Genomic DNA, 57,671 nt, shown 5'->3' on the forward strand with positions numbered 1-57,671 from the left:
GCCTACTACGTGATGCGGGTGGGCAAGCTGCCGCTGGTGCCGTATCACATTCCAGGCGACCCCAAACTGGGCGATGCAGTGCGGGGCTTAGCGGGTCAACACAGCGCGGTGCTGCTGGCCAACCATGGCCCGGTGGTGGCGGGAAAAAACCTCGAAGCTGCGGTGTATGCCACTGAAGAGCTGGAAGAGACCGCCAAGCTCTATCTACTGCTGCGGGGCGAGAACCCACGGGGGTTAACTCCGGAGCAGGTCGCTGAGCTGGAAGCACGCTTTCCGAGAGACTAAATCGGCACCTTATGGGTCGAGACCACTTGCCGCAGTCCCATAAACGAGCGGATCTGGCGCACGCCGGGCAGGTAGAGCAACTGCTCGGCGTGCAGCCGGTTGAAGCTTTGACTATCACGGGTGCGTACCAGCATAAAGTAGTCAAACTCCCCCGTTACCACGTGGCACTCCATACAGCCGGATACCTTCTGGGCTGCCTCTTCAAAGGCCGCAAAGGATTCCGGTGTCGAGCGGTCCAGCACCACGCCAATCAACACCACCATACCTGCCTGTAGTTGCTCCGGGTCTAAATGCGCCACCACCCGGCTGATTACCCCGTCTCGCTTGAGCCTTTCCACCCTGCGTAAGCACGCCGCCGGGCTCAAGTTCACCTGCTCTGCCAGTGCCACATTGGAGAGCGTGGCATCGTCCTGAAGCAGCTTAAGGATACGCCGATCTGTTCGGTCTAATTCAGCGGCCTGATCACCAGGCTCAGGGCGTGAACGGGAGGTTTTTGAGCGCACTATTATTTACCTTATTCATCTATAAACACTATTTAAACCCACATAAAACATGCATTAGCAACTTTTATTGCTTTAAACCAGCCAATTTTGCAACACAAAAATCATAGCTAACACTTACTATAAATAGCAGAGAGCACGCCAATTGTTCACAACAACCTTAGCCGCCCTATATCGCACCCAATGTTTTAAAGCTGGAGATTGCTATGAACCTCAAACGCTTCCCACGTTACCCACTCACCTTTGGCCCCTCTCCCATTACGCCGCTCAAGCGGCTAAGCGAACATTTAGGCGGTGAAGTGGAGTTGTATGCCAAACGCGAAGACTGCAACAGCGGCTTAGCCTTTGGCGGTAATAAAACCCGTAAGCTGGAATATCTGATCCCCGAGGCACTGGAACAAGGCTGCGATACGCTGGTATCGATTGGCGGCATTCAGTCTAACCAGACCCGCCAGGTAGCCGCCGTTGCCGCACACTTGGGCATGCAGTGCGTGCTAGTGCAGGAGAACTGGGTTAACTACTCCGATGCGGTATATGACCGGGTGGGCAATATCGAGATGTCGCGCATTATGGGCGCCGATGTCCGTCTGGACGACGCCGGTTTCGATATCGGTATTCGCCCAAGCTGGGAGCAAGCGATGGAGGATGTTCGCCAGCGGGGCGGTAAGCCCTTTCCCATCCCCGCGGGTTGTTCAGAGCACCCTTACGGCGGCTTGGGCTTCGTTGGCTTTGCTGAAGAGGTACGCCAACAGGAGAAAGAGCTGGGCTTTAAATTCGACTACATTGTGGTGTGCTCGGTCACCGGCAGTACCCAGGCGGGCATGGTAGTGGGCTTTGCCGCTGATGGTCGCGCCCAGCGAGTCATCGGCATTGACGCCTCTGCCAAGCCCGAACAAACCCGCGAACAGATTCTGCGTATTGCCCGCAACACCGCAGAACTGATAGAGCTGGAAGGCGGCATTACCGATGACGATGTGATTTTGGATACCCGCTACGGCGGCCCAGAATACGGCCTGCCCAACGAAGGCACTCTGGAAGCCATTCGCCTGTGCGCCCGCCTAGAAGGCGTACTCACCGACCCGGTTTACGAAGGCAAATCCATGCACGGCATGATTGATATGGTGCGCAATGGTGAGTTCCCCGCTGGCTCTAAAGTGCTTTATGCCCACTTGGGTGGCGTGCCCGCACTCAATGCCTACAGCTTTCTGTTTCGTAATGGGTAAGGACTAAACAGCAACCCACTGCCCTGTCTGATCTGACGTTTCGATAGCGTCAATCAACCGATTCACCCTCGCGGCTTCGCGAAAATCGGGATAAAGGGGGCGGTCGTTAATAATGCCCTCAACCAGATCACGCACCTCGATGATTTTCTGGTCGTTATAGCCCAAACCATGGCCCGGCGCGGGGCTGAAGGCCGCATAATCGGGGTGTTCCGGGCCCGCTAACAGGGTAGTAAAGCCGCGCCTACCGTGGGCATCGCCATGGCGATATAGCTGTAGCTCGCTCATACGCTCCTGGTCAAACACAATGGCGCCTTTGGTGCCCGTTAACGTGTAGGCTAGGCCCATTTTACGGCCAGCCGCCACCCGGGAGGTTTCGATATTGCCGATTAACCCCTGATCAAACCGCAGCATGGCCTGGGCCTGGTCGTCGTTTTCTACTGGGGCCATTCCGCTGCCGTTAGCATTGGGGCGCGTTGCAATAACGGTTTGTAGCTGGCCGCATACCTGGGTAATGCGCTGCCCGGTTAAAAACTCGGCCATATTGAGAATATGCGAGCCCACATCGCCTAACGCACCGGCGCCTGCGGTCGCCCGCTTGGTATGCCAATCGTGGGGCTTTTGCGGGTCGAGCAGGTAATCCTCGTTGTGCCGCCCACGAAAATGAATCAGCTCACCAATTTCACCGCTGGCAACAATCTGGCGGGCCAGCTGGGTGGCGGAATTGCGAATATAGTTAAAGCCCACCAGGGTTTTGACACCCGCCTTTTCAGCCGCGGCGACCATCTCGTCGGCGTCTGCCATGCTCAGCGCCAGCGGCTTTTCAGCATAAACATGCTTGCCAGCGGCAATGGCGGCCAGGGCCATCTCTTTATGCAGGAAGTTGGGCGCGCAGATATCCACCACGTCCACCTCACTATCTTCTACCAAGGCGCGCCAATCGTCGGTGGCGCGGGCAAATCCCCAGGCCCGCGCTCGGCTCTCTGCAGTGGCGAAATCGACATCCGCCAGCAGTTCGCAAACGGGTTTGGCGGGTAGCTCAAAAACGCTGGACGCCGCATTAAAGGCAATGGCATGGGCTTTGCCCATAAAGCCGGTGCCGATTAGGCCAATTTTGAGGGTTTTCATTGTGATTATCCCTGTTTTAAAACAATAACGCCGGGCTGGACCCGGCGTCGATTGATGTCATGCCCCGTAGCCTGTTTACATGGTCGGCATGGTGAAGTGGTTGGTCTCTTCACGAATGCCGCTGGGCCAACGCTGGGTGATGGTCTTCATGCGGGTGTAGAAACGCACACCGTCGGGGCCGTGCATATGCAGCGGGCCAAACAGCGAGCGCTTCCAGCCACCGAAGCTGTGGAACGCCATGGGCACCGGAATCGGCACGTTAACGCCGACCATACCGACCTGGATCTGCTCGCAGTACTGACGCGCCGCATCGCCGTCACGGGTAAAGATCGCCGTGCCGTTGCCGTATTCATGAGCATTGATCATGCTGACCGCTTCATCGAAACTGGCCACGCGAGCAATTGCCAGCACCGGGCCAAAGATCTCCTCAGAGTGAATACGCATGCTGGGCGTGACATGGTCAAACAGGCTGCCGCCGATAAAGTAGCCATCGCCTGCACCATCAACCGTTGTTTGGCGACCGTCGACCACTAGCTCTGCGCCTTCATCCACGCCAACCTGAATATAGTCCGCCACTTTGTCGCGGTGCTCGCGGGTGATCAACGGCCCCATATCGTTATCTGGGCCATCAACAAGTCCTGGCCCGACCGTCAGTTTATCCAGTTCGGCCACCAGTTTTTCACGCAGGCGGTTGGCGGTTTCTTCGCCAACGGGTACGGCCACCGAAATCGCCATGCAACGCTCGCCTGCCGAGCCATAGGCCGCACCCATCAGGGCACCCACGGCTTGATCGAGATCCGCATCAGGCATGATCACCATATGGTTTTTGGCGCCGCCCAGGGCCTGAACACGCTTGCCATGGGCTGATGCGGTAGCGTAGATGTACTCGGCAATTGGGGTAGAGCCCACAAAGCTCACTGCCTGGACACGCTCATCGGTGAGCAGCACATCCACCGCTTCTTTATCGCCATTGACGACATTAAAGACACCATCCGGCAGGCCCGCCTCTTTAAGCAGCTCAGCTAGGCGCAGCGGCGTAGAGGGATCTTTTTCCGAAGGTTTCATGACGAAGGTATTGCCGCAGGCCAAGGCAATGGGGAACATCCACATAGGCACCATGGCGGGAAAGTTGAACGGCGAGATACCGGCGCACACACCCAGCGGCTGCATCATCGAGTAACTATCAACGCCGCTACCAACGTTCATGGAGTGCTCGCCTTTCTGCAGGTGGGGAATGCCGCAGGCAAACTCGACCACTTCCAGGCCTCGGGTCACTTCGCCTTTGGCGTCTGAAAACACCTTGCCGTGTTCGCTGGAAATCAGCCGCGCCAGCTCATCGGTGTGCTCTTCGACTAGCGCCTTGAACTTAAACAGGATACGCGAGCGCTTCAGCGGCGAGGTTTTTGACCAGGCGACAAAGGCCTCATCGGCAATGCGCACCGCTTCGCGGGTTTCGTCAGCGGTGGCGAGCGCTACTTGTGCGCTCTGCTCACCGGTGGCGGGATTATAAACCGGCGAAGTGCGCTGGCTCTGCCCGGCAGAGAGCTGGCCATTGAGATAGTGGGGTAACGTTTGCATATAGGCTCCTGATTAAAAGGCGACGGCTGTGGTGCTGTTTAGCTGGCAACGTCGAAACCTGCCTGCTCGGCAAGTTGGCGTAGGTTGCGGTAACCCAGGCGGGCGTAAGTCAGCGGATGGGCGACTTCCGGGTCTTGTTCGGCTTCAACCACTAACCAACCCTGGTAGCCCTGTTCGCACAGGTGGGTTAAGGCGGGCAGAAAATCCACATTGCCATCCCCCGGCACCGTAAACAGGCCGTCTAACACGCCGTTTAAAAAGCTTTTATCGCGGTTGCGTACCGCATCCAGCACTGGAAAGCGCAGGTCTTTGCAGTGCACATGGTGAATGCGATGGCTGTAGCGTTTGGCGATGGCGAGCGGGTCGCCGCCCGCACCTCGCAGATGACCAAAATCAAGCAGCAGCCCCACGCCTTCGCCGGTGTTGTCCATTAAGCGTTCAACGTCGGCCTGGCTTTCGATCACCGTGCCCAGGTGGTGGTGATATACCAACTGAATGCCCTGGGATTTCAGGTAGTCGCCCACCACCTCTAAACCACTCAGCAGGCGCTGCCACTCTTGCTCGGATAGGTGCGGACGCTGGGAGAGCGGGCGCTCCTGATCGCCATGTACACAGTGGGTAACTTCACACAGCACCATTACCTTCGCACCGCATTCCTTGAGCAGGTTCATGTGGTCCTGAATGGCGTCAATCTCTTCTTCAGGGGTGCGCTCTAGCAAGCGTGCGGAGTACCAGCCCGATACAAGCGCCAGGTCGTGGGCGCTAAGCACCTGGCTCAAAGCGTCGGGCGTACGGGGAAATTTGTTACCTAACTCAAAGCCGCTAAAACCCGCTTCGCGCCCCTCTTTCAAACAGGTTTCCAGCGGTGTTGCGCCGCCCAGGCTGGGCAAGTCGTCGTTCGTCCAGGTGAGCGGGTTGATGCCTAAAGTAACCGTTGGCATAGCGTAATCCTTATGATTATGTTTGTTGAGGTCGAGAACTAACGGGCTTGGCGCTGCTTGGCTTCGCGGTACCCTTGATAGGCTTTATTGACCGCTTCTCGCTCGGAAACCTCGGGCACGGCCACTTCCCACCAGGCGCCGCCTTCTTGGGTGCTGGGTAACGGGTCGGTGTCCAGGGCAATCACATAGGTCGAGGTGGCGCTGCGAGCACGCACCAGCGCCTGCTCCAATTCCGCAATACCGGTGACCGATTCAGACTCACAGCCCAACGCTTTGGCATGGGCGGCAAAATCGGTTTTGGGCGCGCCGGCTTCCACAGTGCGGCAATCTTGCAGCAGGTTGTTGAAACCCGCCCCGCCGGTAGCCTGCTGTAAGCGGTTGATGCAGCCATAGCCGCGGTTATCCAACACCACCACAATCAGCTTGTGGCCCAGCATCACCGAGGTTGCCAGTTCCGAGTTGTGCATCAGGTAGCTGCCATCGCCGACCATCACCACCACTTCCCGCTCTGGCTTGGCCATCTTGACGCCCAGCCCGCCGGCAATTTCATAGCCCATGCAGGAGAAACCGTACTCGACGTGGTAGCTGCCGGGGCCCGAGCATTGCCAGAGCTTATGTAGCTCGCCGGGCAAGCCACCGGCGGCGCATACCACGGTGGTATCGTTGCCTGCCTGGCGATTGACGGCGCCGATCACCTGAGCATCGGTAGGCAGCGCCAGCCCTTGATCGGCGGTCACGCGGCGCACTATTTCGGCCCATTCGTGTTTGAGCGTTCCGGTTTGTTCGCGCCACTCATCGCTGCCTCGCCATTCACCCAGCGCCGCGTCGAGTTGCCCCAGCCCGATCAAGGCGTCACAGCTTAGCGGCAACGCTTGATGCTTGAGGCTGTCGAAGCGGCCAACGTTGAGGGAAATCAGCGTTTTATCGCTGCCTTCAAACAGCGCCCGAGAGCCGGTGGTAAAGTCCTGCAGCCGCGTACCCACCGCCAGAATGACATCCGCTTGCTCCGCCAATTGGTTAGCCGCTGCGCTGCCGGTCACCCCAATGGCCCCCACCGCGCAAGGGTGGCTATCGGCCAACGCGCCTTTGCCCGCCTGGGTTTCAGCCACCGGGATACCGCGTGTTTTGGCAAACTCGGCCAGGGCATCGCAGGCAGCGGCGTAATGCACGCCGCCGCCGGCAATGATCAGTGGGCGCTTAGCCTGCTGCAGCGCGGCGATGGCTTGACGAAGCTCGTAAGCATCCGGTGGCGAGCGGCGAATGCGATGCACCCTGGGGGTAAAAAAGGCCACCGGATAATCGTAGGCAAAGGTTTGCACATCCTGGGGCAGCGCCAGGGTCGCAGGGCCGCAATGCTCCGGGTCAAGCAGGGTGGCAATCGCCTGGGGCAAGCTGGTCAGCAACTGCTCGGGGCGGCTAATGCGGTCGAAGTAGCGCGATACTGGGCGAAAACAGTCGTTGACGCTAATGGTCGGGTCACCGAAATGCTCCACCTGTTGGAGTACTGGGTCGGGTTCTCGGGTGGCAAAGGTATCCCCCGGCAGCAGCAAAATCGGCAGTCGGTTGGCGTGGGCAAGCGCCGCGGCGGTGATCATATTGGTCGCCCCTGGGCCAATCGAGCTGGTCGCCGCCATTAAGCGCTGGCGGCCATTAGCTTTAGCAAAGGCAATCGCCGCGTGGGCCATGGACTGTTCGTTATGGGCGCGAAAGGTCGGCAGCGTGTCTTGTACGTGGTAAAGCGCTTCGCCTAACCCCGCCACATTGCCATGACCAAAAATCGCGAACACACCTTCAAACAGCGCCACTTCTTGGCCATCCACCTCTATACGTTGTGCAGCAAGGTACTTGACCAACGCCTGGGCCATGGTGAGTCGAATGGTGCTCATTTTACGCCTCCTCCGTGTGAGACAGCGTTTGCGGCTGAGCCTGCCTTAACTGCCGCCACGCCATTATCAGTTCGGCATAGTTCTGGGCGACCCTCTCTACCAAGCCGACATCATCGATGCGCCCAGCCAGCCAATCGCGACTAGCGCTGGCAAATAGCGTGCGCCCAACGGTGAAGCCTTTACAGCAGGCATGATTGGCCGCTGCTTCAAAGCCGCGCTTCATATCGTCCATAGGGGCGTCTAGCCCGAGCAGCACGACCCCACGGCAGTAGGTATCTTCCCGCTCAATGGTCTCGCCCACCGCATTCCAGGCTGCATCTGACATGGAGGGGAGTTTCCACCAATCCGGGCGAATGCCCAGGTTATAGAGCCGCTGAAGGCTGCGTGGCAAAGTGGTGTCGTCATTGGGCATGCTCGCCGGGGGAATGACTTCAATCAGCAGTTCCAGCCCATAAGCACAGGCCGCCTGATAGAGTTGGCGCAGCCGCTCCTCCTGCTCTAAACGCAGCGAGAATTCATCGTCGGGGTGGTAAAACACCAGACACTTAATGATCTGCTCTCTAGGCCAGTTGCGCAGGCAGGCACCTAAATCATCGCCATGCTGGAAACGCAGCGGGCGTGAGCCAGGAAGCTCCACCGGGCGACCAATCCACCAGCCTTTCCCACTGGCTTGATTGAGTGCGTCTTGACCCAGCACATCGTCTACCAGAATCGCGGGCGTGGTAATGCCGCCAAGTTTGGCACCCTCTTCGGCGGCGGCGACCAGGAGTTTTTTAAGCTTAGGAAGGCGCTCACTATCGGCATACTCTTCGCGGGCCATATCGGTGAGCTGGCGGCGGTGGTCAAATGCCAGGCCCAACACCTCAGGCCACTGATCAGGCACTCGGGTAGTGACCCGGTGCAGATGATTCAGGCGTTGATCGATATCCGGACGAGGTACCTCATCGCGGCGTTTCAGGTAATCGAACAACTCGTCTTCGGTGGGCATCGCCGGGGCACAGCCGTGGCGGGAGACCACCAGTGCGCCACAGGCATTGGCGTAACCCGCGCTGGTTTGCCAGGGTTCATTGCGTAGCCAGCCACGTAACAACCCGCTCATAAATGCATCCCCAGCGCCCAGCACATTGAGCACCTCGACCTGCACGCCCTTAACTAAAATACCGTCTTCAATACGTTCAGGAATCGCGCCTTCAAACACCACACAGCCCATGGGCCCAAGCTTACATACCAGAGTGGCCTCGCTAACCTCACGTACCGCGCGCAGGGACGCTAAGGTGTCCGTACTGCCACCGGCAATATGAAACTCCTCTTCGGTGCCCACAATCAGGTCAAAATCCGCCAGCCAGCGCTGCAGGTCGGTGGTTACTTTGTCATCGGCGATAAAGCGGGTTTCACCATCGCCGGGATTGGTCAGCCCCCACAGTACGGGACGGTAGTCGATATCCAGCACCCGCTTCACGCCATAATGGGCGGCGGCATCCAGTGCCTTGCGGCAGGCTCGGCGGGTGGTATCGGTAGAAAGATGCGTGCCGGTAATCGCCAGCGCCTTGGCCCGGGCGATAAATTCAGGGTCGATGGCCTCGGCATCAATGGCCATATCCGCACAGTCGCGACGGTAAAACAGCAGTGGGAAACTCTCGCGGTCTTTTAAGGCCAACAGCACTAGGCCGGTGTGGCGCTCAGGGTCAGTTTGTAATGCGGATGTGTCCACGCCTACCCGTGCTAACTCCTCGCGCACAAAATTGCCCATCTGCTCGTCACCGACCCGCGAAAGCATGGCCGACTTCAAACCCAGCCGCGCGGTGCCATAAGCCACATTGCCTGAACTTCCACCGAGGTATTTAGCAAAGCTGGCGACATCTTCTAAGCGGCTGCCAATTTGCTCAGCGTAGAGGTCAACCGCCACGCGCCCCAGGCAGATCAGGTCGAGAGGCCGGTGTTGACTATTGTTATTCAGCATAAACGTCTCCCCCACGTCACTAATTCGTGGTATCGGACAAAAGATGACACTGGGCATAAAAGCATCTTGGGGTGGCTATCGATTAAAAAGAGAAGGCAATACGGAAGCGGTCGAGAGCCAGTTCGTCGTCGCCCGAGGCCCAGCCTTCCAGCCCTACGGTGCCGCGATAACCTATGTCGTTCAGCGCTTTGGCAATGGCCGGATAGTTAATCTCGCCAGTCCCCGGTTCGCAGCGCCCAGGCACATCGGCCACCTGCACTTCACCAATGTAAGGCCCACAGCGGCGAATCAATTCGATCAAATTACCTTCGCCAATTTGGGCGTGATAAACATCCAACATGATACGTAAGCTAGGCCTATTGACACTTTCCACCAGCGCTAGAACATCTTCCAGGCGGGCAAACGGAACGCCGGGGTGGTCAACCTCGGTATTAAGGTTTTCAAGCACAAAGGTGACGCCGTGCTGCTCGCCAAGATCCGCCAGCCGATTGAGTGTGTCTCGGGCTTTTAACCACATCGCGCCGGTCATCTGCTGGCAAGGTTTCACGGGAAGACCTTCGCCATCCAACCCCGTGCCGTGCAGGTTAAGACGTAGAATACCCAGCCGTTTGGCCACCTCAATCGACTCTGCGGCGGTGCGTAGCAGTTCATCTGCCCCGGCGGCATCCGCCAGGGTGCCGGTGACATAGCCGGTCATGGATGAAAACGTCGCCCCGCTATTGGCCAGTGCGTCAATGTCGTGCTTAGTCCAGTCCCAGATTTCGACTTGAAAACCCAGTTCAGAAATACGCTTAATTCGTTCCAACACGGGTAAATCGCGGAACACCATTTCAGCGCAGACGGCCAGCGTAAACGGGGATGATGGAGTAGATTTGTTCATCATGGCTCCTTAATAGCCGCTCGCCGTTCGCGGTGAAGGGGGTTCAGTGCTGCTTGTTTCATTCGAAGGTTGAGTGTCTTGTTCGGCTAAGCTGGCCTTCTTGGCTTTATCGCCACGCTGGAATTCCGCAAGCTCCGCATCCAGGCTTTCAAGCTCAGCACCACCCGCCATCATATTGAGCACTTCTTCGCGGCTGACTTCTTCTTTGCGGAAGGAGCCCAAACTACCGCCGCGTGACAATAGGGTGAACGCATCAGCCACTGGGTAAGCATGGTGGACATTGTGGGTAATAAAGATAACCGCAAGGCCATCGGCGCGGGCTTTAGCGATGTAGCGCAGTACGACGGAGGCCTGTTTGACCCCAAGCGCTGACGTAGGCTCATCAAGAATCAGCACCTTGGCACCAAAATAGACGGCACGAGCAATCGCCACACACTGGCGCTCCCCGCCAGAAAGCGTACCCACCGGCTGGCTTGGGTCCCGCACATCGATACCGATTTTAGCCATTTCCTCTTTGGCAACCCGGTCGGCATATTTCCAATCAATCCGCTTTAAAGGCCCCCAGCCTACCGTCGGCTCGCGACCCATAAAAAAGTTACGGGTAATCGACATCAACGGCACCATTGCCAGATCCTGGAAAACCGTTGCGATACCGGCGTCTAGTGCATAAGCCGGGGACTTGAAACGAGCGGGCTTGCCATCCAAAAGCATTTCGCCGAGGGTAGGTTGGTGAACACCAGAAAGGGTTTTGATGAGCGTCGACTTGCCTGCGCCGTTATCGCCAAGCAGACACATCACTTCGCCGGAATAGACCTGCATTGAGATATCACTTAAGGCGATCACGCTGCCGAAGTGCTTGCTGACACTGCGCATTTCAATCATTGGCGTACGTGTGGTCATGTTATTTGGCCTCCATCGCCTTCTTGCGCATGTAATTGTTGAATAGCACGGCCACCAGCAACATCACGCCCAGGAAGACCTGGAACCAGTCGGTGTTAACGCCGGTATAGAAGATACCCATTTGCACCATGCCGAAGATCAAGGCGCCCAGGGCTGCGCCGATGGCGGAGCCATAGCCCCCTGTTAGTAAAGCGCCACCAATCACCACCGCAATAATGGCTTCCAGCTCTTTTAACATGCCGCGAATGGTATCTGCCGAGCCAGTATCCATTACCTGGATGCAGGCAAAAATGGTGGCGGAGAAGGCTGTGAACATAAACAGTGAGATCTTGACGCGATGGACAGGCACACCTGAGTTGCGCGCCGCATTGGCATCACCACCGCTGGCGAAGATCCAATTGCCGTAAGGCGTGCACAGCAGCACCCAGGTCGCCAAGGCGGTTAAACCCAACCACCAGACGATAGAGACCGGAATACCCGAAACCACGGGGTTGCCCGCAAAGTTGGTCGCCATCCAGCCATTGGCTGCCATCCAGGTAAACAGGCCTGTGGCCACCTCACCGGAAAATAGCGCCGCGAACCAGTCACCGGGAATATGCGCCTGAACGCCACCCACTTGAGTTCTACCCGTTAACAATCGGCTAATACCAATCGCCAGGCCACGCAGAATAAACAGAAATCCCAAGGTAACAATAAATGATGGCAACCCCGTTTTATTGACCAGATTACCGTTAATCCAGCCCACCAGGGCTGCACAGGAGAAGGCTAGCAGAATAGCGGCCCACAGTGGCCAGCCATACTCCACTGCTGGGATAGCGATCAGGATGCCGGCCAAGCCGATCATTGAACCAATCGACAAATCAAACTCACCGCCGATCATCAGTAAAGCAGCCGCCGTGGCGATAATGCCAAGCTGAGCGGCAACTTCGAGGAAATTAATAATACCCGCTGGGGTAAACATCCCAGTGCCGCTGGAAGCGACTATAAAGAAAGAAAGCACCAACACCGCACCTGCCAGCGCCCCCAGCTCAGGGCGATTCAGTGCTCTCTTCCAGAGAGAAACTCTCTGGATACGCTCATCTTGAGGAGCTGTTGCTGGCGTAACCGGTTGTTTCGATTCAGTGGAACTCATGGCGATCGACTCCCAAGGCTCGACGCTGCCGAGCCTTTTCAATTAGGTAGTTATCAACGGATGCCCTGGCTACTCAGCTCAATGACCTGGGAAGCGTTTTCTTGAGTGACAAACCCTGGGCCGGTGGCAACATCCCCTGCGGGTAGCAGACCGTTCTTAACGAACTGATCTAGAAACATAACGGGCAAGTAACCCTGCATGTACTGCTGCTGGTCGATCGCAAAATCCAATTCACCCGCATTAAGGGCTTCCAAAATGCCTGGTGAGAGATCAAAGGTACCCAGAGTGAACATATCGGTAGCACCTTGCTCACGCATGGCACGAATCATCGGATCAGCGGCCAATGCACCCAAGGTCAATACACCGCGCACATCACTGTTCTGATTCAAGTACGCCACAATGGCATTGCGGATGGCGGTGGGGTCATAAGTCGTCGCCAATTGCTCAGCGTTTCCATTGAATCCATCCACAAAGCCATCACAGCGCTGATCGAGCCCCTGATTGCCTTGCTCATGATTAATGCAGACGCCTTTCTCAACGCCCATTTCCTGCATGCGTTCAGCGGCCTGTCTACCCGCTTCGTACTCACTCTGCCCAACGTGCAGCCGGGCACCATAATTTCGCGCTACGTCACCACCGGAGTTAATGGTGATAACGGGGATGCCGTTGTCGACCGCGTTTTGAACAACGCCACCCAACGCGTTTTCATCGGTAAATGACAGAATCAAGCCATCCGGGTTAGATGCCACCGCGGCCTGCACAAGTTGCTGCATCATGGCCATATCAAATGTAGAAGGCGCGCGATACTCCAAGCGCGCCCCCACTAATTCGGCAGCGGCTTCAGCGCCATTTTTAACTACCGACCAGAAAGGGTCTGAGGGAACGCCATGGGTCACCATAACGAAGCGACTTTCTCTTTGTACCGGTTCTTGTGCTTGAACCTGCGCGGCACCTGCTACTAGCGTTGTGGCGGTGATAGAGGCAAGAAGCCAGCGGGTAAGACGTGCCATAGGTAAATTCCTCTTCGTATTATCATTATTTATTTGTGATGCAGCATTGAATGCTGCTGGCGCTATGAAATATAGATTCTAAAAAGCAAAACTAGCAAATTATTTATTCTATACTTTGGTATAAATGGAATATTTATTCCAATCAACTAGACTGCAAAGCAAGCCACCACTTTGCTTATTTTTACGGCAGCCCAGTTTTACAACAGCCCAGCTTTTCATAAGCCTGATGCCTATAAGACGAGTGGTACACGCGTTAACGCTAAGGAATTTGTATGCCGCAGCCGCCACAAAGCTACCGCGAGCTAGAAATGCTGATCACCGCCGAGTACGCCACGCTAAGCAAACGGCTACAGCAAACCGCGCGCTTTATGCTCGACCATCCGCAGGAAGTAGCACTGGCCACCGTGGCCAAAATCGCCGAGCAGGCGGATGTCACGCCATCCACCCTAATTCGCTTGGCCAACAGTTTGGGCTTTAAGGGCTTTTCCGAAATGCAGCAGCTGTTTCGCAGCCGCCTAGTCGATGAGCTGCCTAACTACACCGAGCGGATTCGCGCGGTACGCAGCGCCACCGGGGAAACCCCGGATAGCACTCAGTTGCTGTGGGAGTTTGCTGATGCCAACCGCGCTGTTCTGGAGCAGCTACCCAGCCGCATTGACCCAGCCAGCCTTGAGAAAGCATTGGATATCTTTGAGCAGGCCCATGCCATCCATGTGATGGGCGCGCGGCGCAGCTTTGTCGTAGCAAGCTATATGACCTACGCCCTAGCTCACGTGGATAAACCCGCTTTACTGGTCAGTGGTTTGGGCGGCATGTATGGCGAGCAATTGCGCGCTATGAGCCAACACGATGCGCTGTTAACGATCAGTTTTTCGCCCTATGCCGAAGAGAGCCAACAAGCCTGTGCAGATGCCCATCAACGCGGCCTGCCTATTGTGGTGATCACAGATTCACTGCTTAGCCCCCTCGCCCACTTCGCCGATGTTGTCTTTGTGGTAAATGAAGCCGAGGTAAAAAGTTTTCGAGGCTTAACCGCCTCACTTTGCCTAACCCAAGCCCTGGCGATTGGCCTTGGAGTACGCCAAGACAAGCGCCGCCAAAAACAATAAGAGGAGAATGCATATGAAACTCGCGCTAATCGGCGCTGGACGCATCGGCAAGGTGCATGCCCAGGCCATTTATTCACACCCGGACGTGACCCTGGCCGCCGTGGCCGATTTTCATCAGCCTGCCGCAGAGGCGCTGGCCGAGCAGTACGCCAGCCGAGCGGCCTCGGTGGATGAAATCTTCGCAGATAATGATATTGACGCGGTGCTGATTGCTTCAAGCACGCCCACTCACGCGGAGTATCTAGAAAGGGCTGCCCGCGCGGGCAAGGCAATACTCTGCGAAAAGCCCATCGCCCTGGATTTAGCCCGCACTCGCGACGCCCTTCAAGTGCTTAGCGAACACCCGGTCACCTGCGCGTTAGGCTTTAACCGCCGCCACGATCCTCAGTTTTCGGCACTGAAAAAAGCGATTACCGAAGGGCGTATTGGCGCACTTGAAACGCTGACGATTATCAGCCGCGACCCCTCTCCCCCGCCTGCCGAGTACGTGGCTGAGTCGGGCGGTCTGTTCCGCGACATGATGATTCATGATCTTGATATGGCTCGCTGGCTACTCGATGAACCCATCGAAAGTATCTTTGCCGTCGGCAGTAGCATCATCGACCCAGCGATCGGCGAAGCGGGAGACATGGATACCGCCATGGTCACCCTTACCACGGCCAGCGGAAAGCTTTGCCAAATCAGCAACTCACGACGCGCCTGCTACGGCTACGATCAGCGTATTGAAGCCTTTGGCAGCCTAGGCATGCTGCAAGCCCAAAACGAGAGCGACACCCGACTGCGCTTCACCGGTGAAGCAGGCCAAGTGGAAGACAAGCCCAAGTGGTTCTTCCTGGAGCGCTACGCCCAAGCCTATCAACTTGAAATTGGCGACTTTGTCGCAGCATGGAAAGAGAAACGTGCGCCACTTGCAGGTGCCCAAGATGGCCTAGAGGCATTGCGTTTAGCCGATGCAGCGGAGCGTTCGCTGCGTGAAGGTCGCAAGATTCTGCTCGACGCCTCGCTCTAATTAGACGCAAACGGGTCTGTGGAGACCTTTCATATCGTAAACGGCTAGCTGCCAACAGAGCAGCTAACCATCAGAAGGAGCGATGTATGGCTTCCCTACTGGTACGCCCCACTGAACCAGACGCCCAAGGCACCGTGATTGACGTTACCCCTGAATCGGCTGGCTGGACGCACGTTGGCTTTCGGGTGCATAAACTCGCCAAGGGCCAGCGCCTGGAGGCCAGCAGCGATGATCAGGAAGTCTGCTTAGTGCTGCTCACCGGTCGCGCCACGGTAACTTGCGGCGAGCACCGCTTTGAGGATATTGGCCAACGTATGGATATCTTTGAACAGATTCCACCCTATGCGGTTTACCTACCTGACCATGTTAGCTACGCGGTGGAAGCGACAACGGATTTAGAGCTAGCGGTGTGCGCCGCCCCAGGGCATGGCAATCACGCCCCAAGGCTGATCGCCCCTGACAACATCAAAAAGAGCACCCGTGGCCAGGGAACCAATACCCGCCACGTTCACGATATTCTGCCGGAAACCGAGCCCGCCGATAGTCTACTAGTGGTCGAAGTATTCACACCCGCGGGCAACTGGTCGAGCTATCCGCCCCATAAACACGATGTGGATAACTTACCCCACGAATCATTTCTGGAAGAGACCTACTACCACCGCATTAACCCTGAGCAAGGGTTTGCCTTTCAGCGCGTTTACACCGATGACCGCAGCCTAGATGAAACCATGGCAGTGGAAAACGGCTGCTGCGTGCTGGTGCCTAAAGGCTACCACCCTGTAGGCGCCTCCCATGGCTACTCGCTCTACTACTTAAATGTGATGGCAGGCCCCAAGCGAGCGTGGAAATTCCATAACGATCCCGACCATGAATGGCTGATGAACGCTTGAACAGCTGCCTATTTTGCCTGTAAGGCTTTGCCTAGTGCTATGCTGTTGTGCCCCGCACCCGCGGGGCTTTTTTATGTATGGCTTTTATTACAGACTAATGAGGCCCCTCATGCTTCCCGACTACTCCGTCATCGCCTGGTTGTTAATCATATTTTCTGTTTACCTCACCGGCGTCTCAAAGGGTGGCTTTGCGGGCGGCTTTGGTACACTTTCGGTGCCGCTAATGGCACTGGCGATTAGCCCCACCCAGGCAGCAGGTTTGTTATTACCGCTATTGCTGGTGATGGACGTATTTGCGGTGAAGGCGTGGTGGGGTAAGCAGGATGCCACTGAGGTCTGGCGCTTTGTACCAGGGCTATTTGTGGGTGTAGCCATAGGCACTCTGCTATTTGGTAGTTTAAGCGAACAGGGGCTACGCCTTATTCTCGGCATTATTACCTTACTGTTCGCCACTTACATGCTGCTAAAGCCTGCTGCCAAGAAGCCTATTTCCACCCGTTGGGCGTTGCCAGCGGCAAGTGTCTGCGGTTTTACCAGTTTTATGGCCCATGCTGGCGCGCCGCCGCTGAATGTTTATCTAATGCCGCGCAAACTGCCTAAAGAGACCTTTATAGCGACCTGCGCCGTCTCGTTTGCAGTGGTCAATGTGATCAAACTGGGCCCATATATGTGGCTTGGCGAAGTTAACGTCACTAGCGCTTGGGCATCGCTGTTGTTGGTGCCGGTGGCCTGGTTTGGCGTACGCAATGGCCTGTGGTTGCAAAGCCGCGTCAATGAAGCGCTGTTTTACCGGCTGGTAATTCTGGCGATGTTCGTGGTGGGAATTAACCTAGTCTGGCAGGCAGTGAACTAGCACGTGCTTAATTATTGAGTCACAAAACTTGGCATTCAAATGCACTCCTCCCCTCACCTACGCCCGCTTACTCGTTAACAAGGAGGGTTTGGATCATCTGACATAGCGTCATTTTGTTATTAACAATGACAACACAGGTGATATTCATGTTTTCCAAATATGCTTTCATTCTTGCCGCAGGCACATCATTGGGAATAGGGCTAACTGCCCAACCAGTGAACGCCAACACGTTTGTGCATTTATTTGAGTGGCAATGGGACGATATCGCGCAAGAGTGCGAAAACTGGTTAGGCCCCAAAGGTTATAAAGCCGTGCAAGTGTCACCACCGCAAGAGCACATCCAGGGCGATGCCTGGTGGACGCGCTATCAGCCTGTTAGCTACCAATTGGAAAGTCGAAGCGGTTCCAGCACAGCATTTACCCACATGGTCCAACGCTGTGAAGCGGCGGGGGTCGATGTGTACGTCGACGCCGTGATTAATCACCTAGCCCATGGCAAGGGCCAAGGCACCGCAGGGTCCCACTATGACCACGAGACTCTGAGCTACCCTCATTATCAGCCCCAAGATTTTCACGAGCCTTGCGGCATCGAACAAGACGACTATACCCATAACGCAGATCGTGTTCGCCGTTGCCAGTTGGTTGGCCTTCCCGACCTCAAAACAGGCAACCCTGCCGTGCAAAACAGCATTGCTGAATACCTGGATAGGCTGGCCGAACTAGGTGTGAAGGGCATTCGAATTGATGCCGCTAAACACATGGACCCTAATGATATTGCGCACATTCTAGGGCGATTGGAATATCCGCTTTATGCCTTTCAGGAAGTTATTGACCTAGGAGGCGAAGCGATCAGCGCCGCCGAGTACCAAGGCATTGCCGATATCACCGAGTTTCGTTATAGCGCACACCTAGGTGATATTTTCAATAATCAGCCACTGGTCAACCTCCGTCGGCTGGGCGAAGAGCATGTATTTTTACCCAGCGAAATAGCCATTGTATTTACCGATAACCACGACAATCAACGTGGACATGGTGCCGGAGGTGATAATGTTTTGACACACCAAGACGGTAGCCTTTACCGCCTAGCCAATATGTTTATGCTTGCGTGGCCTTACGGCTATCCCAAAATCATGTCGAGCTACACATTTACTGACAGTGACCAAGGCCCACCAAAAACAGCGGTATATCAACAAGAAGAAATTCAGTGTGGAGAAGCCTGGGTATGCGAACACCGCTGGCCCGAGATTGCCAATATGGTCGCATTCCGCCAACATACTGAGGACGCAGGCGTTACGCACTGGTGGGATAACGGCAACAACCAAATAGCGTTTAGCCGAGACACTCAAGGCTTTATTGCTATTAACCGTGAACACAACGATTTAACACGCACGTTCGACACCGACATGGCCGATGGCCACTATCAAAACGTCGTGGATGATGATCAATGTGTCGCCGTTGAAGACGGGCAACTCACGCTAAACATCCCTAGTATGTCTGCCGCCGCGTTTCATGTCGGCGCCCCCTGCCCAGCGCCATAACTCTGGGTATGCGATACAGGTCCTCGCCCCCTCAGCCGCTGCCTCACTAGCATTTATTTGCTATCGCTTGGCGGTTGATCATGTTTTCCGCTTATTGGTCGGCGCTGCAAGGTACGGTTTTACAGCGCGACAAGCACCAGCCCCAAGAGCATTACCAATGTACCGACGGCTTTGGCCGTCGATGCTGGCTCTTTTAGCCATAGCACGCCCATCAATACACCCACTGGGATAGACAACTGACGCAGCGCCACGATGTAACTGACTTCTTCTGTGAGCGCTAGGGCGATTAATACCAGGCCGTAGGTGCAGGTCATCATCAGGCCTGTGGCGACTAGCATGGTTAATCCCTGCTGGCGCAGCGCAGGTAGGCGGCGGCGCTCCGTCGGTAGCAGCGCCAGTAGCGGGAGCGCCCAGGTTAGCGTCATCAACGCTTGCAGCACCATGAACACCGCTCCGGCGGTTAACCCGCTATGCCCCACACCCTGCATTAACCCCAACGCCTGCTTATCTATTAGTGAGTAACCAACAGTGCCTACCGCTGCCAGCAACGCAAAGCCCATGGCAGGTGTGAGGTAGGTGGATAGCCTGCGCGCGTCTGGGTGGCTAAGCGGCAGGCAAAGTGCGCCAGCCACTACTAATGCCATGCCAATGCCATCCCAACCATCCAGCACGCGATTACCCAGCAGCGCAATGGAGACCAACGGTACCAGCACCACCGGCAGCGCCCGAGCGATGGGGTAAAGCACACTGACTTCACCTCGGGCATAGGCCCAGGCTAAGCCTCCCATATAGAGCATTTGGCACAGTCCAGAAAGCGCCAGCCAGCCCCAGAATGCAGTTGGCAGCGCGCTCAACGATGGCCCCAACCATAACAGCGGAATAAGCACTGCCCCACCTGCACCGTAGGCCAAGGAAAACGCTCCCAACGAAGGTGCATTGCGTTTCCCCAGTACGTTCCACCCGGCATGCATACATACCGAAACCAGCACTAATGTTAAGGCGGCTGGACTCAAGGACGCTCTCCCTGTTGAAGACGACGATTAATGGCCTCGACCACGTCGGGCAATTCGGCAATGGTGGCAATGCAGTAGTGCGGTTGTGATGAGGCAAACTGGGCAGCCACACGCTTATGAGCAGCCTGCCGCTCTGCCTCGCTAAGCGCCTGGTACTGATCAAAGGTTAATCCCAGGGCATTGCCCGAGCAGGTAAGTGCGACGGTCCACATACCAGCACTGCGCCCTTCAAGAATACCCGGCGTGGTATCGTCGACTTTCACGCAGGCGGCTACATCACTAATGCCCAAGGCAATCACATTGGCCAGTGCCTGGGCAGGGTACGGGCGGCCATTGGGCACTTCATCGGTGGCCACCACATGATCCAGTTGCAAGCCGTTGGCCGCTGCCAGGGAGACGACTTTTTCCATTACCACTGCAGGGTAGCCAGAGCATGAACCAATTTTCAGCCCCTGGGCACGCAGCGTGGTTAAGGTATCGAGCGCCCTAGGAATCACCGCCGAATGGTCCGCAATCTTGGCAATTTGCAGTGGCATAAAGCGCTCATAAAGCGCCGTTACATCGGCATCAGAAGGCACATGGCCCACCGCCTGGGCAAAACGTTCTGCGAGGATCGGTTGGTTGCACAGGGTGCGAATATGGTCCCACTTGCCCATGCCCATAGGGCCGCGGGCCTCTTCCAGACTAATCGCCACGCCCAGTTCGGCAAAGGCTTCGACAAAGATCTGGGTCGGCGCAAAAGAGCCAAAATCGACCAGCGTGCCCGCCCAATCGCAGATAATCGCTTGAAGGCATTGGGGAGATTGATACTGCATTAGGCACTCCCTGAGTGTGCAGATAGGTTAGCAAGAAGAGAAACACCCATCTCGGTTAGCGCTTCTTGAATGGCACTTAGCAGTTGGGCAATTACCGTAATGCCTAGCTGTCCGATACAACCGATGCGAAAGCTTTCTACCTCAGTCAATTTGCCGGGGTAGATTAAAAACCCACGCGCCTTTAGCGTCGCGTAGAAGACGCCAAACTCAAAGGCTGGGTCAGAAGGGCTTAAAAACGTGGTGATAATAGGCGATAGCCATTCATCGTCTAGCAGCGTACTAAAGCCTAGCGCTTGCATACCTTTAACCAGCGCATCTCGATTGCGGGTATAGCGCGCGCAGCGCCCTGCTACTCCGCCCTCTTCTCGGTGCTGGGCAAGCGCTGCCTGAAAGGCCACTACACTGTGGGTAGGAGGGGTAAAGCGCCACTGTCCAGTGCGCTCCATATAGTCCCACTGGGCATGTAAATCCAGGCTCAGCGAGTGAGCGCGCCCCTTACCTGCAGCAAGCAGCGTTTGGCGAATGATCACAAAACCAAAGCCCGGCACACCCTCGATGCACTTATTGGCAGAGGAGATGAGTACATCGATGGGCGTCTGTACCACGCTGATCGGTACGCCACCAAACGAGCTCATGGCGTCCACTATCAGCGTTTTTCCGTGAGCGCGCACCACCTCAGCGATGGATTCCAGTGGGTTTAGAATCCCCGAGCTGGTTTCACAGTGAACCAAAAACACCGTGGTAATTTCAGAATCTTGCCGCAGCAATGCCGCCACTTCTTTGGGCTGTGGCGGTAAGTAATCACCTTTATCCAGCGTCACATAGCGGCGGCCCATCATATCGAGTAGCTGGGCAGCTCGCTTTCCGTAAGCACCGTTCATTAACACCAGTACTTTGTCGTTGGGGTCGGTGGCGCAGGCAAGCGCACTTTCAACGGCAAAGGTGCCACTGCCCTGCATGGGTACACAGGCGTACTCATCGCTTGGCGCTTCCGCCATAGCGAGCAGTTGAGCGCGAATACTGGCAGTGACCTGATTAAAGTCTTCATCCCAAGAGCCCCAGTCACGCATCATCGCCGCTTTGGTAGCGTGGGAGGTAGTTAGTGGCCCAGGGGTTAATAAATAGGGCTCTTTTACGTCATGAATTACGTTGTCAATCATTTGGTCTATACCAGATATTAATCGCAGGTTAGCCGTTAGCACAGCGACTGTCTATTTATCGCCTATCCCGCTTGGCGCCAGCGCTGGGCGTTATTTAATAGAACGTGGGTAAGTGCAGCATGAAGCAGTTTAACCACCAGCGAGGTCAGGAAGATCAGCACCGCCATGGCCGCAGCGCTGGCAAAGTAGCCCGCCTCGTCCAAGTGCAGCACCGCCACCGAGGCAAGCCGCGTATCACTGTTATAGAGAAACACCACCGCTGAAACCGTCGTCATCGCATTGACGAACAGGTACACCGAAATATCCAGCACGGCGGGCAGCGACACCGGTAGCGTCACCCGGCTGAATGTGGTCCAGAACGGTACTTTCAGAGAGGCACCCACGGCTTCAAACTCAGGATCAAGCTGTTTAAGTGCAGTGACCGAAGTGAGATGGCATACCGTGTAAAAGTGCACCAACGTGTTCAGCACCAGAATTGCCATGGTGCCGTATAGCCAGTTAAGAGGGTTACCCGCCTGATTGAAGAAAAAGATATAGGCCAGCCCCAAGACCATGCCAGGAACTGCCATAGGCAGCATGGCCATAAAGTGCAGCCCCTGGCGCAGCGGGCGGTAGCCTTCGCTCTTTTCAATTAACCAGGCGTTAAAGAAGATCACCAGTGTGCCGATCAGTGCCACGCTAAAGGCCAGTTTAAGTGAGTTAAACCACGCACCCCAGCCACCACCGCCTAAGCCTTGAAAGGTATAGTGCTGCAGCGTAAACGACAGGTTATAGGGCCAAAACTGTATCAGCGAGGCATACACCGCCGTGCCGATCACCAGCAAGATGATGCCCGCGACGGCGTAGCACAGCAGCGCAAAGGTCCAATCTCGTAGTGGACTAGGTGTTGGCTGCCACGGCACTGCCCGGGCTGAAAGCTGAGCCACTTGGCGCCGCTGTATCCAGCGATCAACAATAAACGAGAGCACCGCAGGCAGCAGCAGGATAACGCTGACCACCGCACCCATTTGGAAGTTCTGCTGGCCCACCACCTGGCGATACACATCGGTGGCTAACACACTGAATTGACCACCGATGATTTTCGGCACACCAAAATCGGTAATCGCCAATGTAAACACCACAAACAGGCAGGAAATTAGCCCGTAGCGAACACCAGGTAGGGTAATCGTTAAAAACGTTCGCCACTTCGGTGTACCCAGCGCTTCAGCCGCTTCGTAGAGGCGTGCATCACTATTGGTCAGTGCAGTGGTCAGCAGCATTAATGCGTGGGGAAAAATCCAGAAGCTCATGCCCATCACAATGCCGATGGGCCCATAAATCGAGTGGCCGGCCAGAACGTCGCGTAAAAATCCTTGATTGCCGAACAGGTAAACCAAACTAATAGCAGGCAGCAGCGACGGTGCCAAAATAGGCAGAATCGCTAGCATACGAAACAGTCGCTTGCCCGGCATGCAGGTACGGGTAATGCCGTAAGCACATAGAAACGCCAAGCTCACCACGCTGACAGTAGCCATCAATGCCACGCTCAACGAGTTGGCGATGGAGTTAACCAGCGCGGGGGTTTGAAAATAGCGAATGAAGTTAGCAAGTCCAATAAAGTCGCCGCTGCGATCCTGAACACTTTTGACCAGCATCGCGAATAGCGGAAACAGTAGCCCCACCACCAGCAGCGCAACGCCTGCGAGCAATACCAGCAAACGGATTAACGCCTCAGGTGCAACATTCACGCCACGCCTTGGCAAAGACTTGGGGAAAGCCTTAGGCAAAGAGCTGTCCGTCATAGGGTATTACTCCCCGCCGGATAGAGCCGTGCTGCCTCAGCAGGTAGATGAATACCCAGCGTCTGCCCCATATGAAGGCCTAAGGTGGTACTGTCACGGCTGGGAACATCAGCCAGCAGTGTTTGGTTAGCGCCTGCTAGCTGCAGGGTAACGCGCTGAAAAGCGCCCAGGAATTCAATGTCAGTGACCTCGCCCGCCAGCCCTCCCACTTGGCGTGTTAACGCAACCGCTTCCGGGCGCACTGCTAACCGTGCAGCCCCCCCTACCGGTAAGCAATGGGGCAGGCAGGTTAATCGCACTGCTGCTAGCGTCACTTGCTCGGCGCTGTGTACCGCCACATCGAGGAAATTCATGGTACCGATAAACGATGCCACAAAGGCACTGGCAGGTTGGTGGTAAATCTCCGCGGGGGTACCCACTTGTTCAATCACACCATGGTTCATCACCACAATGCGGTCGGCCATCGTCAGCGCTTCTTCCTGATCATGGGTGACCATAATGGTGGTCACCCCCAGACGTGCCTGGAGCGCTTTAATCTGGCTGCGCAAATGACCGCGCACTCGGGCATCCAGTGCCGAGAGCGGCTCATCAAGCAGCAATAAACCTGGCTCTGTTGCTAGAGCCCTTGCCAACGCAACCCGCTGCTGCTGGCCGCCGGAAAGCGCCGCTGGGTACTTCTGTTCGCTGCCGCTGAGGTTGACCAACGCTAGCAGTTCAGCCACCCGGGCATTGATACGCGCCCGATCTACCCGGCGGTTACGCAGCCCATAAGCAACGTTGTTAAACACTGTTAGGTTGGGGAACAGCGCATAAGATTGAAACACAATGCCGAAATCCCGTGCCTGGGGCGGCAGTGTGGAGATATCGTTGCCGCGCTGGTTCAGCGTGCCGGATGTCTGGCGGGCAAGCCCGGCGATGGTGCGCAGTAGAGTGGTTTTACCGCAGCCGGAGGGTCCTAGAAAACAGACAAACTCCCCTTCTTTAATGGTTAGGGAAATATTGTCCAGGGCGGTAAAGCTGCCAAAACACTTAGTCACCGCTTCAATACATAAATGCGGCGTTGTTTGGGTCATCACCGTCGGTGAGTCCGCTGTCAGCAGCGAGGTCATAGTGGTTTGCATAACATCTCCAAACCCCGGCATTAAAGCCGGGGCAACTAATCGCGAATCTCGGCTTACTGTTCGGTTTTACCGTCATAGCGGCGCTGCCATTCGGCCAGCACGCGCTCGCGGTTAACCGCTGCCCACTGGAAGTCAGCGTCGATCATGCGATCGGTAATATCGGAGGGGTAGTTTTCGATCGGCTGTGCCACACCTGGGTAGGCCACCACCGCATAGCCTTCGTTATAAAGCTCGTTGGCTTCTCGGGATACAATCCAGTCCATCAGCGTTTGTGCGGCGTCGAGTTTATTCGTGCCTTCCACAATAGCGGCGGCTTCCATGTCCCAACCCAGGCCCTCTTCAGGGAAGACAACCTCGATCGGTGCGCCCTGGGATTTCAAACGTGCTGCGCGGAAAGCAAAGGACACACCAATTACTGCTTCACCGGTGGCAGCCAGGCTGCAAGGCGCTGAGCCAGAGTGGGTATAGCGAGCGATATTGTTATGCAGGCGATCCATGTACTCCCAGCCCTGCTCTTCGCCCCACAGCTGCAGCCAGCTGGCCACGTCCAGGTAGCCAGTGCCGGACGAATTGGGGTTGGGCATGATCACATGGCCTGCATATTCAGGCTGGGTCAGATCTTCCCAGGAAGCCGGCATCGGCACGCCATGGCGTTCGCCCTCAATAGTGTTGTAGCAAATAGCAGCTACCCAGGCGTCCATGCCTACCCAGGCGGGGTCTTCGCCATCCTGATAGGCTGGGTCGACAAACTTAGCGTCTAAGTTATCCACGCCTTCAGGCGCGTAGCGCGCTAGCATGTCCTCTTCTTCCAGTACCAGCAGGCTAGTGGCGGCCAGGCCCCAGATCACGTCGGCTTGAGGATTATTTTTTTCCGCCAGTAAGCGAGCGGTAATCACGCCGGTAGAGTCGCGCACCCAGTTAATGGTGATATCGGGATGGGCGGCGTTAAAACGCTCGGCGTATTTTTGTAGGTCATCTGACTCAACAGCGGTGTAAACCGTCAACTCAGTGGCATGAGCAGCACTAGAAAGCGCTAGGGCAACAGCGCCAGCAACGAGTGTAGGTTGGACAAAGCGATGAAAAGTAGGCATGGCGGTCTTCCGATGGCTTGGTATAGACCAGAAGTTTGCCGCCATTAAGTGACAGTGCGATGACGCTTGTTTGAACGATTTTTTAAGTTGTGATGTACGCGCTTCAAAGCCCGCTTATCAAACTAACTCAGCTACTGCTGGCCAGAGAGCTCCACGCTAATACACAGCGCATCGTGTAACCAGTGCTCCTCATCAAACTCAATGGGGCGCTGCTGATCATCTAAAATAGCGCGGCAAATGTTTAGCCCTGCGGTGCCAGGTGCAACAAATAGCTCTTCAGCATCCACTGGTGCAAGCGCTTCAGACACCATGCGGATGGAGCGGTTGGCCAAGTGGTGGCCCCAGCGCCCACGCAACAGCCCCCATAGCGACTGGTCGGTATAGATGCCTAATAGCTCTGGGGCACGCTCCGGCACCACCCATAGCGACTCCACTAATACTGCTCGGTTATCCACGTAGCGGCGACGGCGGATATGGTGAAACGGTTGGTCATCCGACAGCCCCAGAGCACGCGCAGCGGGAAGGTGCGGACGTGTTTCCATGCCCAACACGACAGTATACGGTTGCCGGCCCTGAGCCCGTACATAGTCATTAAAACCTGCATCCCGAGTGGGGTCGTAAACCAAACGCGCAGGCGAAACAAACCAGCCGCGCCTGTTACTGCGGTGAATAAGGCCCTCCCCCTCCAGTTGTCCCAGCGCCTGTCTGAGGGTCACGCGGGTAGTAGCAAAACGTTCGGCCAGCGTTCGTTCAGCGGGTAACTTTCGTTCCCCCTGGGCGTTATTTTGATCGATCAGATAACGCAGTTGTTCGGTTAACTGTAAGTAGTAGGCATCAGACATGTACCGATTGTCCTGGCGAGGCGTTGGATGACGAAACGCCTGATGGCGCTGACGTTCGCCAGTCTAAGCGCCGCCATCCTTCAACGCTAGCTACCTCAGCTAATACCGGGTCTGGGTTTACCGCTACAGGGCAATCAACATATTGCAGTAACGGTAAATCATTGCGGGAATCTGAGTAAAAAGTGGTGTGGCTGGGGATGATTTTCTGCTCAGCGAGCCACTGCTGAAGACGCAGCACCTTACCACCACGATAAGAGAAGATGCCTTCGCTTTGGCCGGTATAGCGTGCTTCTTCGTTAACGCCACGCTCTATACTGAGCTCTACCGCCAGCACGTGCTCTATCCCTAAGGTAGCCGCAATAGGCGCGACCAAGTGGCACGACGAAGCGGAAATCAACACCAGGGTATCGCCAGCCTGACGGTGTGCTTCTATGCATGCCCAGGCTTGCTCAAAAATACGCGGCTGCAGATGCGTAGCAACAAAGCGCTCAACTTCTTTGTCCACATCCGACACCCGGCGACCACGCAGGGGGGCCAGGGTCATGGCAAGATACTCTTCCAATTTCAACTTGCCTGCATGATAAGCCTGTTGCATCTGCTCTGCGCGCTTCATAAACGTTCCAGCATCGCTAATCCAACCTTGCTCTATCATCCATAAATTCCAGCGGTCGCTGCAGTCTCCATCCAGGAGGGTGTCATCAAGGTCAAACAGGGCCAGACGCATGGTAGCACTCCTATCTTCGCGGGTTGGCGGTGCGTAGGGTATGCTAAAGGTGATGACAGAAAGATGACGCTGGCTATGAGGGTCAGGCGGCAGTTGGAGCGCCCGACACCAACTCAATAAAAGTCTATCAACTTACAAAGCACAAACGACTATCTTCTCTCATTTACACTATCCGTCTATGGCAATGCCAACACTTTCTGGGTATATGGTAAAATCCATGAAATACATCATGATGGCTGGTCACTACGCTTAAAAGTGCGCTAGGAGAGAACGTGATTAAACTTTCGACTAAGGATGAAGTACTCTACGTAACACTTACTGAAGCACTTCCTAGTTTTCTGATCAGCGATTTTCTTAAGTGCCAGCGCTTGCCATCGCTTCCCTCAGTCGCATTGCGCATACTTGAATTAACGCAATCTTCAGATGCGACTATTAGCGATTGTGCCAATACAATTGAGCATGACCCAGCATTAACGACTCGGCTAATATCACTATCAAATAGCGTGCACCACACTCGTTCCGCCCATCAGGCACAGACTTGCCTTGAGGCTATTCAGCGTTTGGGGCTTGATGCGACATTAACCGTTGTACTGAGCTTTAATCTTTTTAAGCACCCTAGTAAGGGGGCCAAGCATACAAAAATTTGGCAGCGATCAATTATGTCTGCGCTTATAGCGCGCCAGTTGGCTGAACAAGCGTGTCCTAAACAGGCAGGTAATGCTTTTACAGCGGCTCTCCTGCAGGACATAGGGATATTGGCGTTAAGCGTGACATATCCTGAGCACGCCGATGAACTATATATTGATAGCCCAATACCGCATGCCCTCCTCATAGAAGAAGAGAAACGTTTTTTTGGTTGTGGCCACACCCTTATTGGAGCTTGGCTTGCCGCAAAATGGGGTATCCCAACGGCTATGGTTAACGCGATTCGCTTTAGCCATGACAGTTATACAACTGGGAGCCTTATGGAAATGTGTGTGCGCATCTCTGGGCCTATGGCGGATGCTTGTTTTTCAACTACTCCCGAAGAACAGCTTGCCGCGCTTATGCATGATTTAAACACCATGGTCGGTATTCCCTCCTTCTCACTTCAACGCGTGTTGCAAGAAGTTCAGCCTAAAATGGAACTCATCGCCAAAACACTGATGATGGACACCCCATTAACTATTGACCCACAAGAGCTGCTTGAAAGTGCGCAACAGCTCTTGCTAAACCATACACTCGTACTCAATAGTCGCAGAGAAACTCAGCACAAAGCATTAAATACACTACGCCAAAGGTATGGTGCTCAGGATAGGTTTAGTAAAGACACCGCGTTCAACAAGCTCCGTCTTCCCCCAAATACCAAATCTTAATCCGCCTCGACCAGAGCAGCATGCACTTTATCAAGCACTCTGGTCGCGACGGCCATCATCAGGTTACCGGTTCATCGCCTGAGGTAGGTATAGGGCAATCTCGGGAAAGATATGCATAAGCGCAATAGCCAATGCCATTAGCAGAAAGAAAGGCAGCGTCGCCTTAGTGATAGTAAAAATATCTTTACCCGTTAGCCCCTGAATAACAAACAGGTTAAAGCCTACCGGTGGGGTTATCTGCGACATTTCGACAACGATAACCAAGTAAATACCGAACCAAATCAGGTCGAATCCAGCGGCACTGACAACCGGCATAATAATAGCGGTAACCAGCAAAATCAGCGAAATACCGTCAAGAAAGCAGCCCATGATGAGCAACAGTAACGTTAGCGCTATTAGCAGCATGGTCGGCGAAAGTCCCATTTCTCCAATGGAGCGCGCTAGCTGCATCGGCACTTGGGTAAAGCCCATGGCTGAGGTAAGAAACGAGGCACCAGCAATAATAAACGCAATCATGCATGCAGTACGCACAGCGGCAAACAGCGAGCTGGTAAATATCTCGCGGTTAAAGTGGCCATTGAAATATGCGATCACCATGGAGAGTACAACACCCACCGCAGCTGCTTCCGTGGGTGACGCAAGTCCACCATAAATTGTTACGATAATCCCGCCAATCAGCAACAAAATAGGTACTAGCGCCCAGGTGTTACGAAGTTTTTCAACAAAGCTCATGCTTGACTCATCAGCGCCGGTTAAACCTTCTCGATTACCTTTGACTAATGCCCAAAGCACCAAGTAAGTCATAAACATCGCTAATATCATCAAGCCTGGCCCAATACCCGCCATAAACAAACGTGAAATTGACTGCTCGGTGACCACGCCGTAAACAATCAGCACGATAGACGGGGGGATTAGCAACCCAAGCGTCGAGGCACTCGCCAAAGTGCCAATCGCCATATTGCTGTCATAACCTCTGCGCTCAAGCTCTGGCAGAGTCATTTTGCCGACGGTTGCGCAGGTTGCCGCAGAGGAGCCACACACGGCTGCAAACATACCGCTACCAATCACATTGGTATGTAGCAAACGCCCCGGCAGGCGGTTTAGCCAAGGTGACAGGCCACGAAACATATTGTCAGCAAGCCCTGAGCGAAACAGAATTTCTCCCATCCAGATAAACATTGGCAGTGCTGTTAAGTCCCAGCCATAACTTGCGCCCCAAAAGTCGGAAGCTAAAATTGGTCCCGGCGAAAAGGGGCTAAAAAACTCTAGCGCAATCCATGCAGTGCCGATTAATGCAAAGGCGATCCACACCCCGCTACCCAGTAACAATACCAGGGTAAAAACAGTAGCCAAACTTAGTAATAGCACAGGTAATTCTCCAGGGTAGAAAGCTCAGACTTAGTGCATTTCACTGTCGTCAGTCGCTGTGGCCTCACGAAAACTGGAGGGGTCACGAGCGGCAATACGCAGCGCCATGAACAGGGCTTCAGCAAGCGCCAAGCACAGCAGTCCTACGCTGGTAGCGAGAACGGTTTGGGGGATCCAGAGGGGAATCGCTAAAAAACCTGATGAAACATCGTTGTACTGCAGGCTCTCTCTCGCCAACTCAATCAGGCCATACCCTAGTAACAGGCTGATCGCCAACGCGACAAGCAAGCCAAACACTTCAAACCAAACACGGATTGCCGACGGCAACCGCGAAATTAGCAACGTCACACGAATATGTGCGTGATGCACAAAGGTATAAGCAAGCCCTAGAAACGTGGCACCAACTAATAGATAAGCCGCCATCTCAGAGACACCGGTGATGCTAATACCTAAGCGGCCTTGACCCACTAATATTAGCAGCGCATCGAGGAGACGAAATGTGACTTGCAGTGCAATCAGCGCGCAAATAGCGACCATGCACGCTGCAGCACCCCACGCTCCAAGGCGGTAGAGTTTATCGAATTTAAACGTCATGTTCGCAGTCCCATAAAGCACGTGGACGGAAGAGGCAGCCAACCCGCTGCCCCTTGAGCACTACTCAACAGCATTTAGTCAGCACGCTGTTCGCGGTAAGCTTCTAATGCTTGCTTGGCGTCATCATCAGCACGAGCTTCCCAGTCGGCAAATAATTTTCCGCCAGCGGCTTGCAATGCGTCCGCCACTGCCTCGTTCGGCTCAGAAACCGCTATGCCGTTTTCAATGAGCGCTGCGGTGCTTGTATCGTTGTTATCACGGCTCATCTGCCAGCCACGCTCTTCAGCTCGTGCGGCTGCTTCTAGTAAGGCTTCTTGAGTGGCCTCATCTAAACGGTCGAAGCTACGCTGGCTCATGAAGACAATGTTTTTAGGCAGCCACAGATTGGCATCGGTGTAGTCGGTTACATAATCCCAGGCAGCCATAGCATTGCCGGTTGCGCTTGAGGTAATCATCGCGTCTACCCGTCCCGTACTAAATGCCGTAGGAATATCAGACTCTTCTGTTTCTGTTGGACTGCCGCCTAAGTTATTCACAAAGCGTTGGGTATTAATGTTCGGCGCTCGAACACGCAAGCCTTCAAACTGTGCGGGATCTGTTAGCGGCTTAGCGGTATAAATTCCCTGGGCAGGCCAAGCAACCGCATACAGAGGGATCAGCCCTTCATAAGCGAAAAGCTCGGTAATCATAGGTTTGGTGGCTTCCCATAATGCGTAGGCATCATCGTAACTACCCGCTAAGCCTGGAAGAGTATCAACTTCAAAAATCGGGTCATCGTTGGACAGCACCGAGAGGAACACCTCACCTGCGTCAATCGTACCGCGGCGTACCGATGGCTTAATTTCGCCATGGGATACCAACGAGCCACCACTGTGTACGGTAATTGTTAGCTCGCCATTCGTCGCTTCGGCTACATCCTCTGCAAACTGCTTTGTATTTTGAGTATGAAAACTTGCATCGCCATAGGGCGTTGCCATAGTCCATTGGGCAGCATGTGCAGTGGCAGCCAAGCCACAGGCAGTGGCAAGAAGCAGTGGAGTGATAATGCGTGTACGCATAGGAAAAGCCCTCTTATTCATATTAGTGGAGGTGTTACTTCGGGGGTGAGAACGGAACTGTGGGGGGCACCCAATGGCCGACCAAGTGGGCCGTCGTCATTTCGGCTTGACTGGCATAGGCGTATTGGGAGGCACACTCCTGAGCAAGTCGAGCAACGCTGCGGCAAAAGCGCGAATGGCTGGCGCTACGCCATATCACATCATAGTTCATCGGCGATAAAGGTCTGGGTAGCGCCAGTCGACACAGTTCGCCACGACGCCACTCATCTAGCACGGTGGCTACCGGAAGTGCGCCTATACCTAATCCCTCGGTAGTCAATCGTACGATCGTCATTAGCGTGCTAACGCTATGGATACGAGGTTGCTTCAAACCCTGGTCGGCTAAGTAACGCACTAGCTCTTCATAAGGACGAGCTTGTTTGCCAAAGGAGATAAAGGGTAGCGTGCGACACCATGCATCGGCACTTTCGCTGAGCATATCAACGTGTCGAGGTGCCACGAACATCCCCATTTCGTAGGGGCTGAGGGTGTCGTACTCAATGTGTTCTGGAGATAAATAACCATTCATCGCCAGTAAAATATCTAACTCGTTGCTTATCAACCGCTCATTCAGTACGGGGGAGTAGTCAACGGTCAGCTCAATCATTAATTTTGGGTAGCGCTCGGTAAGCCGCTGCATAAACGCAGGGAACCAACTGTGGGCAATGGTCTCAATAGTGCCGAGCCTTAGCGGTGCCGAAAACGTTTCTTCACTATCAAATATTTTTAGCGCTTCATCACGTTGGTGCAACATACGCTCAGCATGCAGAAAAAACTCTCGGCCGCGCATTGTGGGCTGAATAGGACGAGCCGAACGCTCAAGCAGCAGCTCTCCCACTGTCGTTTCCAGGCGCGATATGCGCTCAGACACTGACGGCTGGGTGATATGTAAGCGCACAGCCGCCTTACGAAAGGAGCCAAATCGCACTGCCCACACAAAAGCTTCGAGTTCCTTAAAATCGAGCATAATATTGCCTAACCAGCATTTTTAGATACATTTACCAGGATCCTGCACAGGCGCCGATGAACTGGCTTGCCTTACCGTTCCATGATGCAGTGCGTCATCGATTGATTATCGGCATTGGCACTGCCGCGTCTGGCTGGCGTATACGTCTCTTTTTTTATCTTCTTATTGAAGCGCTTTATTTAGTTGATAATCGCATAGAGCCTTAGCGTCAACTATTTTTCCACTAAATAACAGCACGATAGGAAACACCGATACAAAACATCGTCAAAAACGATTGGCACTTAGCAGGCTGGCTCAATATATTGGCTTTACGTTGTTAACTAACTAACCGTTGCTTACTAATTTAATTTTATACCTAACAATTAATAGCCATGTTTATTTACACTGTTCTTTAACTGTTTTCATTAATAAAAAATCATCCCTAATAAAACCCAACACCCAGGAGACGTTATGGCCATCCCCTTGCTTAACTGTGATATGGGCGAAAGCTTCGGCAATTGGTCAATTGGCTTGGATGCCGAGGTCATGCCCTACGTCGATTGTGCCAATATAGCCTGCGGTTATCACGCTTCCGACCCTCACGTAATGCGCCGTACCGTTGCCCTTGCCGCTCAGCATAACGTGCGCATTGGTGCCCACCCGGGCTACCCTGATTTAATGGGTTTTGGTCGCCGCTCAATGGCCTGCTCGCCGGAGGAAGCAGAAGATATCGTTCTCTACCAAGTTGGCGCGCTTGCCGGTATTTGCCAGGCGGAAGGCGCTCAGCTCAGCTATATCAAACCTCACGGTGCGCTTTATAACGATATGGCCGCTAACCCGGCGCTACTTGAAGGGGTGATGCGAGCGGTACGTGCTTATGACCCCAGACTACCGTTAATGATGATGTCGACTGCCAACCCCGAGCCACACCGTGAGCTAGCTGCCAAGATGGGTATAACCCTGTGGTTCGAGACATTTGCTGATCGCGCTTACGATGCTAACGGCCACTTGGCCTCAAGGCGGCTACCTAACGCCGTGCATCACGACCAGAACACCATCGTCAACCAGGCCGTTATGCTGGCCAAGGGAGAGCCGCTCACCGCACTTGACGGCACACCACTGCTGTTAGCCTGCGATACGCTCTGCGTTCACGGCGACAACCCTGAGTCAGTGGCCGCGGTGCGTGCCATTCGCGAGGCCTTTCAGACGCTGGAGCGGGCGTGAAACCCACTAACGAAAGGCGTATTGAAACGCGTATTGAAACCACCTCCATGGACGCCCTGATGGTGCGCCTGTTCGACACCATTGAAGAATCCAATATGGCGTGGGTAATCGCCGCTGACCAAGCGCTACGTCATACCTTTGGGCCAGTGTTAATTGACCTGGTGCCCTCTTACACCACGCTATTAGTGCATTACGACTGCCAGCAGGTGAACCACACAGAGGCCCTTCAACTTATTAACAAGGCACTTTCAGGCCTCACCCCTGTGGATACTCAAGCCGGTGAGCTGCACGATATTCCTGTGTGGTACGACGAAAGCGTCGGCCCTGAGTTGCCCCTGGTCGCCGAGCGTGCTGGCATAAGCGTGGACGAGCTAATTAAGCAGCACTGTAACCACGACTACTGCGTTTTCGCCCTGGGCTTTGCCCCTGGCTATGGGTTTATGGGCTTGGTGGATGAGGCGCTAGCGACTCCACGCCTAAAGACACCGCGCCGCAACGTTGCGGCGGGTAGCGTAGGCATTGCCGATCGCCAAACGGCGATTTATCCGCTGCCATCCCCAGGCGGATGGAATATCCTTGGACGCACCAACGTGCCGCTGTTTGAGCATGCAAAGCGCGGCCAACCGCTGTTTCGTCCTGGTGATAAGGTGCGCTTTAGAGCGATCTCCCGGGCAGAGTTTGAAGCAGGCGGTGGCGATACCACCCCCATGGAGGAGCGTCCATGAGCCAAGTTGCCATGCATCAAGTACAACAGGGGTTGATGGTTAAACAGACGGGCCCATTGGCATTGATTCAAGACGCTGGACGATTTGGCGTCGGCCACTTAGGTGTTACTCAAGGCGGCGCTGCCGACTGGATATCTTTTCGCTGGGCCAACTGGCTGCTTGGGAATGCCTTAAACAGTGCCGCTCTGGAAATAGTCATGGGGGGCGGCTTAAGCTTTGAAACCGAAAGCGAGGTGCGCCTAGCGCTGGCCGGTGCTGATCTTGACGCCCAACTCAACGGCAAGCCACTTGCCCCCAACAGTAGCTTTAAACTGCTACCCGGTCAGCGATTGGTATTTCGCCAGCCGCGCCATGGCCTGCGCGCCTATCTTGCCTTTCCCGGTGGGCTGAATGCACCAGAAGTGCTGGGCAGCCGCTCCTGCACCGCAAGGGAGCAACTGGGCGGCCTACATGAAGATGGCAGGCCCCTGAAGGCTGGCGACCGCCTAACCTGGAAAGGCAGCGCCCCAGCGGTGCGGCGGATTGCCGAAGGCCAAGGCCCGCGCATGCCCATTTCAGGCTGCCACTTGCCCATCGTTCTCGGTTCACAAATCGCTTCATTCAACGGCAGGACACTTTTCCAAGCATTCAACCAGCCATGGAAGGTAGATAACCGCGCCGACCGGATGGGTGTTCGCCTCACTGGCCCGGCCCTACGCGGCTCGTTGACAGGGATTATTTCCGAAGGTATTCCGCTCGGCGCCGTGCAGGTACCACCGGATGGCCAGCCCATCGTGCTGATGAATGACCGCCAAACGATCGGCGGCTACCCTCGTCTAGGTGCCCTCACCCCGATGGCCTGCGCCACCCTTGCCCAGTGCTTGCCTGGCACCGAGGTATGGCTAACGCCGGTCAGCGCCAGCCAAGCCCAGGATGATTACCGACAGCAGCTAACCGCCTGGCATTCGCGCTAATAGCATAAAGGCCCATACGAAAAAGGCACCCGCTTAGAGTGCCTTCGTTCAGCGCCAATACGCCTTGCCGAGGTGACAATTCACTAACGGCATCAGGCGCCGATGATACCGCCATCCTCACGGGTGATCACCAGTGTGGCAGAGCGAGGAATAGCGTTGCCACCCTCTGGCCAATGGCTGCTAAAACTGCCGTTGGCAAACTCTTCCGCCGTGGTGGTCGCACCGGGATGCTGTACATTGACGAACATAGTGCGCTGATCCGGCGTTGTCACTACACCGGTTATCTCTTGCCCAACAGGTCCTGTCAGGAAGCGCTTAATCTCACCGGTTTCAGGATTGGCAACCAACATTTGGTTATTACCGAACACCTCAAAGATACCGGTGTTCATTACGGATTCGCTGATATCTGTCTGTATCCATACCCGGCGATCAGGGTCGATCCACAAACCATCTGGGCTACAAAAAATATTGTCGTCGTCCAGCGAGTTACCAGCCAAGTCGCGGCTATCCTCATGGTCCCCAGCAATCACAAACAGATCCCACTCAAAACGCTCACCAGCATGGCTACCCTCTTCTTGCCAGCGAATGATATGCCCAAAACTATTATTAGCACGCGGGTTGGCAGGATGCTCGTCTCCCTCTTCGCGGCGGGTATTGTTAGTCAGCGTGAAATAGACCTGTCCCGTACCAGGGTCGACCGCCCCCCATTCAGGCCGATCCATCTTTGTAGCCCCAACAAAGTCCGCAGCACTGCGGGTATTCACTAAAATATCGGCCAAATCGGCAAAGCCATTATCGGGTGTCAAACCGTGTTGGCCAGGCGCTAATGCTAACCATTCACCGCTGCCATCGTCGTTAAATTTAGCAACGTACAAAGTGCCTTCATCCAGTAGCGAGCCATCGGCGGTTGCGGCCTGATACGGTTGGCTAGACACAAACTTATAGATGTACTCAAAGCGGGCATCATCACCGGAGTAAGCAACCACGGGCTGTCCTTCAACCGCAGGAGCGAAAATGACACCTTCATGGGCAAAGCGCCCCAAGTGCGTGCGCTTAACAGGGGCCGACTCTGGGGCCATGGGGTCAATTTCTACCATCCAGCCAAAGGCATGGGGCTCGTTGCGGTAATCCTCGGCGGCACTAGCGCCTTTGCTGCTGGCATCAAAACGCGTAAATATTTCATCGTCACGGTCAGCACGATGCCACTGATAGCGCCCGGTATCACGCGTCTCTATTCCATAGCGAGCCTGGCGACGGTCGATATCAGCATCTTCATTGGCGAAGTAGCCCGACCAGTTCTCTTCTGCAGCCAAATAGGTGTTCCATGGGGTCACGCCATGGGCACAGTTATTAAGCGTGCCCCGTGTCATGGTGCCGTCAGGGCTATATTTGGTCTTCACATGATCTGTCTCGGCCACTGGCCCAGCAAGGCGCATGGGAGTTTGTGCGGTAACGCGGCGGTTTAGCGCATCCTGTACCACCTCCCACTCACCGCCCTCGCTTTGGCGGATACGTACAATCGTGACGCCGTGAGCATTCATCTCTTTGATCACTTGGTCGCTGTCCCTGCTGCCATCCTCATGCTGAGGAAAGCCGTTTCGATCCAGGGACAACCCGCTGGCAGCCGCATGTAAAAAGCGTGGTTCCACATATTCATGGTTAAGCACTAGCAAACCATCAGTGGAGCTGCCGTTTAGCGGAAAGAAGTGCATGCCGTCGTGGTGGCTTCCCACCTGATGCGCCTGATCATCGCCGCTGGCATTCTGGGTAAAAGCAGGCATATCCCCACTAATGGGGGTGCCCCACGGAATAAAGCTCCGCACACGATAGCCTTCAGGTACTACCACGTTATCCGCAGCGCTAATAGCAACTGGCTTAAACCCTATGCTGGGAGAGGAGAGGCTACCTTGTGCTGCAAAGGCATTGGTAAGAGGAAGTTTAGTTGCCATCAAACCAGCAATCACCGTTGCCAAGCCACCTTTCAGCACACCCCGCCGACTCAAACGCTTGTCGAGAATATCCCCAAAATAAGCGTTGTTAGATGCGTTACTAAGCGGCTCATCACCGTCTGCCAAAATAGGGTCGACGTAGCCAGATATATTACGTTTCATCGCGATGACTCTCCCAGACGAATGCTATATTAGCGCAGCTTGCATGAAGCACTGCTTATAAAATCAGGGAACAAGCATCGACGATATTCATGACTAAGTAATGACACTCAAGTTACGTTTTCTGGGCGCACGTTTGGGGCATAAGCCAGCAGATTGAAAAATAGACAGCCCAACCAAGGACGATCTATATAGCGTAAACGCCTAGTGGCGACGCATTTGCAACTCTTTAACGACGATATCGCCATCAATGACAATGGGTTGATCATCGAGAAACAGGGAGCAATTGCGCATTGGAATATCGAGATGGCAGGCGGTGTCGTTAGGGCCGCCTAGCTCACTATTCGGGCCTGTTGAGAACATCACGTTACCGTAGAAGCTACGGGGTTCCATGCCCATGCCACCAGGGAACTCACCCGGCACCATACGGTGCCATTTGGCATTAGGGTTCATGCCCCAGCCCACATGACTCATCCCCAAGCCACGCGGGTCGTTAAAGCTATCCATATAGGACTTCACCAGCTCGGCATCCAGGCCACCACGGATATCAGTAATCCAACCCTTCTCAATGGTGTACGTAATCGGCTCTCTGACATACATATTTTGTGGGAGCAGAATATCGCCTGGCGCCACCACGATGGTGCCATCAACACCATCGTCATCACCGCCGGTAAACACAAAGCCAGAGGGCCAGTGGTCCCAACGGCCTGGCTCATCGGTACAGGCATACTCGGCAACGGTAGCGTAAGTATTCAGTTGGTAGGTAACATCGGTTCCATGCGGCGAGGTGATGCGCATCACCTTGGCTTTTGCCAGCAGCGCAGCGGCCAGTTCGACCTTTTCCCGTAGTTCTTTTGAAGGCAGCATTCTGGCAAGCAGTTCCGGCGGTTCAACCGCTGTCAGTATGCGAGTGCCTGCCGCTTGAATTGCCATTTGCTCCGGCGAGAACAGCAGAAAAATACAGTCGATCAGCATATCGCAGTTTTTTAGCGCTTCCACCGCATCGGGCATACTGGCAAGCCCTGTTGCTCCCACGTTCCAGCCTCCGGTGGGTGACGGGGCAGGCAAACGCATGTGGTACATATTGGCGCCTAAACGCTGCCCTGCCGCCATAAAGGCGTCAGCATAATCAAGGCGTTCACTGCCCTGAGTCAACACCACTAGTTTCTCGCCTTCATGTACGCCAGACATTTTCAGCTGGTGCAGGCAAATTTCCGCAAAGCTTGCATGATCCATAACGACTCCTCACTTCCCAGCCTTAAGCTCAGCTATAGCGTGCCGGGAAAAGCTAGCTGAGAGCGCTTGGTTACTGATAAGCAACACAAACGCTCATTGGTTGTCGGGTATTCAAGAGCGCGCATTGCCGCGCTAGGCAGCCGCCTCTTTAGTCGCCTGATCGGTGACAAGACGGCGCTTTTTTTTACCCAGCTCTTCTGCGATAGCGCTAAAGAAAGCATCGGTGGAGGCTTGGTGAGGCTTGGTGGCTAAACTAACTCCGACAAATAGCCCACTCGCTACCACAATGCCCCATACGCCGGAGGGTAAGCCTAATAAGGAGTTACCAGTGGCATACATCAACAGAACGAAGGTACTGGTGCCTACCACACTCGCCAATGCACCGGCAGAGGTACCGCGTTTCCAGTAAAAGGCACCAATAATGGCAGGTACCATCGCCACTAAGCCTGACGATGCAGCCACCGACAGCACCGCAATAAGATCAAGCTGAAGCTCCGCAAACCCCAACGCCATTAGCGCAATCACCGGTACCACAAATTTACCCACCAACAGTTGGCGTTTTTCACTAACGTTAGGTTTGACGTTGGCATAGACATCACGGGAGACCATTGAGGCCAGGGTCAGCATGATCGAATCAATGGTGGAGACAGCAGCAGCCATAATGCCAATCATTACAATCACCCCTAGCACCGGCGGTACAAACTCGGAACCCAACAGTGTTGGCGTGGCCAAGTCAGCACGTTCCAAGCTAGGAAAGGCAGCTAAGGCAGAGAAGCCCCACAGCACAGAGACCATGGTGTAGATAAAGCCAAACACGAGGAACCCAATCAGCATATGGCGCATTGAGCGCAGCGAAGCAGGCATAAATAGGCGCTGGCTTACCTGCGGATTGGAGAGACTGAAGAAGAACCAGGGAATAGTAAGCCCCAGGAAAGTGACAAAGCTAAACAGACCTGAACCGGGCACTGTTAGTGACTGGGGATGCTGGGTTGCCAACGTATCGAAGAGTGCGCCGAAGCCACCCAGGCCTTGAACCACTAGGTAAGCCACCAGTGTTGAGGCCACAATCATCATGATCGCCTGAAGCGAGTCGGTCCACATCACCGAGCGAATCCCCGCCACATAGGAGAAGAAAATAGCGATCACCGTGGCCAGTACCACCCCGGTAGTAAAAGTAATCGCCCCATCGGTAATACCTTGCAACAGGTAACCAACACCAGCTAACTGGACGGCCGAGTAAGGAATGAGGAAGATACAGCTGGCAACTGAGACCGCCATGGCAACATGCTTGCTGTTGTAACGGTGGCCTAGCATCTCGCTGGGCGTCACAAAGCCAAACTTTTTTCCAACCGCCCAGAATTTGGGCCCGAAAATAGCGACAAGGGAAACACCGGCAAAATAGATAATTTCAAAGCCCAGCGCTCCAACGCCTCCAGCATAAGTAAGACCTGCCAAGCCGACCATCATAAACGCACTGTACGTTGTGGCACTGTAACTCAGCGCCGAGACAAAGCCGTTCATCTGCCGGTTGCCCAGGAAGTATCCAGACATGCTTTCTGTGGGGCCTTGGCGGGACAGAATCGCAATGCCTATCGCGATCACTAAGTAGATGGCAATGGACCACCAGATGAGTGATTCAGTCATTGCTGTGCTCCTCAAAATCTTTCGTGATAAACACATTCAGCGCAATGACGACTAGCCCGGCAACGGCCCAAAACAGGAAGCTGCCGTACCAAAGCGCCACGCCGCTCAGTAGGGTGTAAGGCACTAAATAGCTAAGCAAGACGACCGCCCAAACTAGCCATATCCATTTACTGCGTTTCATAGTCCACCTCGGTTTATTACGTCAGGGAGTAGAGTTTGTGTTGTTGTGGTGAGGCTGGCGTAAATCAGTGATACGTTTTTCTAGTTGTTGCCAAGGCGCTTTATCGGGTGCAAAACGCGCTCGGAGATACGTCGCTAAATCAGCGACCTGGGTAGTGCTAAAACTGTCAGCAAAGCCCGGCATACTGCCGATGCCAGGCACATGATCCGCGTGGACACCGCCAAGAATTGACTGAATAACATTGTCGGGATGATCGCTATGCAGATTGGTATTCAGCGCCAGATTGGTACTTGCGCGTGAAAAACTAGGCACACCGGTCTCCACATGACAGGCCGCACAGGCACCCTCGAATAGTCGCTCCCCCGCCTCCATCCCTGGTGAGCTCTCCGCCGCTTTGGTCACCCGCTGTTCAGCCCCCGCCATGGTTGCCTCATCATTGCCTGTGGGAGCCTGCATCTGTGCAGCCACATAGTGGGCAATCGCTCGCACATCGTATTCAGGCAGCTCTGCCAAGCCCGCCACGACAGGTGCCATAGGCCCAGAGGCAACACCGTGCAGCGCCGACTCGCCATGGCGTAGATAGTCGAAAAGCGATGTTTCACTCCAAGGGATGGGGGCACGTGACAAGGTGTTGAGCGGTGGTGCTTCCCAGCCATCTACAAAGGCGCCAGCCAAGTAAGCGTCACCGCTTTTCTCAGCGCCCATGGCATTGCGTGGGCTATGGCAGGCACTGCAGTGGCCTAACCCTTCGGCGAGATAGGCTCCCCGGTTATACAGCTCGCTTTGCATGGGGTCTGGCTGGAAAGGAGTGGGATCGTGATAAAGCGCATTCCAGCCAGCCATTAAACTGCGCACGCTGAAAGGGAAAGAGAGTTCATTAGTGGGCTTTTCAGCGGCGACAGGGGGCTGGGCCATTAAGTAGGCATAGAGTGCTTGTAAGTCAGCGTCACTTGTTTTGGCAAATGCCGTATAAGGGAAAGCAGGATAAAGGTGGCTGCCATCACGGCTGATGCCGTGGCGCATCGCTCGCTCAAAGGCTGCGAAGGACCACTGGCCAATTCCCGTTACTTCATCCGGGGTAATATTAGTGCTGTAAAGAGTACCAAAGGGTGTTTCAAAAGCCCGCCCTCCCACATTGGTACTTCCCCCTTCAGAGGTGTGGCATGCCGCGCAGTCACCGGCGGCGGCGACTAGGCGCCCGCGCTCAATGGTCTCGGCGGAATAAAGATTTGGGGCGGGGCGAGCGACCGGTGCAAGGGTACTTTTCCAAGGCCAGGCCATTGCCGTAGCGCCTGCGACCGTGGTCAGCGCCGCGGCGGCTAACCAGCGGCGGCCAGGAGCTCGTTTTGCGAAGCGCTGTTGTGCTGCTCCTTCCATCGCCGCTTCCTTTAACGCCTCTCGCACGCGCTTGGCTGTAAAAGGGGGCTGGCGAAAACGGATGCCGGTTGCATCAAAGAGTGCATTGGCGATAACCGCAACGCCGGGGGAAAGCTCCGCGCCGGTTAATACGTCACTCGATGCAGGACGCAGCGACACTGTTTTTGTTTGGGTAACGGCTGGGCTGTCGCGTTTAACTAGCGTACTCGGCGAAATTTCGACGCCTCGTTCTGGCGCATCACTCCCATCGCCCCACTCATCAAACCCAGGTGCTTGCCCCAATAGGGGGCGGGCTTCACCCAGTATTCGCTCTTGGAGCGTTTGTTGAAGGCCTGCCGTATCCACCTCAGGGCCATCATCTTGGCCAACAATTAATCGCGTTAGCTGGACATCGCCCGTAACACGGTTGACCGCAACATCGGCAATCCAAGCAGAGCGCACCCCGGCTTCCATCCGCTGATGACGATCAGGCAACTGAGCAAAAGCAAAACCGCGCCCCTGTAGCAGGTCTTGTGGCACTGCGTCCGAGGGCTTCTTGAATGGCACCTGCCACCCAGCGCGCTTGGCTACCGACTCAATCAGCTTGATAGACCGCGCATCTTTAAGGTGACGAAGACGCAGCGATATGGGGTCTTGCCCGCTATCGCGAGCCACTTCATCTAAAAAGGATTCCCGCGCAAAGGCCTGCTGAATGCCTATTAATGTGGCACTGTTAGGCGTCTGGCCAGGCTGCTGGAGTCGCGCTGAAAGATGTTGATCTCGAAAGACATAGGGTGACAGGACATAGGATGGCAAAAAAGAGGAAGACAACGGCGCTGGATCGCTGTCGTCTGCTGGCGCTTCCGGTATAGATTCTGGCACCGTTTCTGGCATAGCAGCTGGTTCAGTTGCCCTGCCGCTTAACCAGAGAGCAACCGCAGCTACATCACCGCTGCTGTTGGCATGGCGGTAGTGATAACGGGCTATCTCGCCGCTATCGGTAAGCTCAGCTTTTAACGACATTCGCTGGGCTTGGCCTAGCGCCTCCACGTCTTGTATATAGCGTGCATCTAACCAGACCGCTACCGGACGACCCAGCGCTTGAGACATAAGAGCAGCATCGACGGCGGCATCATCGCCGCAGTGGCGCCCAAGCCCGGCAGCTGGATTAGATATCTGCTGCGGATCAGTGCTGTAAAGCTCGATCCGGCTAGCATCCAGGGCAGTTAATCTAACCAAATCCTGCTTAAGCGCCACGGGAGTCGTGGTTTGCCCCCATACTTTCAACTGGTGATCGCTACCATCGGCCACTATCCAACCGGGGTGATTGCCCCAGCGCATGCGGCTGGGCCAACCATATATACGCTGCTCTGAGGCTACAGAGTGTGACGCCTGATAGCGCAGCTCACCACCCGCCCTCTCACTATGCTTAAGCGTTTTATTCGGCTCGCTGCAAAACGCTTGCCATTCAATATGCAGCTGTTTAGCAGCGTCCCTGGCCACAGCGATACTCTCCGCAACCACGCCAACGAAATCCCCCTCCACCACCACATCAACCTGACCCGGTAATGAAGCCAAACGAGTTCTGTCGACACTTATTAAGTGGGCACTCTCAAAGCGCTCACCATTCCAGTGGTAGTAAGGCGGGCGGACGACAACACCATAGCGTACATGGGTAAGTTGCGGAGGTAGGCCCTCCCCACCGACCTCCTGGGTTGGCAACGAGCCCTTACTCATGGGATACCTCCTGCTGCGCGGCGGCATTGATTACCACAGCACGCTGAGCGGCTTGCAGAATCTCCACATGAGTACCACAGCGGCAGAGGTTATGCTCAAGGGCCGCACGTATCTGTTGAGTAGAGGGCTGCTCGTTATGATTGAGCAGCGCACGAATCGCCATAATCATACCGTTTAAGCAGTAACCACACTGGGCTGCTTGTGCCTCGATGAATGCCTGCTGCACGGGATCAAGCTGACCATTCTGAGCAAGACCATCAAGTGTTGTAATGTCATGGTCAACGGCGGCGGATACGGGCAACACGCAAGTGCGTGCGATCATGCCACCAATCAGCACGCTACACGCGCCGCACTCGCCCAAACCGCAGCCATATTTAGGCCCATTGAGCGCTAGGTCATTACGCAACACATTGAGCAGCGGGGTCTGCGGCGGTACCGACAGCTCATGCCTCTTACCATTGACTGTTAGCTTTAGCGTCATAAGGGATCATCATTATTGTTAAGCCTGCCCTCTTGCTCTGATGGGGCTTGGCTGTGACTTAGATGTTACTAATAAATACTGCCTGTCAAACATGCTTCGTAGCACCTTATACCCAGCCTATTCCCTCCTTGACCACTCATCTTGCACCAGCTGAGTGCAGAGCCAACTCACAACCTAACATTAAAGGTGCATACGCCATAAAAAAACACTCTAATAAACGTATAGCACTCAATTGCATCTTTCTTCAAGTTTTTAAAAAAATTTAAAATACAATAAAAAAATACATAAAAATCATACAAATAATAAAAAATAGAAGCACTAATACTTATGGAAATATTTTCATAAATTAATTCTTGACCAACAAATAAATGGTGTATACGTTGTTTTATAGCATTCACGGACTCCTATGAAATCGCTTTGCAATGCAGCATTTTCAATAGAGGCATGTGACTAAACAGCGAGGAAACAACGATATGAACAATAAACCCACCATTGCCGTTATCGGCGCAGGTCTTGGCGGCGCGGCTGCAGGAGCGCTGCTGCAGCAAGCGGGTTACCCCACCAAGGTGTATGAACAAGCCCCTGTATTTTCTCGTTTAGGGGCAGGGATTCACCTTGGTCCCAACGTGATGAAAGTAATGCGTCGTATTGGTATCGAAGAGCAGCTCAATAGCATGGGCTCACACCCTGACTACTGGTTTAGCCGTAACGGCATGACGGGGGAGTATCAATCACGTATCCCGCTGGGTAAGTTTGCACGTGAAAACTACGGCGCGGCTTATATCACCGTGCACCGCGGTGACCTGCACGAACTAATGGTCAGCACGCTCGACCAAGACAAGCTCTATTTCGACAAACGTTTGGTCGATGTAGATGACAGCGGCGACAAGGTCGTCATGACCTTCGCCGATGGCTCAATCGAAGAGGCGGATTTGGTGATCGGTGCTGACGGGGTCAATTCTCGCCTGCGTGAGAAGCTACTCGGCCCGGAGGCTCCAATCTACAGTGGCTGGGTCGCCCATCGGGCGATTATCTCGGCGGAAAAACTCAAGGCGTACGATCTGGATTTTGAAGCCTGCGTAAAGTGGTGGTCGGAAGACCGGCACATGATGGTGTACTTCGTGACCGGTGACGAGAAGGAGTACTACTACGTGACCGGCGTTCCTGAGCCAGATTGGAACCACGGCACTTCCTTCGTCGGCAGCTCACGGGAAGAGATGCGCCAGGCATTCGAGGGTTACCACCCCACCGTACAAGCGCTAATCGACTGCACCGAAAGCGTCACCAAATGGCCGCTATTGGAGCGCAACCCGCTGCCACTGTGGCATGAGAATCGACTGGTACTGCTGGGCGATGCCTGCCACCCGATGAAGCCACATATGGCCCAGGGTGCAGCCATGGCGATCGAAGATGCCGCCATGCTAGTACGCTGCCTGGAAGAAGTGGGTGCCGCCGATTATCAAAACGCCTTCGAGCTTTACCGCACCAATCGATTCGAACGTGCCTCACGGGTACAGCAGGTTTCCCACGACAATACTTGGTTAAGGGAAGACGAAGACCCAGCCTGGGTGTTCGCCTATGACCCCTTTGAAGTACCGCTGAAGCAACCAACCCGTCAAGGGAGCCCAGCATGAGCAGTACCTACCTTTACGGCGCCAATATTCAAGCTAACGGTATTCGCCAGCACTATCTGCGCTTCGCTGACAGCACTGACACTGCTCGCCAGCCGCTGGTGCTAATACCTGGCATCACCAGCCCGGCTATCACCTGGGGATTTGTGGCCGAGCGCCTGGGCCAACACTTCGACACTTATGTACTTGATGTCCGTGGGCGTGGCTTGTCGTCCACTGGGCCCGAACTTGCTTATGACACTGACACCTGCGCCGACGATGTCATCGCCTTTATCAAAGCACTGGGGCTAAGCAATGCCATCCTGGCTGGTCACTCCATGGGCGCACGCTTTGCGCTGCGTGCCATGAGTCGCGGCGCCAAGGGCATCGCCAAGCTGGTACTGATCGATCCGCCGGTTTCAGGGCCAGATCGTCGGGAGTACCCCAGCCAACTCCCCTGGTATGTGGACTCCATCCGCGACTGCACCCAGGGCGCCGATATCAACACCATGCGTCGATACTGCCCCACCTGGAGCGACGAGCAGCTACAGCTGCGCGCCGAGTGGCTGCACACCTGCTTTGAGCCCGCCATCGTTCAGGCGTTTGAAGAGTTCCACAGCGTGGATATCCACCAGGACTTCGCTGGCATCAAAGTGCCCACACTACTGATGTGTGCGGGTAAGGGTGGTGTTATCCAAGACGAAGATCGCGCCGAAATACGCTCCCTGCTACCGACGATTCGTATTTCTACCGCGGAACAAGCGGGTCACATGATTCCCTGGGATGACTTCGATGGTTTTTTTGCCGCCTTTGAAGACTTTCTGGGTACACAACTCTAACAAAGGCTAATGATCATGACACAAAGCTCTATGACCAAAACATATCGTATCGGACAGATCGTCCCCAGCTCTAATATCACCATGGAGACCGAGATCCCCGCGATGCTGGCGGCGCGACAATTAATTCGGCCGGAGCGTTTTACCTTCCACTCCAGCCGTATGCGTATGAAAACCGTCAGCAAGGACGAGCTGGCCGCTATGGATGCGGAGTCTGACCGTTGCGCACTGGAGCTGTCTGACGCGGCCGTCGATGTCATGGGCTACGCCTGTCTGGTGGCTATCATGGCCATGGGTCCCGGCTATCATCGTGAATCCCAGCAGCGGCTACGCAGCCGTACTGAGGAAAATGGCTGTGATACGCCGGTAGTGACCAGCGCAGGCGCTCTGGTGGATGCCCTGGGTGTGATGAACGCCAAGCGTGTGGTAGTGGTGGCACCCTATATGAAACCGCTGACCGAGATGGTGGTGGAGTATATCCGCCAGGAGGGCATTGAGGTGGTTGATTACCGAGCACTTGAGATTCCCAACAACCTGGATGTTGCTCGTCACGACCCCGCCAATCTCCCCGAGATTGTTACTAGTCTCGACTTAAGCAATGTCGATGCGATTGTGCTATCAGCCTGTGTGCAAATGCCATCTCTGCCTGCTGTCGCCAAGGTAGAAGCCCTAACCGGTAAGCCGGTGGTAACTGCTGCTATCGCGACCACCTACGCCATGCTTAAGGCGCTCGACCTGGAGCCCATTGTTCCGGGTGCGGGCGCGCTCTTGTCAGGGGCTTACTAGGAGATAGCGCCATGACGAATCCCAGCCAAGCAATCAGCAGCAGCGGTGTTAGTGACAGCTCTTTAGATGACAGCTTAGATAACAACTACAAAGGCGTCTGGGATGGACGTATTGGTTTTGGTAAAAAACCCGTGTTGCTGGTCGTTGATTTTATGCAGGGCTATACCACCCCCCGCTCGCCGCTATTTGCCCAGGGAGTGGTGGATGCCGTAGCCAATATGCCGCCACTCCTGAACACCGCGCGGCGGACGGGCACGCCCGTTATCCACACCAATATTCTTTATCACGCTCCGGACCAAATGGATGGCGGCATCTGGGTAAAGAAAGCACCGGTGATGCGGGCCATGGTGGCAGGTAATCCCTATGCGGCGTTCTGCCCTGAGGTAACACCTAACGACGACGAACTGGTGATGACCAAGCAGTATGCCAGCGCCTTCTTTGGTACTTCGCTGGCCTCAACGCTCGTTGCGATGGGTATCGATACATTGATCATCACCGGCTGCTCCACCAGCGGCTGCATCCGCGCCACCGCAGTGGATGGCCTGCAATATGGGTTTCGCGTGATGGTCATTCGTGACTGTGTCGGCGACCGCCACCCAGCGCCCCATGAGGCCAACCTATTTGATATCGATAGTAAGTATGGTGATGTGATAGGGCTGGATGAGGCGTTAGGCTACTTAATGAGCCGCTAACGTGCCACTTGCAGTGAAGGTGGGATTCCCCACCTTTACGATATCATCCATCCGCATTCATTTTTTCCAGCAGGTGCATTAAGGCAACTCGTTCCGCTGGATTGAGGTTTTTCATGGTCTGATCACTGATCTGCTTGGCATTAGGCACCATTTCTTCTACCAGTGAGGCCCCCGGCTCGGTGATCACGACCATGACTTTACGCTGATCGTTAGGATCGGTGGTTAAGGTAATCCATTCACGCGCTTTGAGGCGTTTAATAACACCACGGATTGTCGCAGGGTCTATCGCCGTGGCGTTGACGATTTCGGTCAGTGAACTGGGGCCTCGTTCCATCACTGTACACAGCGTGACAAACTGGATGGCCGTTAACTGTTTATCGCTACTGTAGCGCTGAAAAATGGCCGTATGCCGCTGGTAGGCTTTACGTAGTAGATGGCCCACTTGTTCAGAAAAATCATACCCCTGCTCTGAAGGGGTGGGGTGCTCGCCGGAAGACGAGTGATTGAGCGCACTATCCATTGTCATTATCTATCCTTAAATATTGGCGACGTCGTAAATCGAGTATGGCATTGGTTATCACGATGATGCATTAACGTATGAAATACTGCTTGCTCTGAATCAATCCAGCATGCTTTTATGGCGTACACACTACAATTTTATCTTAATTTTTGCCAAGTACTCAGCTCAAACTGACACAATCACACGAAACTCAGAGCTTGCTCGGGAGGCACGTTATGGCTGTTAAATCAGACTTTACAAGACAGTCACTGCTGCTTGACCCCGACCTTCTGGTTATCTATCGAGACCCAATCACACCTCCCAAGCCTGCGCCAGGACAACCGGGCACACACTCGGAATTCACCCCACTCGAGCCCGAAATCTTCATTGCTGTATTGAGCGACGGACATATCCTCGCATTCAACGGACACGTGGATTTAGGCACCGGCATACGCACGGCACTGGCGCAAATTGTCGCTGAAGAGTTAAGCGTGCCTTTTGACAACGTCACGATGGTACTGGGCAACCCCTTTGAGGTACCCAATCAAGGGCCTACTATTGCCAGCGCGACCATACAAATCACCGCCGAACCACTGCGCCGAGCAGCGGCGCAAGCGCGGGAATATCTGCTCACGCTGGCGGCACGCCACCTGAACGTCGAGCGCGAGGCACTTCGCTGCCAAGACGGGTATATACAACACACTAGCGATAAGCACCTTGCATCAGTTAGCTATGGCAAGCTGCTCGTCGGTGCCCGACATGCGCTGAAATTAGCTGACAGCGCCCCTCTTAAGTCAATTAGCGATTACACATTAGTAGGACTACCTACCTCTCGTGTGGATATACCTGACAAAGCCACCGGAAAATTAACCTTTGTGCATGATCTACGCCTACCCGACATGCTACATGGGCGTGTCATTCGTCCACCTTATGTGGGCTACGACAGCGGTGATTTTATGGGTGACAGCTTAGTAGCTGTCGACGAAAGCTCCGTGACGCACTTGCCGGGTGTGGTTAGCGTCGTCGTCATAGGCGACTTCGTGGGCGTTGTGGCTGAGCGGGAAGAGCAAGCCGCAGAAGCTGCAAGGCAGCTCAAGATTGAGTGGCGCCCTATCCCAGGCCTGCCCCAATTGGATAATATCGAGCAAGCGCTGCTGGAGCTACCCAGCAAGCAACGCGTACTGCTCGAAGAGGGCGATGTAGACAGCGCCCTTGCCGCTGCAGACCAACCGCTCAGTCGCCACTACGTTTGGCCTTTTCAACTGCATGGCTCCATAGGCCCCTCTTGCTCTGTTGCCAATGCCAAGAAGGACGCACTACACCTTTGGTCAGGCACCCAGAACCCACATAGCCTACGAGCCGATCTCGCCCGCCTTACCGGCTTAGATGAAAGTGTCATTACGATTACCCGCATGGAGGCCTCGGGCTGCTATGGACGCAACTGCGCTGACGACGTTGGCGCCGATGCGGTGCTGCTTTCCCAGGCGGTGGGGCGCCCGGTGCGTGTACAATTAACCCGCGAGCAGGAGCACACCTGGGAACCTAAGGGGGCAGCCCAATACATGGCCATTCAGGGTGGTTTGAATACCGACGGCAGCCCTGCTGGTTATCGCTTTAGCACTCGCTACCCCTCTAACAGCGCACCGACGCTTGCGCTACTACTAACCGGGGCCGTTCCTCCTATCGATATCCCCTTTGAGATGGGTGACCGAACATCGGTACCGCCTTACCGCTACCCCCATCGGCAGATTATCTGTGAGGACGTGCCCACCCTGGTGCGTGCCTCCTGGCTACGCGGTGTCTCAGCGCTACCCAACACTTTTGCTCACGAAAGCTATATCGATGAACTTGCCTATTTGGCGGACGAAGATCCTGTCGCCTATCGGTTGCGTTACCTAACTGACGCCCGCGCCCGCGAGCTTGTCGAAGCACTAATTAACCGCGCGAACTGGCAACCCGGCATTGCCAACGCCAATCCAGCCAGCAATGGCGATTGGCGCTATGGCCGCGGCTTTGCTTATGCCCAATACGTGCATAGTAAATTCCCTGGCTTTGGTGCTGCGCTAGCTGCTTGGATCATTGAGCTTAAGGTGAATGTGCAGAGCGGCCGAATCGTCGTCGAACAGCTATACGTAGGCCAGGATGCCGGTCTCATGGTAAATCCCGCTGGGGTGCGACATCAGGTGCATGGCAACGTGATCCAGATGCTCAGCCGCACGTTAAAGGAACGAGTCACCTTTGAAGATGGCCTACCTACCAGCAAAGAGTGGGGTGGATACCCAATCTTGCGTTTCTCTGAGCTTCCTCCCATCGACGTCATGCTGCTTGATCGACCTGAGCTGCCGCCATTAGGCGTCGGTGAGTCCACCTCACTGCCTGGCGCCCCTGCAATAGCTAACGCCCTCTTCGATGCCACGGGGGCTCGTTTTACGCACCCTCCCTTTACCCCTGAAACAGTGCGCGACGTATTAAAAGGGTATTTTCAGCAGCCGTTGGAGGCAGTCCTTTAATGCACCACCTAGATCTACAGGTGATTGAGCGCGCACTTAAATGGGCCAACCAGGGGGTGACCGTGTGGCTCTGTACGGTACTGAAAACCTTTGGTTCGTCACCTAGGGAACCAGGCGCCATGCTGGTCACCTGTCAAACAGGTGAATACGTGGGTTCACTGTCAGGTGGATGTGTCGAAGAAAACTTTATCGTCCGGCTCCAAAATGGCGCGTTTGACGAGCCAGTGCAGCGGGTGCGCTATGGTGGTGAGGATAGCCCAACAGATATCCGTTTACCCTGTGGAGGCAGCCTTGAAGTGCTGGTTGAGCGGCTAGTGCCAAACACCGAAAACCTCATCCACCTGGAAGTGATGCATGCCACTCTACTGGGTCGCCAACCGCTAGCCCGCTGCGTCAGGCTGGATGGCAGCGGTAAGCGCTTTAACCCCTCAAATAACACCGAGCCTGCCGTTACTTTCGATACGGCTAGCGTCAATATCCGCATCGGCCCTGCGTTACGACTGATTATCGCGGGGGTCTCCTCAATCTCATCCCCCTGTGCACTATTTGCCCAATCGCTCGGCTTTGAAGTGATCGTTTGCGATCCCAGAGATGGGATCCGGAAGAACTTCAACATACCCGGCGTAGAAGTACAGGCAGTGCTGCCCTCTGTATTTATCGCCTCAGGCGCTTGCCACGCTAACACTGCCGTTGTCGCTTTGACCCACGATCCGCGTATTGATGATTTAGCGATAATTGAGGCCGTTCGTACGGAGGCGTTCTACATTGGCGTGATGGGCTCCCAGCAAACCTCGCAACAGCGTGCCAAAAGGCTGCTACGTTCCGGAGGTCTGACGGAAACCCAAGTAGCAAGAATCGCCATGCCGATTGGGCTCAATCTGGGTAGCAAAACACCGGCTGAGATAGCACTAGCCGTGATGGCCGATATTGTTCGCCTCTATCGTGGGAAAGAGCGCCATGCCTTGTAGTGATGTTATCGTCATCGTGATGGCAGCAGGCCAATCAAGCCGCTTTGGCAGTGATAAAAGAGTCGCCAAACTGAGTAGCGGAGAAACACTACTTAACACCACTTTACTGACTATCCAGAAACACTTCTTACATAGCTGCGTTGTGATTAAACCCGAAGATAACGCCCAATCACTTGGCCTATCATTAATGACTCCCACCATTATTAGCCCTCACAGCTATTTAGGTCTGGGATTCAGTATCAGTGATGCTTTCACACATTTAATCCAAGATAAAGATATGCACCACTATCGTGCTGCGGCGATATGGCTTGGAGACTTACCGTGGGTAAGTCTTAAAACATGCAGCTTATTAACCAAACTGGCCTCTCCAGAGAGCATCATACAGCCGCTACACCAAGGAAAACCGGGGCATCCCGTTATTTTTGGGAGAAAATTTTGGTGTGAGCTAGCACATTTAGACAACGAAAAAGGCGCAAACTCCGTCATTAAAAAGTATAGCAACCGTATTGTTAACGTCACAACAAGCGACCCAGGCGTGTGCTCTGACGTCGACTACCCTGATGATTTAATCAAACTATAAAACAACAAAAAGATACATGAACGCTATATAACAACCCAATAAAAATTACATTAAAAGATGAAAATATTGAGCAAGCGCATTATCAGCCGCAAGTGAATAGCGGTAGTAGTATAACTTCCAGGGAACCATTAAACAGCCAGAGTATGACACTTACCAACCCGCCTGGGATCTACTTCTGGCCAACACTACGAGGCAACAAATGAAAAAAATTTCTCGTCTTTCACTGACGCAGAAACTTCTGGCTGCGGTCGCCATTCCGCTATTTGTGGTGGCCATTATTCTCGGCATTGTCGTCAATCAACAGCTTAACCGGGCGGTCACTGACCTTGTGGAAAATGCGAGTACCAACCAGGTAGAAGCACGTGCAGATGAAATCAGCCGCTGGATTGCAGGCCACCGTGATTGGATAGCCATATTGGCTCAAGACGAGCGGCTCGCAGAGGATTTTCCCATCAACGATCATTTGGGCTGGCTGGCAAAGCGGCATCCTGCAGGTACCACCATTGAATCGCTATTTTTCAGTAATGCAACGGGCGCTACCTTAACCCATGCAGGTGTGGCACTGGATGTCACGGAGCGCGCTTATTTCAAAACCCTCGTCACCGAGGGCACCAGCGATAGCCTACTCATTGATCCTGTGGTCTCTATGGTCAGCGGCCTGCCCACAGCGATTGTGGCCGACACAGTGTTTGATGAGCGTGACCATCGAGTAGGCTTACTGGGTATGACCGTTTCTATGGCGGCAGTCTCTGATATCACCTCAGCAATCGATGTAGGTGAAGGTAGCTACGGGTGGATGATTGACAGTCAGGGCCAAGTGATTGCGCACCCGGATGAAGACTCACGCATGACGCTGAATTTCACCAGCGCCGACCAGCATGGCTACCAAGGTATGGATAACCTCAGCCAGGAGATGCTAAGTGGGACAGCGGGTTCGGGGGTGGTAACACTCCCTAATGGCCAACGCGACGCCATTATGTGGAGCCCAGTAGAGGGAACCTCATGGGTAGTCGGTGTGAATGTGCCCCTCAGCACCTTCACAGCGGTGACTAGCGACCTGTTACGCTCTTTGCTTATTGCTGGCGCGCTGCTGCTTATTATTTTATTACTCATCGTCGCATATGCTGCTCGACGTGCGCTTGCCCCAATTAAACAAACGGCCAGTGCCATGGCGGATATTGCCCAAGGAAAAGGTGATCTAACACGCCGTTTAGAAGCCAAAACCCAGGATGAAATTGGCGACCTTGCCCATGGGTTCAATGCTTTTGTAGAACGTATGCAGTCCACCCTTCAGGAAGTGCGCCAAAACGCTCGCACGGTATTGTCAGATGCCAGCGATATGGCAGCGGGTACTCAAGAGCTTTCGTCACGCACCGAACAAGCGGCGGCCAACCTCCAGGAAACATCTGCCTCAATGGAGCAAATTCACTCCACGGTCTCGCATACCTCCCAGGCTTCGGAACAGGCGAACAGCTTGGCCCTTGAAGCCGCTAGTGCCTCAGAGCGCGGCACTGAGTCCATGAACCACATGGAAGCCAAGATGTCTGCCATCAACGAATCCGCTAATAAAATCAGCAATATTATTGGCTTAATTGACTCGATTGCTTTTCAAACCAATATCTTGGCACTCAACGCATCCGTTGAAGCGGTCCGAGCCGGTGAGCAGGGCCGTGGGTTCGCCGTGGTTGCCAGTGAAGTACGCACATTGGCCAGCCGCTCAGCCTCGGCCGCTCACGATATTCGTGCTTTGATTGATATGTCCGTTACCCACTCAAAAGAAGGGGGCGACATCGTCAAGGCAGCGGCTGAACGCATGCAAGAAATTCGACAAAGCGTCACCCAGGTGTCGGATGTAATCGCTGAAATTGCTGCCGGTGCTCGGGAACAAACCACTGGCATCCAACAAGTCAACACAGCGGTTGCCGAGATGGATATGATGACCCAACAGAATGCTACCATGGTCAGTCAAAGTGCAACGCTTGCCTCTAACATGCGTGACAACGCTCAAAGGCTTGATCAATTGATGAGTGAGTTTGTGCTTAATGAAGGTGGCGCTTCCACCACCGCGCTGCCTTATACTGCATCTCACCAAGCGCGCCCTACCACAGGCGCTGCATTACCTCCAACACCCAAACGCCATACCCCGCCCGCTAAGCAAAAACATGAAGTAGCAGAGTGGGAAGCCTTCTAGCTCCTCATCATTAATAAAGCTAAAAGGCACTCGACTGGGTACCTTTTAGTGGATACACCTCGGTATAGCGCATAACAAAAAAACCCGCATCCAAAGATGCGGGTTTACTTGCTTGCACTAGCACTCATGGTATTTAAGCGACGTCAAAGCGATCCGCGTTCATCACTTTTGTCCAGGCAGCAACAAAGTCTTTAACGAACTTCTCGCCGTTATCATCCTGAGCATAAACTTCTGCGTAGGAGCGCAGCAGTGAGTTAGAGCCAAACACCAGGTCAACGCGAGAGGCAGTCCACTTAACGGCACCGGTAGCACGGTCGCAGATTTCGTAAGCGTTTTTGCCTACCGGCTTCCAGCTATTTCCCATATCGGTCAGGTTGACGAAGAAGTCGTTGGTGAGCTGGCCTTCACGGTCAGTGAATACACCATGTTTGGTACCGCCATAGTTAGTGCCTAGAACACGCATACCACCCAGCAACACGGTCATTTCCGGTGCTGTCAGGCCCATCAGTTGGGCGCGATCCAGCAACATCTCTTCCGGCTTAACCACGTAATCTTTCTTCTGCCAGTTGCGGAAACCATCCGCCAGCGGCTCAAGGGGTTCGAAAGAGTCAGCGTCGGTCATCTCGGCAGAGGCATCACCACGCCCTTTCAGGAACGGTACCCTTACATCGTAACCTGCGGCTTTAGCTGCTTTTTCGATACCCACACTACCTGCCAGTACAATAACATCTGCGATGCTGGCACCGGTGTCGGCAGCGATCTGCTCGTATACGCTCAGTACTTTTGCAAGGCGCTCTGGCTCGTTGCCTTGCCAATCCTTCTGTGGGGCCAGACGAATACGGGCACCATTAGCGCCGCCACGCATATCAGAACCACGGTAAGTGCGTGCGCTATCCCAGGCAGTGCTAACCATGTCACCGATGCTCAGGCCGCTTGCAGCGATTTTCTGCTTAACAACTTCCTCGCTGTAGTCGATGCTGCCGGCCGGAACCGGATCTTGCCAGATTAACTCTTCCGCAGGGACTTCCGGGCCGATATAGCGGGCTTTCGGACCCAGGTCACGGTGAGTCAGCTTGAACCACGCTTTAGCGAAGGTCTTTCTAAAGTACTCAGGGTCTGCGATGAATTTTTCGCAAATAGCCCGGTACGTTGGGTCCATCTTCATCGCCATATCCGCATCGGTCATGATCGGATTGTGGCGGATAGAGGGGTCGCTGGCATCAACCGGCTTGTCTTCTTCTTTAATGTCGATGGGTTCCCACTGATGGGCACCGGCAGGGCTCTTTCTTAGCTCCCACTCATGACCGAACAGCAGGTCGAAATAGCCCATATCAAATTGCGTCGGGTTGGTCGTCCAAGCGCCTTCAATACCCGAGGTAACGGCATTACTCGCCTTACCATGCATATTGGGATTGCCCCAGCCAAAGCCCTGATTTTCAACATCAGACGCTTCAGGCTCAGCCCCCAGCGCACCGGCATCGCCGTTACCGTGACATTTGCCCACAGTGTGGCCACCTGCTGTTAGGGCAGCAGTCTCTTCATCATTCATCGCCATGCGGGCGAAGGTTTCGCGCACCTGCTGGGCTGTTTTGAGCGGGTCGGGCTGACCGTTAACGCCTTCAGGGTTAACGTAAATCAGCCCCATTTGAACCGCCGCCAGCGGATTTTCCATGGTTTCCGGCTTTTCAACGTCGCCGTAACGCTCATCAGAGGGCGCTAACCACTCTTTTTCATCGCCCCAATAGATATCTTTTTCTGGATGCCAGATATCTTCACGGCCGAAGGAGAAACCGTAGGAAGGCAGCCCCATAGATTCATAGGCAACTGTACCGGCCAGAATCATCAAGTCTGCCCAACTGATTTTATTGCCGTACTTTTTCTTGATTGGCCACAGCAGGCGGCGCGCCTTATCAAGGCTGACGTTGTCGGGCCATGAGTTGAGCGGTGCAAAACGTTGGTTACCGGTCCCAGCGCCGCCGCGGCCATCGGCAATGCGGTAAGTACCAGCAGAGTGCCAAGCCATGCGGATCATCAGGCCACCGTAGTGGCCCCAGTCAGCAGGCCACCACTCTTGGCTATCGGTCATCAGCGCGTGGACATCTTGCTTCAGGGCATCAAAATCCAATGTTCTTACCGCTTCGCGGTAGTCAAAGTCAGGATCCATCGGATTCGTTTTGCGGTCATGCTGGTGCAAAATATCCAGGTTCAATCCTTCAGGCCACCAGTCTTTATTAGAAGTGCCTGTGGAAGTATTGCCGCCATGCATTACAGGACATTTACCACTCATCGTTATCTCCCTCTGACTGCTGCATACCTTGGGCAAACCAAGGAAACAAATGGTGAGCGCCTCGAGGAATTTCTGCTTACACCACCTGCAAGCAAGAGAACGCTTCACATACATGTCACTATTTTTAAAGCACCTTGGCGATAGCTACAATTTGCATTTTACGACCAGCCCTATAGCTAACAGCTATGACCATTCCCCTCCTTGTACAACGCAGTTTCAGAGGGGCTGTCTTTTAACCAGGGCCAGTAGACGGTGATTGCATTATTAGTATTTGCCAATCGCTGCGCTGTTATTACCCTTGCATTTAGAGACATATGCTGTTGAAGGCATACGTTCCAAAA

General features: G+C 54.5%; 49 protein-coding genes. 19 read left to right on the top strand and 30 right to left on the bottom strand.

Annotation, left to right across the window (positions count from 1 at the left end):
* The coding region (locus CPA45_RS11580; protein WP_208858501.1) for a class II aldolase/adducin family protein at positions 1-285 on the top strand (285 nt) is incomplete at its 5' end.
* Here CPA45_RS11580 and CPA45_RS11585 read toward each other — a convergent pair.
* Positions 282-788 carry an Lrp/AsnC family transcriptional regulator gene (locus CPA45_RS11585; RefSeq protein WP_096651707.1) on the bottom strand — a complete coding sequence of 169 codons (507 nt, stop codon included), beginning with the start codon at positions 786-788 and terminating at the stop codon, positions 282-284. The genes CPA45_RS11580 and CPA45_RS11585 overlap by 4 nt on opposite strands.
* A 203-nt stretch (positions 789-991) precedes the next feature.
* Between CPA45_RS11585 and CPA45_RS11590 the strand changes: the two genes are divergently transcribed.
* Entirely contained in the window at positions 992-2,008 is a 1,017-nt protein-coding gene (locus CPA45_RS11590; RefSeq protein ID WP_096651708.1) for a 1-aminocyclopropane-1-carboxylate deaminase, read from the top strand.
* A 3-nt stretch (positions 2,009-2,011) separates the two neighbouring features.
* Here the strand turns inward: CPA45_RS11590 and CPA45_RS11595 are convergent, their stop codons facing one another.
* From CPA45_RS11595 to CPA45_RS11635, 9 genes are all read right to left on the bottom strand, one after another.
* The gene (locus tag CPA45_RS11595; RefSeq protein WP_096651709.1) at positions 2,012-3,133 is read right to left on the bottom strand and encodes a Gfo/Idh/MocA family protein; all 1,122 of its coding nucleotides are present in this window, start codon (positions 3,131-3,133) and stop codon (positions 2,012-2,014) included.
* 75 nt (positions 3,134-3,208) lie between these two features.
* Positions 3,209-4,711: a CoA-acylating methylmalonate-semialdehyde dehydrogenase gene (locus CPA45_RS11600; RefSeq protein WP_096651710.1), complete on the bottom strand. Its 1,503-nt coding sequence runs from the start codon at positions 4,709-4,711 to the stop codon at positions 3,209-3,211.
* A gap of 38 nt (positions 4,712-4,749) precedes the next feature.
* The gene (gene iolE, locus CPA45_RS11605) at positions 4,750-5,652 is read right to left on the bottom strand and encodes a myo-inosose-2 dehydratase (RefSeq protein ID WP_096651711.1); all 903 of its coding nucleotides are present in this window, start codon (positions 5,650-5,652) and stop codon (positions 4,750-4,752) included.
* Positions 5,653-5,690: 38 nt separating this feature from the next.
* A complete protein-coding gene (iolD, locus tag CPA45_RS11610) occupies positions 5,691-7,538 on the bottom strand; it encodes a 3D-(3,5/4)-trihydroxycyclohexane-1,2-dione acylhydrolase (decyclizing) (protein WP_096651712.1) in 1,848 nt (615 codons plus the stop codon).
* 1 nt (position 7,539) lies between these two features.
* Positions 7,540-9,498 (bottom strand): bifunctional 5-dehydro-2-deoxygluconokinase/5-dehydro-2-deoxyphosphogluconate aldolase, encoded by a 1,959-nt coding sequence (locus CPA45_RS11615; protein ID WP_096651713.1) that lies wholly within the window; start codon positions 9,496-9,498, stop codon positions 7,540-7,542.
* An 82-nt stretch (positions 9,499-9,580) separates the two neighbouring features.
* Positions 9,581-10,378 carry a TIM barrel protein gene (locus CPA45_RS11620; protein ID WP_096651714.1) on the bottom strand — a complete coding sequence of 266 codons (798 nt, stop codon included), beginning with the start codon at positions 10,376-10,378 and terminating at the stop codon, positions 9,581-9,583.
* Positions 10,379-10,387: 9 nt separating this feature from the next.
* Positions 10,388-11,278: an ATP-binding cassette domain-containing protein gene (locus CPA45_RS11625; RefSeq protein WP_096651715.1), complete on the bottom strand. Its 891-nt coding sequence runs from the start codon at positions 11,276-11,278 to the stop codon at positions 10,388-10,390.
* A 1-nt stretch (position 11,279) separates the two neighbouring features.
* Positions 11,280-12,410 carry an ABC transporter permease gene (locus tag CPA45_RS11630; protein WP_096651716.1) on the bottom strand — a complete coding sequence of 377 codons (1,131 nt, stop codon included), beginning with the start codon at positions 12,408-12,410 and terminating at the stop codon, positions 11,280-11,282.
* A gap of 53 nt (positions 12,411-12,463) precedes the next feature.
* On the bottom strand, positions 12,464-13,420 hold the full coding sequence (locus tag CPA45_RS11635) for a sugar ABC transporter substrate-binding protein (RefSeq protein WP_096651717.1): 957 nt from the start codon (positions 13,418-13,420) through the stop codon (positions 12,464-12,466).
* Positions 13,421-13,692: 272 nt separating this feature from the next.
* Here CPA45_RS11635 and CPA45_RS11640 point away from each other — a divergent pair, with 272 nt between their 5' ends.
* The 5 genes from CPA45_RS11640 (at position 13,693) to CPA45_RS11660 (ending at position 18,819) form a co-directional block, all read left to right on the top strand.
* Positions 13,693-14,529: a MurR/RpiR family transcriptional regulator gene (locus CPA45_RS11640; RefSeq protein WP_096651718.1), complete on the top strand. Its 837-nt coding sequence runs from the start codon at positions 13,693-13,695 to the stop codon at positions 14,527-14,529.
* A gap of 13 nt (positions 14,530-14,542) precedes the next feature.
* Complete coding sequence (gene iolG, locus CPA45_RS11645) at positions 14,543-15,538, top strand: inositol 2-dehydrogenase (RefSeq protein ID WP_096651719.1); 996 nt, start codon at positions 14,543-14,545, stop codon at positions 15,536-15,538.
* Between the two features lie 86 nt (positions 15,539-15,624).
* Positions 15,625-16,428 carry a 5-deoxy-glucuronate isomerase gene (gene iolB, locus CPA45_RS11650; protein ID WP_096651720.1) on the top strand — a complete coding sequence of 268 codons (804 nt, stop codon included), beginning with the start codon at positions 15,625-15,627 and terminating at the stop codon, positions 16,426-16,428.
* 109 nt (positions 16,429-16,537) lie between these two features.
* Entirely contained in the window at positions 16,538-17,281 is a 744-nt protein-coding gene (locus CPA45_RS11655) for a sulfite exporter TauE/SafE family protein (protein ID WP_096651721.1), read from the top strand.
* A 146-nt stretch (positions 17,282-17,427) separates the two neighbouring features.
* Positions 17,428-18,819 (top strand): alpha-amylase, encoded by a 1,392-nt coding sequence (locus CPA45_RS11660; RefSeq protein ID WP_096651722.1) that lies wholly within the window; start codon positions 17,428-17,430, stop codon positions 18,817-18,819.
* A 119-nt stretch (positions 18,820-18,938) separates the two neighbouring features.
* On the opposite strand, the gene CPA45_RS11665 is transcribed toward CPA45_RS11660, so the two are convergent.
* The 8 genes from CPA45_RS11665 to CPA45_RS11700 form a co-directional block, all read right to left on the bottom strand.
* Positions 18,939-19,832: an EamA family transporter gene (locus CPA45_RS11665; RefSeq protein ID WP_096651723.1), complete on the bottom strand. Its 894-nt coding sequence runs from the start codon at positions 19,830-19,832 to the stop codon at positions 18,939-18,941.
* The gene (phnX, locus tag CPA45_RS11670) at positions 19,829-20,647 is read right to left on the bottom strand and encodes a phosphonoacetaldehyde hydrolase (RefSeq protein ID WP_096651724.1); all 819 of its coding nucleotides are present in this window, start codon (positions 20,645-20,647) and stop codon (positions 19,829-19,831) included. Before phnX ends, CPA45_RS11665 begins: the two co-directional genes overlap by 4 nt.
* Positions 20,647-21,807 (bottom strand): 2-aminoethylphosphonate--pyruvate transaminase, encoded by a 1,161-nt coding sequence (locus CPA45_RS11675; protein ID WP_096651725.1) that lies wholly within the window; start codon positions 21,805-21,807, stop codon positions 20,647-20,649. The genes phnX and CPA45_RS11675 overlap by 1 nt, the downstream gene beginning before the upstream one ends.
* Positions 21,808-21,869: 62 nt before the next feature.
* Positions 21,870-23,588 carry a putative 2-aminoethylphosphonate ABC transporter permease subunit gene (locus CPA45_RS11680; protein ID WP_244287591.1) on the bottom strand — a complete coding sequence of 573 codons (1,719 nt, stop codon included), beginning with the start codon at positions 23,586-23,588 and terminating at the stop codon, positions 21,870-21,872.
* A complete protein-coding gene (locus CPA45_RS11685) occupies positions 23,585-24,709 on the bottom strand; it encodes a putative 2-aminoethylphosphonate ABC transporter ATP-binding protein (RefSeq protein ID WP_096651726.1) in 1,125 nt (374 codons plus the stop codon). The genes CPA45_RS11680 and CPA45_RS11685 overlap by 4 nt, the downstream gene beginning before the upstream one ends.
* A gap of 53 nt (positions 24,710-24,762) precedes the next feature.
* A complete protein-coding gene (locus tag CPA45_RS11690) occupies positions 24,763-25,800 on the bottom strand; it encodes a putative 2-aminoethylphosphonate ABC transporter substrate-binding protein (RefSeq protein ID WP_096651727.1) in 1,038 nt (345 codons plus the stop codon).
* Positions 25,801-25,931: 131 nt separating this feature from the next.
* A complete protein-coding gene (locus CPA45_RS11695) occupies positions 25,932-26,642 on the bottom strand; it encodes a UTRA domain-containing protein (RefSeq protein WP_096651728.1) in 711 nt (236 codons plus the stop codon).
* On the bottom strand, positions 26,635-27,366 hold the full coding sequence (locus CPA45_RS11700; protein ID WP_096651729.1) for an HAD family hydrolase: 732 nt from the start codon (positions 27,364-27,366) through the stop codon (positions 26,635-26,637). Before CPA45_RS11700 ends, CPA45_RS11695 begins: the two co-directional genes overlap by 8 nt.
* Positions 27,367-27,638: 272 nt before the next feature.
* Between CPA45_RS11700 and CPA45_RS11705 the strand changes: the two genes are divergently transcribed.
* Positions 27,639-28,721 (top strand): HDOD domain-containing protein, encoded by a 1,083-nt coding sequence (locus CPA45_RS11705; RefSeq protein ID WP_244287592.1) that lies wholly within the window; start codon positions 27,639-27,641, stop codon positions 28,719-28,721.
* Between the two features lie 63 nt (positions 28,722-28,784).
* On the opposite strand, the gene CPA45_RS11710 is transcribed toward CPA45_RS11705, so the two are convergent.
* The 4 genes from CPA45_RS11710 to CPA45_RS11725 form a co-directional block, all read right to left on the bottom strand.
* Entirely contained in the window at positions 28,785-30,089 is a 1,305-nt protein-coding gene (locus CPA45_RS11710) for a TRAP transporter large permease (RefSeq protein ID WP_096651730.1), read from the bottom strand.
* A 30-nt stretch (positions 30,090-30,119) separates the two neighbouring features.
* Complete coding sequence (locus CPA45_RS11715) at positions 30,120-30,683, bottom strand: TRAP transporter small permease (RefSeq protein ID WP_096651731.1); 564 nt, start codon at positions 30,681-30,683, stop codon at positions 30,120-30,122.
* A gap of 74 nt (positions 30,684-30,757) precedes the next feature.
* The gene (locus tag CPA45_RS11720; protein WP_096651732.1) at positions 30,758-31,741 is read right to left on the bottom strand and encodes a TRAP transporter substrate-binding protein; all 984 of its coding nucleotides are present in this window, start codon (positions 31,739-31,741) and stop codon (positions 30,758-30,760) included.
* A 34-nt stretch (positions 31,742-31,775) separates the two neighbouring features.
* Complete coding sequence (locus CPA45_RS11725; RefSeq protein WP_096651733.1) at positions 31,776-32,747, bottom strand: LysR family transcriptional regulator; 972 nt, start codon at positions 32,745-32,747, stop codon at positions 31,776-31,778.
* Between the two features lie 450 nt (positions 32,748-33,197).
* Here CPA45_RS11725 and CPA45_RS11730 point away from each other — a divergent pair, with 450 nt between their 5' ends.
* The 3 genes from CPA45_RS11730 to CPA45_RS11740 are packed head-to-tail and all read left to right on the top strand — an operon-like array spanning position 33,198 to position 35,628.
* Positions 33,198-33,950, top strand: coding sequence for a 5-oxoprolinase subunit PxpA (locus CPA45_RS11730; protein ID WP_096651734.1), 753 nt, complete (start codon positions 33,198-33,200; stop codon positions 33,948-33,950).
* A gap of 20 nt (positions 33,951-33,970) precedes the next feature.
* Entirely contained in the window at positions 33,971-34,675 is a 705-nt protein-coding gene (gene pxpB, locus CPA45_RS11735) for a 5-oxoprolinase subunit PxpB (protein WP_096651815.1), read from the top strand.
* Positions 34,672-35,628, top strand: a complete 957-nt coding sequence (locus tag CPA45_RS11740) for a 5-oxoprolinase subunit C family protein (RefSeq protein WP_096651735.1) — start codon at positions 34,672-34,674, stop codon at positions 35,626-35,628. Before pxpB ends, CPA45_RS11740 begins: the two co-directional genes overlap by 4 nt.
* A gap of 92 nt (positions 35,629-35,720) precedes the next feature.
* Here the strand turns inward: CPA45_RS11740 and CPA45_RS11745 are convergent, their stop codons facing one another.
* The 6 genes from CPA45_RS11745 to CPA45_RS11770 all read right to left on the bottom strand — a co-directional run bounded on the left by CPA45_RS11745 (position 35,721) and on the right by CPA45_RS11770 (position 44,371).
* On the bottom strand, positions 35,721-37,739 hold the full coding sequence (locus CPA45_RS11745; protein WP_096651736.1) for a PhoX family protein: 2,019 nt from the start codon (positions 37,737-37,739) through the stop codon (positions 35,721-35,723).
* Between the two features lie 201 nt (positions 37,740-37,940).
* Positions 37,941-38,972: a 2,5-dihydroxypyridine 5,6-dioxygenase NicX family protein gene (locus tag CPA45_RS11750; protein ID WP_096651737.1), complete on the bottom strand. Its 1,032-nt coding sequence runs from the start codon at positions 38,970-38,972 to the stop codon at positions 37,941-37,943.
* Between the two features lie 132 nt (positions 38,973-39,104).
* A complete protein-coding gene (locus CPA45_RS11755) occupies positions 39,105-40,616 on the bottom strand; it encodes a sodium:solute symporter family protein (protein ID WP_096651738.1) in 1,512 nt (503 codons plus the stop codon).
* On the bottom strand, positions 40,609-40,797 hold the full coding sequence (locus tag CPA45_RS11760; protein ID WP_096651739.1) for a hypothetical protein: 189 nt from the start codon (positions 40,795-40,797) through the stop codon (positions 40,609-40,611). Before CPA45_RS11760 ends, CPA45_RS11755 begins: the two co-directional genes overlap by 8 nt.
* Positions 40,798-40,818: 21 nt before the next feature.
* Entirely contained in the window at positions 40,819-43,890 is a 3,072-nt protein-coding gene (locus CPA45_RS11765) for a c-type cytochrome (RefSeq protein ID WP_244287593.1), read from the bottom strand.
* Positions 43,883-44,371, bottom strand: coding sequence for a (2Fe-2S)-binding protein (locus tag CPA45_RS11770; protein ID WP_096651741.1), 489 nt, complete (start codon positions 44,369-44,371; stop codon positions 43,883-43,885). Before CPA45_RS11770 ends, CPA45_RS11765 begins: the two co-directional genes overlap by 8 nt.
* A 473-nt stretch (positions 44,372-44,844) precedes the next feature.
* On the opposite strand from CPA45_RS11770, the gene CPA45_RS11780 reads away from it, so the two are divergent.
* Genes CPA45_RS11780 through CPA45_RS11795 form a run of 4 tightly spaced genes read left to right on the top strand, consistent with a single transcriptional unit; the run spans position 44,845 to position 48,295 of the window.
* The gene (locus tag CPA45_RS11780) at positions 44,845-46,005 is read left to right on the top strand and encodes an FAD-dependent monooxygenase (RefSeq protein WP_096651743.1); all 1,161 of its coding nucleotides are present in this window, start codon (positions 44,845-44,847) and stop codon (positions 46,003-46,005) included.
* Positions 46,002-46,820 (top strand): alpha/beta fold hydrolase, encoded by an 819-nt coding sequence (locus tag CPA45_RS11785; protein ID WP_096651744.1) that lies wholly within the window; start codon positions 46,002-46,004, stop codon positions 46,818-46,820. Before CPA45_RS11780 ends, CPA45_RS11785 begins: the two co-directional genes overlap by 4 nt.
* A gap of 30 nt (positions 46,821-46,850) precedes the next feature.
* Positions 46,851-47,603: a maleate cis-trans isomerase family protein gene (locus tag CPA45_RS11790; RefSeq protein WP_096651816.1), complete on the top strand. Its 753-nt coding sequence runs from the start codon at positions 46,851-46,853 to the stop codon at positions 47,601-47,603.
* An 11-nt stretch (positions 47,604-47,614) separates the two neighbouring features.
* The gene (locus CPA45_RS11795) at positions 47,615-48,295 is read left to right on the top strand and encodes an N-carbamoylsarcosine amidohydrolase (protein WP_096651745.1); all 681 of its coding nucleotides are present in this window, start codon (positions 47,615-47,617) and stop codon (positions 48,293-48,295) included.
* A gap of 43 nt (positions 48,296-48,338) precedes the next feature.
* Here CPA45_RS11795 and CPA45_RS11800 read toward each other — a convergent pair whose 3' ends face one another.
* A complete protein-coding gene (locus CPA45_RS11800) occupies positions 48,339-48,821 on the bottom strand; it encodes a MarR family winged helix-turn-helix transcriptional regulator (RefSeq protein WP_279628813.1) in 483 nt (160 codons plus the stop codon).
* Between the two features lie 209 nt (positions 48,822-49,030).
* Here CPA45_RS11800 and CPA45_RS11805 point away from each other — a divergent pair, with 209 nt between their 5' ends.
* The 4 genes from CPA45_RS11805 (at position 49,031) to CPA45_RS11820 (ending at position 55,043) form a co-directional block, all read left to right on the top strand.
* Complete coding sequence (locus CPA45_RS11805) at positions 49,031-51,304, top strand: xanthine dehydrogenase family protein molybdopterin-binding subunit (RefSeq protein WP_096651746.1); 2,274 nt, start codon at positions 49,031-49,033, stop codon at positions 51,302-51,304.
* On the top strand, positions 51,304-52,272 hold the full coding sequence (locus tag CPA45_RS11810; protein ID WP_096651747.1) for an XdhC family protein: 969 nt from the start codon (positions 51,304-51,306) through the stop codon (positions 52,270-52,272). Before CPA45_RS11805 ends, CPA45_RS11810 begins: the two co-directional genes overlap by 1 nt.
* A complete protein-coding gene (locus CPA45_RS11815; RefSeq protein ID WP_096651748.1) occupies positions 52,262-52,852 on the top strand; it encodes a nucleotidyltransferase family protein in 591 nt (196 codons plus the stop codon). Before CPA45_RS11810 ends, CPA45_RS11815 begins: the two co-directional genes overlap by 11 nt.
* A 199-nt stretch (positions 52,853-53,051) precedes the next feature.
* A complete protein-coding gene (locus CPA45_RS11820; RefSeq protein ID WP_096651749.1) occupies positions 53,052-55,043 on the top strand; it encodes a methyl-accepting chemotaxis protein in 1,992 nt (663 codons plus the stop codon).
* A 133-nt stretch (positions 55,044-55,176) separates the two neighbouring features.
* Here CPA45_RS11820 and katG read toward each other — a convergent pair whose 3' ends face one another.
* Positions 55,177-57,330 (bottom strand): catalase/peroxidase HPI, encoded by a 2,154-nt coding sequence (gene katG / locus CPA45_RS11825; protein ID WP_096651750.1) that lies wholly within the window; start codon positions 57,328-57,330, stop codon positions 55,177-55,179.
* Positions 57,331-57,671 lie beyond the last annotated feature (341 nt).

The sequence above is a fragment of the Vreelandella nigrificans genome, from assembly GCF_002374315.1.
Taxonomy (GTDB): domain Bacteria; phylum Pseudomonadota; class Gammaproteobacteria; order Pseudomonadales; family Halomonadaceae; genus Vreelandella; species Vreelandella nigrificans.

Bases quoted from the DNA above. Each gene is read 5' to 3' on its own strand.
- CPA45_RS11660 (WP_096651722.1), top strand. From the start codon at position 17,428: ATGTTTTCCAAATATGCTTTCATTCTTGCCGCAGGCACATCATTGGGA.
- CPA45_RS11635 (WP_096651717.1), bottom strand. From the start codon at position 13,420: ATGGCACGTCTTACCCGCTGGCTTCTTGCCTCTATCACCGCCACAACG.
- CPA45_RS11695 (WP_096651728.1), bottom strand. From the start codon at position 26,642: ATGTCTGATGCCTACTACTTACAGTTAACCGAACAACTGCGTTATCTG.
- CPA45_RS11640 (WP_096651718.1), top strand. From the start codon at position 13,693: ATGCCGCAGCCGCCACAAAGCTACCGCGAGCTAGAAATGCTGATCACC.
- CPA45_RS11690 (WP_096651727.1), bottom strand. From the start codon at position 25,800: ATGCCTACTTTTCATCGCTTTGTCCAACCTACACTCGTTGCTGGCGCT.
- katG (WP_096651750.1), bottom strand. From the start codon at position 57,330: ATGAGTGGTAAATGTCCTGTAATGCATGGCGGCAATACTTCCACAGGC.
- CPA45_RS11675 (WP_096651725.1), bottom strand. From the start codon at position 21,807: ATGATTGACAACGTAATTCATGACGTAAAAGAGCCCTATTTATTAACC.
- CPA45_RS11740 (WP_096651735.1), top strand. From the start codon at position 34,672: ATGAGCCAAGTTGCCATGCATCAAGTACAACAGGGGTTGATGGTTAAA.
- CPA45_RS11780 (WP_096651743.1), top strand. From the start codon at position 44,845: ATGAACAATAAACCCACCATTGCCGTTATCGGCGCAGGTCTTGGCGGC.
- iolG (WP_096651719.1), top strand. From the start codon at position 14,543: ATGAAACTCGCGCTAATCGGCGCTGGACGCATCGGCAAGGTGCATGCC.
- CPA45_RS11700 (WP_096651729.1), bottom strand. From the start codon at position 27,366: ATGCGTCTGGCCCTGTTTGACCTTGATGACACCCTCCTGGATGGAGAC.
- CPA45_RS11680 (WP_244287591.1), bottom strand. From the start codon at position 23,588: ATGACGGACAGCTCTTTGCCTAAGGCTTTCCCCAAGTCTTTGCCAAGG.
- CPA45_RS11590 (WP_096651708.1), top strand. From the start codon at position 992: ATGAACCTCAAACGCTTCCCACGTTACCCACTCACCTTTGGCCCCTCT.
- CPA45_RS11625 (WP_096651715.1), bottom strand. From the start codon at position 11,278: ATGACCACACGTACGCCAATGATTGAAATGCGCAGTGTCAGCAAGCAC.
- CPA45_RS11685 (WP_096651726.1), bottom strand. From the start codon at position 24,709: ATGCAAACCACTATGACCTCGCTGCTGACAGCGGACTCACCGACGGTG.
- CPA45_RS11805 (WP_096651746.1), top strand. From the start codon at position 49,031: ATGGCTGTTAAATCAGACTTTACAAGACAGTCACTGCTGCTTGACCCC.
- CPA45_RS11790 (WP_096651816.1), top strand. From the start codon at position 46,851: ATGACCAAAACATATCGTATCGGACAGATCGTCCCCAGCTCTAATATC.
- CPA45_RS11765 (WP_244287593.1), bottom strand. From the start codon at position 43,890: ATGAGTAAGGGCTCGTTGCCAACCCAGGAGGTCGGTGGGGAGGGCCTA.
- CPA45_RS11800 (WP_279628813.1), bottom strand. From the start codon at position 48,821: ATGACAATGGATAGTGCGCTCAATCACTCGTCTTCCGGCGAGCACCCC.
- CPA45_RS11795 (WP_096651745.1), top strand. From the start codon at position 47,615: ATGACGAATCCCAGCCAAGCAATCAGCAGCAGCGGTGTTAGTGACAGC.
- CPA45_RS11655 (WP_096651721.1), top strand. From the start codon at position 16,538: ATGCTTCCCGACTACTCCGTCATCGCCTGGTTGTTAATCATATTTTCT.
- phnX (WP_096651724.1), bottom strand. From the start codon at position 20,647: ATGCAGTATCAATCTCCCCAATGCCTTCAAGCGATTATCTGCGATTGG.
- iolD (WP_096651712.1), bottom strand. From the start codon at position 7,538: ATGAGCACCATTCGACTCACCATGGCCCAGGCGTTGGTCAAGTACCTT.
- CPA45_RS11730 (WP_096651734.1), top strand. From the start codon at position 33,198: ATGGCCATCCCCTTGCTTAACTGTGATATGGGCGAAAGCTTCGGCAAT.
- CPA45_RS11615 (WP_096651713.1), bottom strand. From the start codon at position 9,498: ATGCTGAATAACAATAGTCAACACCGGCCTCTCGACCTGATCTGCCTG.
- CPA45_RS11810 (WP_096651747.1), top strand. From the start codon at position 51,304: ATGCACCACCTAGATCTACAGGTGATTGAGCGCGCACTTAAATGGGCC.
- CPA45_RS11750 (WP_096651737.1), bottom strand. From the start codon at position 38,972: ATGGATCATGCAAGCTTTGCGGAAATTTGCCTGCACCAGCTGAAAATG.
- CPA45_RS11600 (WP_096651710.1), bottom strand. From the start codon at position 4,711: ATGCAAACGTTACCCCACTATCTCAATGGCCAGCTCTCTGCCGGGCAG.
- CPA45_RS11720 (WP_096651732.1), bottom strand. From the start codon at position 31,741: ATGCGTACACGCATTATCACTCCACTGCTTCTTGCCACTGCCTGTGGC.
- CPA45_RS11785 (WP_096651744.1), top strand. From the start codon at position 46,002: ATGAGCAGTACCTACCTTTACGGCGCCAATATTCAAGCTAACGGTATT.
- CPA45_RS11620 (WP_096651714.1), bottom strand. From the start codon at position 10,378: ATGAACAAATCTACTCCATCATCCCCGTTTACGCTGGCCGTCTGCGCT.
- CPA45_RS11760 (WP_096651739.1), bottom strand. From the start codon at position 40,797: ATGAAACGCAGTAAATGGATATGGCTAGTTTGGGCGGTCGTCTTGCTT.
- CPA45_RS11820 (WP_096651749.1), top strand. From the start codon at position 53,052: ATGAAAAAAATTTCTCGTCTTTCACTGACGCAGAAACTTCTGGCTGCG.
- CPA45_RS11745 (WP_096651736.1), bottom strand. From the start codon at position 37,739: ATGAAACGTAATATATCTGGCTACGTCGACCCTATTTTGGCAGACGGT.
- CPA45_RS11715 (WP_096651731.1), bottom strand. From the start codon at position 30,683: ATGACGTTTAAATTCGATAAACTCTACCGCCTTGGAGCGTGGGGTGCT.
- CPA45_RS11630 (WP_096651716.1), bottom strand. From the start codon at position 12,410: ATGAGTTCCACTGAATCGAAACAACCGGTTACGCCAGCAACAGCTCCT.
- CPA45_RS11725 (WP_096651733.1), bottom strand. From the start codon at position 32,747: ATGCTCGATTTTAAGGAACTCGAAGCTTTTGTGTGGGCAGTGCGATTT.
- CPA45_RS11770 (WP_096651741.1), bottom strand. From the start codon at position 44,371: ATGACGCTAAAGCTAACAGTCAATGGTAAGAGGCATGAGCTGTCGGTA.
- CPA45_RS11815 (WP_096651748.1), top strand. From the start codon at position 52,262: ATGCCTTGTAGTGATGTTATCGTCATCGTGATGGCAGCAGGCCAATCA.
- iolB (WP_096651720.1), top strand. From the start codon at position 15,625: ATGGCTTCCCTACTGGTACGCCCCACTGAACCAGACGCCCAAGGCACC.
- CPA45_RS11595 (WP_096651709.1), bottom strand. From the start codon at position 3,133: ATGAAAACCCTCAAAATTGGCCTAATCGGCACCGGCTTTATGGGCAAA.
- iolE (WP_096651711.1), bottom strand. From the start codon at position 5,652: ATGCCAACGGTTACTTTAGGCATCAACCCGCTCACCTGGACGAACGAC.
- CPA45_RS11755 (WP_096651738.1), bottom strand. From the start codon at position 40,616: ATGACTGAATCACTCATCTGGTGGTCCATTGCCATCTACTTAGTGATC.